Source organism: Pseudomonas taetrolens, assembly GCF_900475285.1.
GTDB lineage: Bacteria > Pseudomonadota > Gammaproteobacteria > Pseudomonadales > Pseudomonadaceae > Aquipseudomonas > Aquipseudomonas taetrolens.
Genome location: NZ_LS483370.1, coordinates 283,606 through 339,597, shown reverse-complemented (window position 1 = coordinate 339,597; position 55,992 = coordinate 283,606). Strand labels below are relative to the sequence as shown.

The following is a 55,992-nucleotide window of genomic DNA, read 5'->3' as shown; positions in this document are numbered from 1 at the left end:
GCCTGGACAGTCATCCGCTTCCGGCAAACTCTGAAGGAACATCGCTGATGAGTAGATTTTTCAAACCTCTGGCCTGGGCCCTGCCCGTCGTGATGCTACTGGCCGGTTGCAATGGTACCGACAAGGAAACAGACAAGGACGCCGCACAACCCGAACCCCATACGACTTACAGCAAAGCTGATTGGGGAGCACTGCCGGAAGTGACGGGCAGTGACCTTCAAGGCGGCTTTGCGTCGTGGCGCAGCGCCTGCACCCGCCTCAAGGCTGATCAGAACTGGGGGCCCGTTTGCAGTGATGCCGCCAGTTTGCCCGCCAGCCCGAGCGTCGAACAGATCAGTAGCTTCCTGCAAACCCATCTCGATGTGTACAGCCTGCGCTCGGCACAAGGCAGCAGCGACGGTTTGATCACCGGTTATTACGAGCCGGTCTACCCTGGCAGCCTGACCCGGACCAAAGCCGCCAACGTCCCCATCTACGGCATACCCGCCGACTTGATCGTGGTGAATCTGGACAGCCTTTACCCCGAACTCAAGGGCAAGCGCCTGCGTGGACGCCTTGAAGGTCGCGTGATCAAACCCTACGACACGGCTGAAACCATCAACAGCAAAGGCCTGGATGCCCCGGTGCTGGCGTGGCTGACCGACCCGATGGACCTGCAGTTCCTGCAAATCCAGGGGTCGGGCCGCGTGCAACTCGATAATGGTCGGCAGTTGCGCATTGGTTACGCTGACCAGAACGGTCATCCCTACAAACCCATTGGCCGCTGGCTGGTTGAACAGGGCGAGTTGAAAAAGGAAGACGTGACCATGGGCACCATCCATGCCTGGGCCATGACTCATCCTGAGCGGGTACACGAGATGCTGGCAAGCAACCCCAGCTATGTGTTTTTCACCCAGAATCCTGACAGCAACGAAGGGCCTCGCGGCTCGCTTAACGTGCCACTGACGCCTGGCTATAGCGTGGCCGTTGATCGCAAGGTGATCCCGCTGGGCAGCCTGTTGTGGTTATCGACCACCCAACCGGATGGCCAACCCATCGTGCGACCGGTAGCAGCCCAGGACACGGGCGGTGCCATTGCGGGCGAAGTGCGTGCCGACTTCTTCGTCGGCACCGGCCCCGAGGCGGGCCAATTGGCCGGTGACATGAAGCAGACAGGCAGTATCTGGCTGTTGTGGCCCAAAGGCGCAGTGTTGCCTCAATAACGCCAACCCGCTACGGCCTTTGTCGATACCGTCTTTTGCCCGGACGGTATCGGCGGACATCCTGTAGCTGCTTGCTCTTGAAGCCCCTTTGGCCTTTTCGCAGCCTTCGGCAGCGGCTACAAAACCTCAATCAGTCGGCGATTAAAGCGACACAAAAAAGAAGCTGACGACCAGCCCCATACCGGCAAACCAGATAATGGAGCGCAATATGGCCCAATCGGCCAGGTAGCAAATGATGTACAGCATGCGGCTGGTGATAAACAGCACTGCCAGCACATCAATGGTCACGGGATCTGCATTGCCCACGATGTCGGCAATGATCACCGCCGCGGCAAAGGCCGGGTTCACTTCAAAGCTGTTGAGCTGGGCGCTGTGGGCACGTTTGGCAAACCCTTGCAGGCCGTCGAGAAACGTCCGCGGGTCATGATTCTGTCTGGCCCCGAACTTGCCGTCGCTGAACTTGGCAAAGACGGTGCACACATAGGTCAGGCAGAAGGCAATCAGTACGCACCAGAAAGCTACGGTCATTGGAGTTTCCTTTTTAGAGTTTCATCACGAGCATGCCGATCAGCACCAGCCCACAAGCTAAGAGCCTTGGCCCGCCAAAAGGTTCTTTGAGGTAGCGCATCCCGAACAGCACCACCAAAATCACACTGACTTCCCGCAGGGCCGCCGCCTCGGCAATCGAGCCCAACTGCATGGCCCACAACACCAGCGCATAGCTGGCCAATACGCAAACACCCACCGCCAGGCCCAGCCGCCACTGCGTACGCCAAAACAGCGTGAACGCAGCGCGTTTGCGAGTGACTGCCAGCAACGGAAACGGCCAGGCACTGACCAGCGTCAGCCAGACCAGATAATCCAGCGGATGCGACCAGCGACGTATCGCCTGACCGTCCAGGAAGGTATAGCAGCCGATGCACAGCCCAATCAGGGCGACCACCGGCAGCATTGACCATGGCAGGCGATCCCCGCCACCGCCCTGCCACAGCAGACACGCCATCCCGCACGGGATCAACAGAATGCCAATGATTTGCTGCCCGCTGAGCACCTCTCCGGCAAATGTCAGTGTCAGCGCCAGCACCACCAGCGGCGACAGCCCGCGCATCAAGGGATATACCAAGCCTAAATCGCCGACCCGATACGCCCGGATCAACAGCACTCGATATAGCAGTTCGAACAACGCCGAGGCCAGAATCCACGGCCAGATCTCCGCCGGCGGGAATGAGACGAACCCCACCAGCGCGGCCACAACCAACAGCGCTACCGTGTCCATGCAGGCGATCACCAGCAACCGCTCGCCGCTGAACTTGATCAGGGTATTCCAGACCGCATGCAACACTGCCGCGACCAACACCAACGCCGTTGCCAGCACCACGACCTCCTTGTTTTTATGAGTTCTGCCCGGGGGTTCAGACCGCACGTGTCGACGCTGTTTATACTGCAAACGCTCCCGACTTACTCGATTGCGGTGGCTCTCCCCGCCAAAATAGTCCGCCCGGGTCGGTACACAACCTGTCACCCGGCAGGCGTCATACGGTTAATGGAAGAGCGTGCCCTTTTGCCGCTGGACTGCATCCAACTCTGACCCGATCTGATCGGGCGTCCTTTCACCTTCGCCACCACAGGATCCCGGATGCTTGAGCTTGTAGCCGCGTTTATTTGCCTAACCTCACTGCTTACCTACGTGAACTTCCGCTTTATCGGCCTGCCGCCGACGATTGGCGTGATGGTCACAGCGCTTATGTTTTCCCTGCTGTTGCAAGGCTTGAGTTTTCTCGGTTATCCGGGCCTCGAAGACCGTGTGCAACAGCTGATCGGCCAAATCGACTTTGGCGATCTCTTGATGAACTGGATGCTCTCATTCCTGCTGTTTGCCGGTGCCTTGCACGTAAACTTCAACGACGTACGCAGCTATCGCTGGCCCATTGGCCTGCTGGCGACCGTCGGCGTGCTGATCGCAACCACTGTGATCGGCAGCCTGGCGTACTGGATTTTCGGTCTGTTCGGCTGGCATATCAGCTTCCTGTACTGCCTGCTGTTCGGCGCCTTGATCTCGCCCACCGACCCGATCGCCGTACTCGGTGTATTGCGTACCGCCAATGCCTCGAAGCCGCTGAAAACCACCATTGTTGGCGAGTCACTGTTCAATGACGGCACTGCCGTTGTGGTGTTCACCGTGCTGCTAGGCATCGTGCAACTGGGCGAAACGCCAAGCATCAGTGCCACAGCCATGCTGTTTGCCCACGAAGCCATTGGCGGCGTGGTGTTCGGTGGGCTGATCGGTTATCTGGTGTACCGAATGATCAAAAGCATCGAGCAATACCAGATCGAAGTCATGTTGACCCTGGCCCTGGTCATCGGTGGTTCGGCCATGGCCAGTGAGCTGCATGTCTCGGCGCCGATTGCGATGGTGGTCGCCGGCCTGATCATCGGTAACCTGGGGCGCAACAAGGCCATGAACGAGATGACCCGTCGTTACCTGGACGGTTTCTGGGAGTTGCTGGATGACATGCTCAATGCGCTGCTGTTTGCGCTGATCGGCATGGAGCTGTTGTTGCTGCCGTTCTCCTGGCTGCACTTGCTGGCCGCGAGCGTACTGGCGCTGGCCATTTTGCTGTCGCGCCTGCTCACCGTGGCCCCGGCCATTGTCTTGCTGCGCCGCTGGCGTACCGTGCCACGCGGCACGATCCGCATTCTGACCTGGGGCGGGTTGCGAGGCGGCGTTTCGGTCGCTCTGGCACTGGCCTTGCCGCTGGGCCCTGAGCGCGACCTGATCCTGAGCATCACCTACATCGTGGTCCTGTCGTCGATTCTGTTCCAGGGGCTGACCATCGGCAAACTGGTCGGGCACGTCACCAAGGACTCGCCAGCGTTGGCCGAGGCCGATCACGCGCATTAAGCTGCCACGCTGACCGATTAATACCCCTCGATTCCCTCTCCGACCTGGAGAGGGAATCTCTCCCGCCAATACCACATTTCAAATAACTCTCAAGTCTTTGACTACACTCAGCGTCGATTGGACCTGAAGCGTTCTTTGCGCCTGCCTGTTTGATCGCCCCTGACAACACAACATGTATGAATGGAAAGGAGAAAGGGATGAGCACTGCTGCTTCTGCCCCCCCAGGACGCCACCTCGGCGCTTACATCGTGATCATCACCGCTGCCATTGCCTTGTGTATCACGGCCTGGCGGTTTTTTACTCCGCTGTCGGGCATCACAGACTCCGGAGGCGCCATGGTAACGATGCTTGCCGAGTGCGCGATAATTGTTCTCGGCCTCATCCTGATCAAGATCCATCCCGGAGGTTTGAGAGGTTTTATGCTGCTGTTGTGCTGGCTGGGTGTGCTCGGGACACTTTTTGCCGCGCTACTGCTGCACGGCTGGTGGACGGCTGCAGTGCTGGTGGTGTGCGCCGTGGGTGTCGTCATTGAAACGTTTGGCGGCAAGCCAACAAGGAGCGCGTGATATGAGCGGAATCAAAAAGCATCTTTTGACAGCACCCATGATTTGCATACTCGGGGGACTTTCAACCGCAAACGCAGACACTTCATACACGGTTCCGGCACCCATTCTGGCGCAGTCCAGCATCTCTGCCGAAAACGCCAAACTGCCCTTGCCCAACGGTAAAGAGTGGGACAGTTTTCACGGGCAACTGAGCTCACAGAAATACTCGCCCCTGAATCAGATCAACAAAGACAACGTCGGTCATCTGACCAAGGTCTGGGAATATTTCACCGGGGACATGTCGACTGGTGCAGGCAAAACCCCACCTTCGGTCTGGTCTGCCACGCCTATTTTTGCCAATGACACGCTGTACGTCGGCACGCCGTTTTACCGGATCATTGCTCTGGAACCCGAGACCGGCAAAGAAAAATGGAGCTTTGACACCAAGTCGCCGTTAGAGGCACTGACTCAACCCGCCTTGAAGTCTCGCGGCGTGGCCTATTGGCAGGAAAAAAACCCGCAACCCGGCGTTGCCTGCCAGAAAGTGGTCTACCTGGGGACGATGTCTGCCGAGTTGTTTGCGGTCGATGCCGACACAGGCAAGCGTTGCGAAGGCTTTGGCAAAAATGGCGTCGTCGATGTCAATCAATGGAATACCCTCAACGCCAAGTGGCCTTTGTCAGTCCTGCAACCGCCAACCGTGATCGGCGACAAGTTGATCGTCGGCTGGGCCGGCAAGGATTGGGAGTATGAAGTCGAGTCGCCCGGGTCGCTGTTTGCCTTGAACGCCCGCACCGGTGAGCTGGAATGGGAGTTCAAGCCGATTCCGGATGAGGAAGCCAAAAAAACCGGTACCGCCAATATCTGGACAGCAATGTCCTATGACCCGGCGCTGGGACTGTTGTACATCCCGGTCTCTTCACCTTCGCCGAACTACTGGGGCGGCAATCGGACCCAGCCGATCCCATTGGGTACTTCAACAACCGCTCTGGATATCAATACGGGCAAGGTCGTCTGGTCTCGTCAGTGGGTTCACCATGATGTGTGGGACTACGACATCAACTCCGCCCCGACGCTGATGGATATCACCGTTGATGGCAAACCAGTGGCCGCGCTGGTGCAAGCCACCAAAATGGGCTTTCTGTTCACCGTCGATCGTCGAACCGGCGAAGACGTGTGGCCGATTGAGGAGCGCCCGGTACCCCAAGGCGATGTGGCTGGCGAGGTCTACTCCCCGACCCAACCGTTCCCGACCAAACCTGCGCCATTGATGGACCAATCGAAAAAGCCGGCCATCTGGAAAATCGCCGATATCGTCGGCTTCGGTCAGTGCTCGAAAATGTGGGATGACCTGGAATACAACGGCATGTACACGCCGCCCTCCACCAAGGGCGCCGGGGCACTGGCCTATCCGGACAGTGCCGGTGGTGTGCAATGGGGCGGGGTCGCGTTTGACCCGGTCAGTCAGGTCGCCGTGGTGAATACCTCGCACGTGGTGCAAATGATCAAGCTCTGGGATCGTGCGTCCTACGATAAACAACCCAAAGCCGCGGGCAACGAGAACGGGTTCTACCCGCAACTCGGCTCACCGTTTGGCATGTCGCTGCTGAATGCCCAGAACTGGGCTGGCATGCCGTGCTGGGCACCGCCTTTTGGTGAGATCGTCGCACTCGACATGCGTACCGGGGATGTGAAATGGCGTCGCCCGATGGGTGCCGTGCAGCAGTATGGCTGGTACATGCCTGAAAGCATGGGCTCGCCAACAATCGGCGGGCCAGCGGTGACCGCAGGTGGCGTGGTGTTCATTGGCGCATCCATGGACTCCAAGGTCCGCGCCTATGCCCTGGACAGTGGTGATGAGCTGTGGTCCGACATCGTCATGGCGCCTGCAGTGGCCAACCCCGCCGTGTATGAATACAAAGGCCGGCAATATGTGGCGTTTGTCGCAGGCGGTAACTCGATCCTGAAGAACCAGGTGGGTGATCAAGTCGTGGTGTACGCATTGCCCAAGTGATGTAACCACCCTTCATTGCCGCTGCTGCAAGATGCAGCGGCAATGAAATCAACTGTCCAGTCGCTGCAGCTGTTCGCAGGCCCTGTCAGCGAACAGCTGCAGCAACCCTTCAAGGGTATGGGGCGGCGGTTCATCAGCGCGGGTCAATGCGTAGAGGGTGATGGGCAATGCCGGCGACAACGGACGGATGATCGTACTGGCCCGTGAAGCGCCCAGAGCGGTAAACGGGTCGATCACCGCAAGACCGGCCCCCGACTCCACCATCGCGCGAGCCAGCGAATACGTCTGTACGGCAATGCTGATCCGCGGCGGCGGCTCTACGGCCTGCAGATAACTTTCCAGCCTGGCAAACAGCGGGTCTGCACTGCTCAGGCCAATCAGCGGCGCATTGGCCAACTGATGCAACGCCAACGGTTGCCCCTCTTCCTCATCCGGCCAATAACCCCGTGGTGCCAACGCGACCAGCACGCCGTGGGCCAACGCCTGAGCCTTGAGCCCCGGATGATCAGGCCGCTTGAAGGTCAATGCCACGTCCAGCTCGCGCATCAGCAGGTTTTGCACCAACTCACGGCTATGGGCACTGGCCAGCTCACAGCGGATGTCAGGGTAGCGTTGCGTCCATTCATTGATCACCGGCGGCAACAACGACAGCGCCAGCGCAGGCGTACTGCCAATGCGTAGCCGATGCCCCGGCTCACGGCGCAAACTTTGCGCCAGACGCTGCACGCCTTGCAGACTCTCCGTCACCTTGTCGACTTCACGTTCAAGCAACAGGGCCTCAGGGGTCGGTTGGAGTTTGCCGCGTACCCGTAAAAACAGTGGAAAGCCCAATTGCAGCTCCGCATGTTGCAGCACCTTGCTCACGGCTGGCTGCGACACATGCAGCAACTGGGCGGCCGCACTCACGGAGCCGGTTTGACGAATAGCCTGAAAGATCTCGATATGACGCAAGCGCATGAGGGTAGTCCATAACCTGTGTTTATGGGTAAGCCATCTTTATTCATTGTTCGTCGCCTGTCACCTGCCCCTACCCTGAGTCCCGCACAACTTTGGGAAAAGACGGATATGGGACAGCGGGTTTGCATCATCGGCGGAGGTGTTATTGGTCTGGCGACAGCGTATGCACTGGTGCGCGATGGCTTTGAGGTAAGTGTGATCGAAGCCCAACCCACCCTCGGCAGCCAGACCAGCTTCGCCAATGGCGGCCAACTGTCGTATCGCTATGTGGCACCGCTGGCCGATGCCGGAGTGCCGTGGCAAGCCATGGGCTGGATGCTGCGCGGGGACTCGCCGCTCAAATTGCGTCCCCGCATGGACCCGGCGCAATGGCGCTGGCTGGCGTCTTTCATGGCCGCCTGCCGAGGTTCGGTGAATCAGCGCAACGGTGCTCACTTGCTGCGCCTGGCCTTACTCAGCCAGGCCACCTTGCAGCAATGGCGCGAAGAAGATCAGCTGGAGGGATTCGACTGGCGGCGCAACGGCAAGCTGGTGGCATTCCGCGATCCGAAACACTTCGCCAAGGCCCGGCAAAGAGTGGCCAACAGTTCGTTCCAGCAGGCGTTATCTGCCAGCGAGTGCACCACCCTGGAGCCCGGCCTGCACGGTTCGGCGTTTGTCGGCGGCATCTACACACCGGATGAAGAAGTCGGCGATTGCCACGCTTTTTGCCAGCAATTGCTGGCCCGCCTTAAAGCATCAGGGCGCTGTACCTTTTTGCTGGGCAAGACCGTGACCCGCATTCATCACGCCAATGGCGCGGTCCATGCCGTGGAGATGGGCAATGAGCTGTTGCCGGTCGATCAACTGGTCCTGGCCGCCGGGCATAACAGCCCGGCCCTGAACCTGCCCGGGCTGAGTCTGCCGCTGTACCCGCTCAAGGGTTATAGCCTGACCTTACCATTGGCAGACTCGGGCAAAGCCCCGCAAGTGAGCATCACCGACTACGATCGCAAGATCGTCTACGCCCGTATCGGTGAGCAATTGCGCGTGGCCGCAATGGTGGACATCGTCGGTTTCGACTCGGCACTCGACCCCAAGCGGCTGAACCAAATGCGCCAGCTGGCACAAGGCACATTCCCCGAAGCCGGCAATTATCAAGAGGCCATCGAATGGGCTGGCATGCGTCCTGCTACACCAAGCGGCGTGCCCATCCTCGGTGCCAGCGGCTATCGCAACCTGTGGCTCAATCTGGGCCACGGAGCATTGGGATTCACCCTTGCCAGCGGCAGCGGGCGTTTGTTGAGCGACCTGATTTCACACCGTAAAACCGCCATCGACATGCAGGGCCTGGCGCCCCATGCCGCTTGAGTGTGCCCCTTCAGAATAAAAGGAAATCTGCGATGACGATCCAACGTATCAACAGCAATGATCGCTTGAGCGCTGCGGCAACGTTTGAGGCGCTGGTGTTCCTGTCCGGGCAGGTTCCTGCCCAAAGCGAAGATATTTCGGCGCAAACCCGTGAAGTGCTCGGCAAGATTGATGCGTTGCTGGCCGAAACTGGCAGCGACAAAGACCATATTCTTAATGCCACTATTTACTTGCAAAACATCCAGCACGACTTTGCCGCCATGAACGCCGAATGGTCCGCCTGGCTGTCGGCCGGCAAGGCACCGACCCGCACCACCGTACAAGCCGAACTGGCGCGTCCCGAAGTGTTGGTCGAAATCAGTGTGATTGCTGTCCGACGCTAATCAGCTTGAAACCGGAGAATAAGAAGATGAAGAAACTCACCTTGATCAGTTGCACGCTGAGCCTTTTGCTCAGCCACTCACTGCACGCCAGTGAAACCCCTCTGCAGGGCACGCTGAAAAAAATCACCGACTCGGGAAGTATTACCCTGGGTTATCGCGACGCATCGGTACCGTTCTCCTATGTGGGCGACAACAGCGGCAAACCGATGGGTTACTCCGTGGAACTGGCGAACAAAATCGTCGAGCGTATTCAGCAGCAGATGGGCGACAAGCCGTTGAAGGTCAAATACAACCTGGTGACCTCACAAACCCGCATTCCGCTGGTGCAGAACGGCACGGTTGACCTGGAATGCGGCTCTACCGGCGTGACCGCCGAACGGCAAAAACAAGTGGCCTTTTCGTATGGGTTTATTTACGTCAAAGGCCAGTTATTGACCGCCAAAGACAGTGGCATCAAGGGTTTTGATGATCTGCGAGGCAAAAACGTCGTCACCACCGCTGGCACCACCAATGAGCGTTTTATCAAGAGCTACAGTGCCGACAACAAGATGGACATGAATGTCATCAGCGCCAAAGATCATGGCGAGGCCTTCAAAATGCTCGAGACCGGGCGCGCGGTGGCTTTTTACATGGACGATGCCCTGCTCTATGGCGAGCGTGCCAAGGCCCGCGATCCGCATAACTGGACCGTGGTGGGCCAGGAGCAATCGCGGGAAATCTACAGCTGCATGCTGCGCAAGGACGACCCGCAGATGTTGACGCTGGTGAACACCGCGTTGGCCGACCTGTACAAATCCGGCGAGATCACCGGGATCTACCAGCGCTGGTTCGAACAACCGATTCCGCCGAATGGCCTGAACCTGGAGTTCCCGATGACTGCGGAGCTGAAGCAAATCATCGCCCACCCAACAAGCGACCCGGTGCAGTAAAGGCACACAGGGGTTAGAAATCGCCCCACAACTGCTGCGCCACGGCCAAGGCAACCACCGGCGCAGTTTCAGTACGCAATACCCGTGGGCCAAGGCGCGCTGGCTGGTAGCCGGCGGCCTGGGCTTGATCGACTTCATTGTCGGTCAAGCCGCCTTCGGGACCGATCAGGAACGCCAGACGCGCTGGCTTGGCGTGGCTGGCAAGCGGTTCGGAGACCGGGTGCAACACCAGCTTGAGGTCCGCCTCGGTGGTTTTGATCCAGTCGCCGAGCAACACCGGCGGATGAATCACCGGCACCCGTGAGCGCCCGCATTGTTCACAGGCGCTGATTGCCACCTGCCGCCAATGTGCCAGACGCTTGTCGGCACGTTCGTCCTTGAGCCTCACTTCGCAGCGCTCGCTCATGATCGGAGTGATTTCGTTGACCCCCAACTCGGTGGCCTTCTGAATGGCCCAATCCATACGTTCACCACGGGACAAACCCTGGCCGAGGTGAATGACCAGCGGTGACTCGACCTGCCCGGCGAACGTTTCGTCCAGCAGCACGCGCACACGCTTTTTGCCGACCTCCAGCAAACGCCCCGAAAACTCGTGCCCCGAACCGTCGAACACTTGCAGGGCATCGCCCTCGGCCATGCGCAACACGCGGCCAATGTAATGCGCCTGAGCTTCAGGCAATTCGTGCTCGCCAAGGCTCAACGGTGCATCGATAAAGAAACGGGACAATCTCATATGGGTTCTCTGAAAATTGAAGTATTCATGTAGCCGCTGCCGCGGGCTGCGATGGGTTACGCAGCGGCTACAAAAAATCGTGTTTAACCCGGATCGCGGAAGTCGGGATGGAAATTGGACGGCACCGACACGCTGATATCGGTGCGGGTTGCGATATCGATCCCTTCGCTGGCCACTTCAGCCAAAAAGTCTATTTGCTCCGGGGTAATCACGTAAGGCGGCAAGAAGTACACCACGCTGCCCAGCGGGCGCAATAAGGCACCGCGTTCCAGGGCGTGCTGGAAGACTTTCAGGCCGCGGCGTTCCTGCCATGGATAAGCGGTTTTGCTGGCTTTGTCCTGGACCATTTCAATGGCCAGCACCATACCGGTCTGACGCACTTCCGAGACATGAAGATGATCCGTCAGGTGTGCGGTCGAACGCGCCATGCGTTGAGCAAGCGCCTTGTTGTTCTCGATGACATTGTCTTCTTCGAAGATATCCAGCGTCGCCAGAGCCGCCGCACAGGCCAGTGGATTCCCGGTATAGCTGTGGGAATGCAGGAAGGCACGCAAGGTCGGGTAGTCATCGTAGAACGCACCATACACATCGTCGGTGGTCATGCAGGCTGCCAACGGCAAGTAACCGCCGGTCAGCGCCTTGGACAGACACAGGAAGTCCGGGGTAATCCCGGCCTGCTCACAGGCGAACATCGTGCCGGTACGGCCGAAACCCACCGCGATTTCGTCGAGGATCAGGTGCACGCCATAGCGATCGCAAGCCTCTCGCAGCAGCGTGAGGTACACCGGGTGATACATGCGCATGCCGCCTGCGCCTTGAATCAACGGCTCGACGATGACTGCCGCCACCGTGTCGTGATGCTCGGCGAGCGTTTGCTCCATGGCCAGGAACATCGTGCGCGAGTGCGCTTCCCAGCTCACGCCTTCAGGGCGCAGGTAGCAATCAGGGCTCGGTACTTTGATCGTGTCGAGCAACAACGCCTTGTAGGTTTCGGTGAACAGCGGCACATCGCCCACTGACATCGCGGCCATGGTTTCGCCGTGGTAGCTGTTGGTCAGGGTGACGAAACGTTTTTTGTTCGGCTGATCGCGATTGAGCCAGTAATGAAAGCTCATTTTCAGCGCAACTTCGATGCATGACGAGCCATTGTCCGCGTAGAAACAGCGAGTCAGGCCCGCGGGCGTCATTTTGACCAGCCGCTCGGACAGCTCGATCACCGGCTGGTGACTGAAGCCGGCCAGAATAACGTGCTCCAGTTGATCGACCTGATCCTTGATGCGCTGGTTGATGCGCGGATTGGCGTGGCCAAACACATTGACCCACCACGAACTCACAGCATCGAGGTAGCGCTTGCCTTCAAAGTCCTCCAGCCACACACCCTCGCCGCGCTTGATCGGGATCAAAGGCAGCTGCTCGTGATCTTTCATTTGGGTGCAGGGGTGCCATAGCACCGCAAGGTCACGCTGCATCCACTGATTATTCAGACCCATTTCCACTCTCCTGGCGCTGGCTCCCGGCGTGTGCGGGTAAACAATCGGGCAAGACTATGCAAAGCAAGGGCACGCCACAACCCATAACGTTTACCCCGAGGCTGCTCTGCTGCGCTTTTAAGGGTTTCTGAACCACCGCCAATCGTGCTGTTAACGCTTGCTTAATGATTGGTGCACAGGCTACACATCGTAATTATCGATACCTTGCAGCAAAAAAATGCGCTTTCATTCGATAGGTAAACCATTAATCTTACGTCCAAGTTCTTACAGGATGTTGGCTATGCAGCTACGTAATTCTTCTTCTCGCTATGGTGCAGTCAGTATTTTCATCCATTGGTTAGTGGCGCTGGCCGTGTTCGGCTTGTTTGCACTGGGTTGGTGGATGGTTGGCCTGGATTACTATGACCCATGGCGCAAAGAAGCCCCCGACCTGCATAAAAGCATCGGCCTGACATTACTCGCCGTCATGCTCCTGCGAGTGGTATGGCGCTGGATCAGCCCGGCCCCGCCCGCATTGACCAGCTACAGCCGTGCAACGCGCATAGGCGCCAAGCTTGGCCATGGTTTTTTGTATCTGGGTTTGTTTGCCGTAATGATCGCCGGCTACCTGATTTCCACCTCTGAAGGCGTGGGCATCCCGGTATTCGGGCTCTTTGAAGTACCTGCATTGATTTCCAACCTGCCCGATCAGGCCGATGTGGCCGGCGTCGTGCATTTATACCTGGCCTGGGCAGTAGTGATATTTGCCGGATTGCATGGTCTAGTTGCCCTGAAGCACCACTTTATCGATCGTGATGCGACCCTGACTCGTATGCTGGGGCGCGATGCTTGATGTTCAACCTAAACTCAAAAGGAATAGAACGCATGTTGAAAAAGACCCTCGCCGCTTTGGCTCTCGGTACTGCATTGTTGTCTGCTGGTCAGGCCATGGCTGCTGACTACACCATCGATAAAGAAGGCCAGCACGCCTTTGTCGACTGGAAAATCAGCCACCTGGGTTACAGCTTCATTCACGGTACGTTCAAGGACTGGCAAGGCACTTTCTCGTGGGATGCCGCCAAGCCTGCCGACAGCAAAATTGACGTCACCCTGAAAACCGCCAGCCTGTTCTCCAACCACGCAGAACGTGACAAGCACATCGCCAGCAAAGACTTCCTGGACGTGAGCAAATACCCGGAAGCGACCTTCAAGTCGACCAAAGTAGTGCCTACCGGCGAGAAAACAGCTGACGTGACGGGCGACCTGACCCTGCACGGCGTGACCAAGCCTGTCACGTTCAAAGCAACCTTCAACGGCGAAGGCAAGGATCCGTGGGGCGGCGAACGCGCTGGCTTCAACGCAACCACAACCCTGAACCTGAGCGACTTCGGCATCAAAGGTCCGGGCCCAACCTCTCAGACGTTGGACCTGGACATCACGCTGGAAGGTGTGAAGGTCAAGTAATAGCGCTTTCATACGGCTCATAAAAAACGCCCCGGCTCTTGCGAGCCGGGGCGTTTTTTTGTGCCGTCGTGTTAACTCAGCGGTTGCGAGTCAGCAGCGCCGGTTTTTCACCGCGAGGGCGGTTCGGCAGTTGATCAAGCTGCTCAGGTGTCAAAAAGCGATCGCTTTTCGATTCCTTGTGCATGATCTTCGGCTGATTCTCACGTGGGCCTTTTACGGCTGGCTCTTGACGCGCATCGTCACGGGCCGGACGGTTGTCGCGACGGGCCTGACCATCACGCGGGGCGCCGCTGCGTGGACCGCTGCGCTTGGCCGGTGGCGTGCCAGTCGTGGCGCCAGTGCCCGTGCGCGGGGCGTTTTGACGACCACCGGTACGGCCGGCGGGTGCTGCGCCAGTCCCCTGGGCAGGAGCGCCCGGACGGCGACCACGGCTCTGGTTGTTCTTGTTCTGGTACGGACTGACGTAATCAGCGCGGTTACCAAAGTTATCCACATCGTCGTCACGGAACTCGTCCGGCGCACGGTTGGCATCGGCACGCGGTGTTGGCTGACGCTGTTCACGGGCAGGTTGAGCTTCGCGAGGCTTTTGCTCACGGGCAGGACGCTCACCGCGAGCGGCGGCTGGCTTCTCTTTACCCTTGTCCTTGCCTTTGTCCTTGCGACCGCCGCCACCACCGCCGCCATTCGGGCCGTCGCCGCGAGGGCCACGTGGCGAATTGCGCGGGTTACGCACATCCGGACGCTCGCGCACTTCAGGCTTTTCGGCCTCTACAGTGCTGGAGTCAAAACCCATCAGGTCGCCATCAGCGATTTTCTGCTTGGTCATGCGCTCGATGCTTTTCAGCAGTTTTTCTTCGTCCGGAGCCACCAGCGAGATCGCTTCGCCCGAACGACCGGCGCGGCCAGTACGGCCGATACGGTGAACGTAATCTTCATCGACGTTTGGCAGCTCGAAGTTGACCACGTGCGGCAGCTGGTCGATATCCAGACCGCGAGCGGCGATATCGGTGGCTACCAGGATGCGTACGGCACCGGCCTTGAAGTCGGCCAGGGCTTTGGTCCGGGCGTTCTGGCTCTTGTTACCGTGGATGGCCACGGCGCTGAGGCCGTGTTTGTCCAGGTATTCGGCCAAACGGTTGGCGCCGTGCTTGGTGCGGGTGAAGACCAGAACCTGTTCCCAGGCACCTGCGGTGATCAAGTGGGCCAGCAAGGCACGCTTGTGGGTCGCAGGGAGGCGGAATACACGCTGTTCGATACGCTCGACCGTGGTGTTCGGTGGCGTGACTTCGATGCGTTCCGGGTTGCGCAGCAGCTTGCCGGCCAGGTCGGTGATGTCCTTGGAGAACGTCGCCGAGAACAGCAGGTTTTGACGTCTGGCAGGCAGGCGGGCGAGAACCTTTTTCACGTCGTGGACGAAGCCCATGTCGAGCATCCGGTCGGCTTCATCGAGCACCAGGATTTCAACGTGGGACAGGTCTACGCTGCCTTGGCCGCACAGATCGAGCAAGCGACCCGGGCACGCTACCAACACATCAACACCGCGGGCCATGGCCTGAACCTGAGGGTTCATGCCAACGCCGCCGAAAATGCAGGCACTGACGAACTTCAAGTCGCGGGCATAGAGCTTAAAGCTCTCGTGCACCTGAGCGGCGAGTTCGCGAGTAGGAGTCAGGACCAGTACACGCGGTTGGCGTGGGCCGTGGCGCTGGGATTTGTCCGGGTGGCCATTGGGAAACAGCTTTTCCAGGATCGGAAGAGCGAAGCCGCCGGTTTTACCAGTACCTGTCTGAGCCGCAACCATCAAGTCGCGACCTTGCAACACGGCGGGAATGGCCCGCTGTTGCACCGGAGTAGGCTGGGTGTAGCCCGCTGCTTCAATGGCGCGGACTAAAGCCTCGGAGAGACCGAGGGAAGCAAAGGACATGAGTAATCCTGTTCTAGTTAGGGCTTGGCCCAAAGGGATAGTCTTGCCTGGCGTGAATGGCGTTTAAGGTGACGCAATCCCGTCCGGTCCTGCTCCGGTCCTGAAGGTCCACTCTCAGCGCTCGCGCGGGCTGTAAAGCTGCGCAGTAGCGGGATTGAATGCCTTGTACAAGGACGAGCGGCCGGGCGTAAGCCTGGCGGAAAAACCGGAGTATAACAGAGCAATCACTGCGCGCCGCTTTCATGCTGCTCAACGGTTTTGTAGAGCGGAGCATTACACCCGTAGCAGTTGCTGCAGGCTGCGTCCGACGACAGAGTCGTCGGAAACCGGAGCGCACGGTTTTCCAGTTGAACCGCGTGCTGAGGTTTACGATCGCTTCGCAATCGGACGCAGCCTTCGGCAGCTGCTACGGAAAATGCGCACCCTTCTTTTAACGCGGCAGCTTCAGGTTGTTCCAGATCGCGAGGCTCGGATCAGCCTGGTTCAGGGTGTAGAAGTGCAGCCCCGGGGCGCCGCCATCGAGCAGGCGTTCGCACATTTCGCTGATGACCTGTTCGCCAAACGCCTGGATGCTTTGTACATCATCACCGTAGGCTTCCAGCTGCTTGCGAATCCAGCGCGGGATTTCAGCGCCACAGGCGTCAGAGAAACGCGCCAGTTTGCTGTAGTTGGTAATCGGCATGATGCCCGGCACGATGGGAATCGTGACGCCCGCTTGCTCTACACGCTCGACAAAACGGAAGTAGCTGTCGGCATTGAAGAAGTACTGGGTGATCGCACTGTCGGCACCGGCACGGGCCTTGCGAACGAAATTGTTGATATCGTCTTCAAAGTTGCGCGCTTGCGGGTGCATCTCAGGGTAAGCGGCCACTTCGATGTGAAAGTGATCACCGGTCTCTTCACGAATGAAGCTCACCAGGTCATTGGCGTGACGCAGCTCGCCACTGGCCATGCCCATACCGGAGGGCAGGTCGCCACGCAGCGCAACAATACGCTTGATACCTGCCGCCCGGTATTGAGCCAGCAGGCCGCGCAAATCGTCCTTGCTGTCACCCACACACGACAAATGCGGAGCCGCAGGTACTTTTACTTCGCTCTCCAGCTGCAGCACGGTGTTGATCGTGCGGTCGCGGGTCGAGCCACCGGCACCATAAGTGCAGGAAAAGAAATCCGGGTTGTAGGCCGCCAATTGGCGAGCCGTGTTCATCAATTTTTCATGTCCAGCATCGGTCTTGGTCGGGAAGAACTCGAAGCTGAAACGACGATCTTGAGACATGGGAATACCCTTGCGTACGCGAAGGAGCAATGACACCCCTGACGCTGAACTCACACAAAAAAAAGGCGGTCAGTGCAAGCCTGACCGCCTTTTTTAATCAGTAACGGTAAGCGTCTGGCTTGAACGGGCCTTCGACGGTAACGCCGATGTAGTCAGCCTGTTGCTTGGTCAGTTGCGTTACCACACCACCGAAACCGCGGACCATTTCCAGGGCCACTTCTTCGTCGAGCTTCTTAGGCAGCACTTCTACGGTCAGACGTGCGGCTTGCAGCTCGGCCGGCAGGTCAGCGTATTTTTGTGCGAACAGGAAGATCTGGGCCAGTACCTGGTTGGCGAACGAGCCGTCCATGATGCGGCTCGGGTGACCTGTGGCGTTGCCCAGGTTAACCAGACGGCCTTCGGCCAGCAGGATCAGGTAGTCATCGTTCTGTGGGTCGAATTCGCCCAGGCCAGTACGGTGAACCTTGTGCACCTGTGGCTTCACTTCTTCCCATGCCCAGTTCTTGCGCATGAAAGCGGTATCGATTTCGTTGTCGAAGTGACCGATATTGCACACCACGGCGCGTTTTTTCAGCGCAGCCAGCATGTTTTTGTCGCACACGTTGACGTTACCGGTGGTGGTCACGATCAGGTCGATCTTGCCCAGCAGCGCAGCGTCGATGCTGGCGGCAGTGCCGTCGTTCTGGCCGTCGATGAATGGCGAAACCACTTCGAAGCCGTCCATGCAGGCCTGCATCGCGCAGATCGGGTCAACTTCGGAGACTTTAACGATCATGCCTTCCTGACGCAGGGACTGGGCCGAGCCCTTGCCCACGTCACCGTAGCCGATCACCAGTGCTTGCTTGCCGGACAACAGGTGGTCGGTACCACGCTTGATGGCATCGTTCAGGCTGTGACGGCAGCCGTACTTGTTGTCGTTCTTGCTTTTGGTTACCGAGTCGTTGACGTTGATCGCAGGGATCATCAGCTCGCCTTTGGCCAGCATGTCCAGCAGGCGGTGTACGCCGGTGGTGGTTTCTTCCGTCACGCCGTGGATCTTCTTCAGCATGGCCGGGTATTTCTTGTGCAGCAGCTCGGTCAGGTCACCGCCGTCGTCGAGGATCATGTTGGCGTCCCAAGGCTCGCCATCCTTGAGGATGGTTTGCTCAAGGCACCACTCGTACTCTTCTTCAGTCTCGCCCTTCCAGGCGAAAACCGGGATACCGGCAGCAGCAATGGCGGCAGCAGCCTGATCCTGAGTCGAGAAGATGTTGCACGACGACCAGCGTACTTCGGCACCCAGGGCAACCAGGGTTTCGATCAGTACGGCAGTCTGGATGGTCATGTGGATGCAGCCCAGAATCTTCGCGCCCTTGAGCGGTTGTTCAGCGGCATACTTGCGGCGCAGCCCCATCAGAGCCGGCATTTCGGACTCGGCGATAAAGGTTTCGCGGCGGCCCCATGGGGCGAGGGACATATCAGCGACTTTATAGTCGGTAAAACCTGCAGGCGTGTTTACAGCGCTCATCAAGAGCCTCCATTCGTTTAATCGCGAATGGGCGCCGTTGTGCGTTGAGTGCCTGCCCAGGGAGCCCTGAACAAACAACGCCCCATCCGAGCCTGACAGGCTGAACCTGCTGCAGCGCCCCTCGGACAGGTGGCGGGAACGGTACTGGGTAAAGATGACCGTTTTGAAGCGGGGGTGATTATAGCCATCCCGCCCTTTCTTCCCAAGGTTTTTATCCCGTGTTGCATTTGCTTAATCGAGACCATAGTCGAAGCTTAATAGAGCTAAGCGCCGTGGTCTGACATCATGGCCGGCATCTAAGGCAAGACGGTCAGGAGCGAATATGAATTTTCACACCCGCAAATGGGTTAAACCCGAAGACCTCAACCCTAACGGTACGTTGTTCGGTGGCAGCCTGCTGCGCTGGATCGACGAAGAAGCCGCGATCTACGCCATTGTCCAGCTGGGCAACCAGCGCGTGGTGACCAAGTACATCTCCGAAATCAACTTTGTCAGCGCCTCACGCCAGGGCGACATCATCGAACTGGGTATTACCGCCACCGAGTTCGGGCGCACCTCAATCACCCTGACCTGCGAAGTGCGCAACAAGATCACCCGCAAAAGCATCCTGACAGTCGACAAGATGGTGTTCGTCAATCTGGGCGAAGACGGCTTGCCCGCAGCGCACGGGCGCACTGAAATCAAATACGTCAAAGACCAGTTCCAGGAATAAGCCTTCGCTGACTTGTTACCCGGCGGCATACGCTTTGACAACGCGTGCTGTACGAACCGCACCCGGGCCTTGCCACAGCGCATGACTAATTGCCCGAGAGGTTCATTGCAGAGCCTCTCGGCTGTTTTTTCGGGTCAATAAACGCCAGGCCCGACAGACGGGTGTTTTGTTTTTCAACATGGTTCGTCGCGCAGACAACCGCTACGGCTTTTTCCTAGGCTCTCTGCCCGTCAGGAATCCCCCTGACGCACACAGAGAGCACGTCATGAAAGTACCCGTTCACCCTCCCCGGCCAATCCCCCTGGACCTGTTGGCACCTGCCCGAAATGTGCCCGCCAGCGTCTCGCTCAGCGGCTCCCAGCCCCCTGCCCAGAATCAGGCTCTGCCACCAGGTACCGCAACACGGCTGGTCGAGGCTGCCGGGGAGCGCAAGTTGAGCCTCAGCCGCTACAGCGATGGCACGGTGGAGGTGACACTTTCGGCGCCTGCGGCGACCCGCCTGGTGCTCAGCGGCGGAGGGGCGAAGGGCATTGCTTATCCCGGTGTCGTGCAGGCGCTGGAAGAAAGCGGGGCGTTAAGGAGCATTCAAGTGATTTCCGGCTCATCGGCAGGCGGGATTTCCGCCGCGCTGATCGCCAGCGGCATGGACGCCAAGGCCTTCGACACCTTATCTGACAGCATTAACCTGCCGGATCTGCTGAACAGTAAAAATCCCGGCCTCGAATGGGTCCAAAAGGCCAACTCCAGCCTTGGCAAAGTGGTGGGGCGGGTGCCCGGACAGGCAGGCAACCTGTCCCAACTGTTATTCACCTTGCTGCCACGTCTGCAGTCCAAGGCCGAGCCCCTTGAGGAGATGCTGCGCAACGAATCAAGAAAGTCGATCCTGACACACATCGCCAACCTCCCCAGAGACACGCGCCCGGCAGCCCTCATGGCGATCGCGGACAAGTTGAGCGCTGGCGGCGCGACGACCTTTGCCGACTTGCACCTGTTGAGCCAGCATCTTCCCGCGATCAAACAACTCAATATCACCGGCACCGGCATGTTCGACGGCCGCCCGCAATTGGTGGTGTTCAACGCCAGCCTGACCCCCGACATGGACATCGCCCGTGCCGCACACATTTCGGGATCGCTGCCCGTCGTCTTCAGCCAACCCGTCGAGCAAGGCCTGGCATTCCAGGAACGTGCAGGGAAAACCGCCTTCCAGGATGGCGGCCTGCTGCTCAACATCCCGGACAACGACCTGTACGAACGCACATTTCCAGACAGCCCTCTGAACACGACCGAAAAACTGATCATCAAATTCGAGTCTGCAAAGTCCCCTGTGCAGCCCGAGCGCGGCGGGATCGGCAGCAGCCTGGTCGATGCCTTCACAGGTGTAGCCCATACGGCAGCCCACCAGTTCCAGACCACCCGGATCAAAGCGCTGGACGATCAGACCGTGATCCTGCCTTTGAACACCGACAAAGGTGACTTTCGCGGAAAGCTCAACGGGACCATCAACTTCACCATGCCCCTGGACGTTAAAAACCATTTGCAGGCGTTGTCGCGCCACGTGGTGAACGAGCACCTGGAGCACCGGGCTGCGGTTCGCGAACAGCACCACTTTGCCTCGCTGGACGAGGCTGTACTGGCCATGGACGATGAGATGTTCAACAACGCGAAGCCACTACTGGAGCGGGATCCGGCCAGCCGTGACGTGCTGCGTTTTCGACAGAGCGCCGGGCAGGCGCTGCAGGCACTGGATACCCTCCTCACCGAGGCCAGCGAGGCACCTGTACTGACGCTGACGCCACCACTGGGAGCCGCCCTGCGCAACCTCGATGCACTCGCCAGTCGCCCGGAGCATATCGAGTGGCTGGGCATGAAGCTCAATGCGGCGGATAACCGCAACTACCAGCAGTTGCTGCAGGCCATGTCCACAGACGCGACCCAAGGGCTGTCAAAAGTCATCACCCGTGCTGTCGCTGAAATGAAAAAACGCGATATTGCCGTCATTGCCGACAACCTGACCCGCGAAGTGATTTACCCGTCGCTGTTTCGTCCCGGGCAACCCGATGCCAATGTGAACCTGTTGCGGCGTGCCGAGCACAGTCTGGCCCGGGCAACTACCGCATCCGAGGTCAATCACGTACTCGATGACATCATTGAGCATTACGTGGCGCGCAATAAACCCTGGACACAACACCTGCATGCCACAACGGTTGAAATGGCCAGGGCCTGGCGAATCCTGACTTAATTTCCAGGCCACTGAACAGCGCTGAATCCCGCCGGTCGTAACTACAGGCCCCCTCAGGATTCAGGAGCACACCATGGCGACGGAAAAAACCGGCAAGACACCCAACTTGTCGGATCAGGAACAGCACGATGTCGACAAAAGCCAGCCGCCTCGCGCGGCGGTGCTGCATGAAATTATCCGTACCGAGGGTGACCTGGAACTGGAGCGCAGCGTTGCTGCGCTGTGGTGGTCGGCGCTGGCCGCTGGCCTGACCATGGGCCTGTCGCTGATGGCCATGGGGCTGCTCAATTCGCGACTGCCAGATACCGAAGGGTTCAAAGTGATCGCCAGTTTTGGTTATTGCGCCGGGTTTCTGGCCGTCATCCTCGCTCGCCAGCAATTGTTCACCGAAAACACCCTCACCGCCGTTTTGCCCATCATGAGCAACCCGACGCTCAACAACTTCGCACGCTTGCTACGGCTGTGGTCAGTGGTTCTGGTCGGTAACCTGTGCGGCACCCTGCTGGTGGCGTACGTCATGCTGAACTTGCCGATTTTTGACACCAAGACCGACCTGGCCTTTCTCGACATCGGGCGTAAGGTGATGGAAAACAGTCCGTGGCAGATGTTTGCCAAAGGCATTGTCTCGGGCTGGATGATCGCCACCATGGTATGGATGATCCCGTCCATGGAAAGCGCAAAAATCTGGATCATCACCCTGATCACCTACCTGATGGCACTGGGGGATTTCACTCACATCGTGGTGGGTGCCGCCGAGGTGTCGTACCTGGTGTTTGCCGGTGAGTTGCCGTGGAAAGACTTCTGGCTGATCTTTGCCGGCCCTACCCTGGCCGGCAATATCATCGGTGGCAGTTTTATCTTTGCCTTGATCAGCCATGCGCAAGTCCGCAGCGATACTCAAAAGCCCGCAGCCAAGACGCCCTAGCCGGCTCAGATCACATAATGCGCGATGGCCACAAAGTGCAGCAGGCTGCCGGAAATCACGAACAGATGCCAAATACCGTGGGCATGGAGCAGACGATGATCGAGGGCGAAGAAAATAATCCCGACGGTGTACATCACCCCGCCTGACGCCAACCAGACAAAGCCGGCGGTGCCCAGCGCCGCCAGCAATGGCTTGACCGCCACCAGCACGATCCAGCCCATGACCGCGTAAATCACGATCGACAGAATGCGCGCTTCAGAGCGCGGCTTGATCTCCTGAAACATGCCAATCACGGCCATGCCCCACACAATTCCGAACAGTGACCAGCCCCAGGGGCCGTGCAAAGTGACCAGACAAAACGGGGTGTAACTGCCCGCGATCAGCAGGTAAATCGACAGGTGATCGAGCTTCTGCATGATCACCTTGGAGCGCCCGCGCACGCTGTGGTACACGGTCGATACGCTGTACAGCACCACCAGCGTGACGCCATAAATCGCCACGCTGACAATCTTCTGCGGACTGCCGTCCAGGCACGCCATCACCAACAACCAAATACTGCCAATTGCCGCCGCCACAGCTCCCAACAAATGGGTCCAGGCATTGAGCTTTTCTCCGTGATACATGTGCAACATCCTCAAATAGCCGATAGTGCGACTGTGTCACTTGATTGGATATAAAGGTTTACCACACCGCACGCCATTGCACTTTGTGACAGCGAGGGTCAGCTTATACAGGCCGTCTGTGATAGACCAATTGAAACGCGCTTCTCCGGTAAAGCCGTCAGCCGAGCACACACGCGAATCCCTGACGGGTTCGGTATTGGCAAACGCAGCTGAACAAAGACCTGCCGGATCGAGCCGGAGCGCGGGTTTGCTGATGCCCCGGAATTACCCGGAAGGCCACGATCGATTGGCTGCCCATAAAACAGGTCAGAATTTGCAGGGCGGGCTGCCTTTTCCTACCTTCCCCAAGCCTTGCGACAGCTGCGAATTTGTTGTGCAGTCATCTCGGAGCAACTGTCTTGATGCAGTTCCACTGTGGGTACGGGCACGAAAGCTGCGATCTTTTGATCTGGCCGTTTTTATCGGACTGATCCCTTTCCCTCACCAGAACTTTCCGAGACAATCCCGCACGCATTGCGCCTGACGGTTTACGCGCCTAGTCTCGCCCCATCGCTGCACATCAGCGATCGGGTTTAGTCGCTCGGCTTACTGTTAGGCGCACAGCGCCACTTAAAAACAGGCGTTTTTTAATGCCTGAATTTTATGGTGGCTGTGCGCAGGGCACCTTCGGGTGCGCCGGTGTCCTAACGGCCGGTCGACTAACCTGCGCACAGCTGCCACCCACTCGTTTAGTCGCGAGCGTGTCGGCTCCCATTTTCGTTAGGAGTTCGCAACCATGCTCAAAATCACCCCGGACCCACCGCAAGACGGGACGTTTGTTTCAGCGCCCATCAATGACCTCTACAGAACCGCGCGGCTGTCGGGCGCGCCCTGAAACACTACCTGCGTGACGTGCCACCACCTCCTGCGAACATTGAAACAGAGGAAGCGTGGTCCATGCGCTCAGCCTGTTGCGTTGCGCCAGCGTCTCGGCGGCTGAGGCAAGCAGCCACCTCGATGCGACGCAGCGCGACCTTGTGTTATCGGTACAGCATCTGGTGGACATGGCCAAAACCCAGGTCGAAAAAACACTGAGCGGCTTTACAGCCCGCTGATCCAGACACGCGCCTGATTGACATCAGGCGCGCCTCAGTTCCTGACCTCCGCAGACAGAGCACTTGCACTCAGCCCTTACGGACGCGTCCTACATCCAGCTTTCGCCCTTCGCAATAGACTTTTTGGATTTCCAGAAAGGTGGGCCTGCGGCATGGATTCAAAAGAAACCACAATGCAGGGCCTTCTGGAGGCTTTCAATAGTTTGATCATGCGGGCACGCCTTGCCGGTGCCATGCACTTGAATAATGGTATGACACGCTTGGCGTTTGCCAGGGACATGACCGATTACGCCGACCAGATCATCGATGATGTCGAGACGGGGCATCTACCCCTTGAGGATGGTCTTGAGGCGCTGCAGCAGGCGTATATACAACTGCAAAAGCAAGTACTCCAACTCAACAGCGAACGGCTGGATCAGCCTGTACTGCCGAATCCTTACAACGCTTTGGGTCCCTTGGTGACAGAGGAGGTTGATCCGCTTGAACTGATTACGTTGATGAGTCCCCCCCGCCGTCCATTCAAAGACGCCCCCGTCGATTTACTGCGCTATGTGCGACGCGAGCGCCTGCAAGCGGTTGAAGTCAATCAAGTACGCAGCACTACCCATGCCGCGCCACCACCCGTGGCGAACACCCGGCTCCTTACACCGGATCAATGGCCCGCAGAGGTTAAACCCCAAGAGCCTGGCTTTTATGTGGTGCCCAAAAGCACCACGTTTCAACAGTTGCAAGCCGACCTGTTCACTACCAAAGATTTCAACGTACTGAGCAAATTCAAAAGCCTTAATCCTGGGCGGGAGCAGGTCAAAGCCGGCCAGTTGATCGTTCTCAGCGATCCCAACAACTTGCTCTGCACCCGTGAAGAGGCGCATCTGATGGCAGCGGCACAACGGGTGAACGAAGCGCTGGAATCACTGACGCCCGAAGAAGCCGACTTCATGGCGCAGCACCATGATGAAATTGAATCGTTTATTACCCATGGCGTGACGGCAGTAGGTATTGGCGAAGCGATGTTTGCCAAGCACCTGGAGGATGTAAAAAAGGTATTGGTCGACATCGAAAACCTGCACAAAACCAGCTTTAACCGGCACGGCAACCTGCAGTCCGCCGAGTTCTTTGCCGAGCGCCGCGCATTGTTCAACTCACTCAATCTGCAACTCACTGCCCTGACCAAAAAAGTCATCGGTTTTCCTGACCACCCCGACCTCAAGAACGCACTGGGTATTTCCAGCAGAAGCCTGGTCCACCGCTGGACGCTGGCCGGCGGACCCGACCAGATTCCGGGGTATGCGACGCATATTAATGGCGTGTCCAAGGCGGCTAAATACATCAAATACGGAGGCTGGGTAGCCACAGGCATTGGCGGCGGGGTTTCTTATATGAAAGTGCAAGAAGTGTGTGCTGCAGGGAATACAGAGATGTGTAAAAAGATCAGGTTTACAGAGACAGGAGCCTTTGTGGGTGGGGTCTTGGGTGGTGCCGCAGCAGGTGTAGTTGTTAGTCAGGGTACAGCCGGTGCAATTTGCGCAGTCGCTGGCGTACCTACTGGTGGGGCAGCGTTTCTGGTATGCGGCCTTATCTTGGCGGGGGCCAGTGCTTATGGTGCAGGTTACTACGGAGGAATGGGCGGAGACGTTTTGGGTGAGCTTTTCTACGAGACCAGCAAATGAAAATGGTCAGTACAAACACCCTGTATTTATGTTTTATCACCCTGATTTTTACAGGCTTGATTATTAATATTGGGCGAAGCCTTTATCTGGCCTACACACAAAAGGACTTCATCCTTAGCCATTTGGAAAACTGCAAGCTCGTCAAAAGATGGGCCTTTATGAATCGTGTAGGTCCTTGGGGAAGAATGGTATTCATTGGCACAGTTTCGGGCTTGCTTGCTTCTCCTCGAATTCAAATAATTTTGGGTGAGGCAAATGCAGAGGATATCGAAAACTTCCCAAAAAAACTAAAGCAAGCACTGATTACTCTACAACGAACGACCCGCTGGCTTGTCGTTAGCTTAATAGCGCTTACTGTGGCTCAAAAACTGAATTTTTTTGAGTTTCTTGCGCATGGCCAATCCAGTAAAGCCTCATACGGCATCGCCACTACCCTTCCGATAGAAAATTCAGACCCCACCCACAGCATCAGGTTTTGGGTCTTTATTATCGACATCTGCGGCTTGCTATTTTTTTTATCGGCAGCTTCTTACATCATCTATAAAAAGCTTGATGAGCTGTTGAGTCACTTAAAAAACTGTCGTGCCATTACAAAACTATCAAGTTTAAGAAATGAAGGACTTCAGGGAAAACTGATGTTACTGGGGCAAATTTCCTCTTTGATAATATTTCCTAATCGTCGTGTGCTGTCCGGAGATGCAGATATTCAGGATATAAAAAACTTCCCACCTTCGCTCAGGCGCTTAATAACGACACTGTATACGATGTTATGGATATTGCTCATTGTTCTTTTGGGCCTGATTTTTTCACTCAGACGCTAAATATTTTGACACTCCCACCCAACACCAACCTCTCCAACGCCAGCAAGTCCGGGATTTTGGCCACGTGGTCGCCTATTTGTACCGCTGCGCGTTCCAGCGGGCTTAGCGGCACGTCGACAAAACTGAGCTGGCTGTCCACTTTGTAGGAACTCGGGATGCCCTGGACGACCATGGCGATGTATTTGAGTGCCGGGTTGCCGCTCAAGGTGTTGAGGATGACGATCCGCGCACGCTCGCCAATCACCAGCGGGCTGCCACAGGCGGCTTCGAAGCTGATCAGGGGCAGTGCGTGGTCGCGCCAGGTGATTTGCCGCAGGTGCCACGGCGGGGAGTCGCTGCTCGGTTCGCCGTGCTGGTAGTCGATCAATTCCGCGATGGCGACGTTGGGCAGCAGCAAGTAGCGGTCAGCCAAGGGCAGTAACAAAGCGGTCAGGCTGCCCACGCGATGATCAAGCATGAGAGATGCTCCAGTAGGCGATGCGCTCCAGCAACACTGACTCTTGATAGGGCTTGCCCAGGTAGTCGTTGACGCCGATGGCCATCGCCCGGTTCTGGTGTTTTTGACCGGTACGCGACGTAATCATGATGATCGGCAGATCCTTGAAACGTGAGTCGTTGCGCACTCGGGTGGCCACTTCAAAACCGTCCATGCGCGGCATTTCGATATCCAGCAGCATCAGGTCCGGGGTGTGGGTGTCCAGCACGCTCATGGCATCGACGCCATCCTTGGCGGTGATGACGTTCATGCCGTTGCGCTCCAGCAGGCGGCTGGTGACTTTGCGCACGGTGACCGAGTCGTCCACCACCAGGACCAGTAAAGGACGGACTGCCGGCGTGAACTCCAGCGCGCCGACGGCTTCATGCCGGTCCCTCTGTAATGGCTGTCGCGCCTGATGGGCACGAATGTAGGCGAGCAGGTCGAGGATCAACACCACCCGCCCGTCTCCCAGAATGGTCGCGCCCGACAACCCTTGTACCCCGGCAAATTGTGGGCCGAGGCTTTTGACCACGATCTCTCGCGAACCGGCCAGCGCATCGACCTGCAGCGCCACACGCTGATCCTGGCAATGCACCAGCAGCACCGGCAGCGAATGGCTTTCGCCTTCCAGCCTGGGTTTGCCCACGGTTTGCAGCAGCTCACCCAGGTAGCGCAGTTCGTAGGCTTGCCCGCCGTAGTGGTACAGCGGCGGGTTGAGCTGGTAATAGCCTTCCAGCTCATCGGGCATCACCCGTACGATGCCTTCGACGGTATTGAGGGCGATGGCGTATTGCTCGTCGGCGCATTGCACCATCAGGGCGCGGTTGAGCGAAACACTGAACGGCAGGCGGATCTGAAAGTGCACGCCCTGCCCGGCTACCGAATCGATGGTCATGCTGCCGCCCAGCAGCCGCACCTCTTCATGGACCACGTCCATGCCGACCCCACGCCCGGAAATCTGAGTGATTTTTTCTGCCGTCGAGAACCCTGGTTGCAAAATGAACTGCAAGACTTCGTGATCGCTGATCGGGGTATCGGGGTCCAGCAGGCCGCGCAGGATGGCTTTGCGCCGCACCGCTTCAAGCGGCACGCCGGCGCCATCGTCATGCATGTCGAACACCACGTCGCCGCCTTCGTTGGACAACTCCAGGCTGATCATCCCTTGCTCGGGTTTGCCACTGGCCTGGCGCACACTGGCCGGCTCAAGACCGTGGTCAACGGCATTACGCAACATGTGTTCGAGCGGCGCCACCATGCGTTCCAGCACATTGCGGTCAATTTCGGCTTCGGCATTAATGACGCTGAACTCGACCTGTTTGCCCAGCTCGCTGGCCACTTGGCGCACCGTGCGCTTGAGGCGCGGCAGCACGCGCTCGAACGGCACCATGCGTGTCCCCATCAGGCCTTCTTGCAGCTGGGTATTCACCCGCGCCTGCTTTTGCAGCAGGCTCTGTGCGTCCCGGTTACGGGCCGCCAACGTGGCCTTGAGGTCGAGCAAATCCGACGCCGACTCAAACAGTGCGCGGGACAATTGCTGCAGCTGGGAATGGCGGTCCATTTCCAGCGGATCAAATTCATCGTAGGCCATCCCGTCGGCTTCAATATGCTGACGACTGTGGATTCGGCCCTGGGTTTCGGTGTCGAGTCGACGCAACTGGTCGTGCATCCGCTCAAGGGTGGTCTGCATTTCGTTAAGGGCGATCTTGCCGTCATTGACCTGCTGCTCAATACGCCCGCGGGTGATTGACGTTTCACCCGCCAGGTTGACCAGGTCTTCCAGCAGCTCGGCTGGTACCTTGATCGTGTCCAGCCCCGTGCGCTCAGCCTCGGGCAGCACAAGCTCAGGCTTGGCCGGCGCGGGTGGCTGCACGGTTGTGCGAGCACTGCGTTCAATCTGGCGAATGCGTTCGATCAGAGCTTGCGGAGCAGGCACCGGCTGAGCGCTGCGCAAAGCATCGAGCATCTGCGCCAACTGGTCATGGCAACGCTGAAACAACGCGAACAGCTCGGCACTCGGCGCGAGCAACCCGACAGAAATATCCTCGAAGAGGGTTTCCAGTTCGTGGGCAAAATCACCGATAGCGGCGACTTCGATCATGCGCGCGCTGCCTTTGAGGGTGTGCAAATCGCGCAGCAGGTTCTCGACTTCAAGATGACCCTGCGGATCGGCCTGCCAGCGCAACAAGGCGGTGCCCGAGCTCTCGAGGATATCGAACGCTTCCTCAAGGAAGATTTCCAGCAGCTCCTGTTCGCCACCCGGGGCTGTCGGCGGCTCGGCATCGGCACCCGGGATGGCCGACGGCTCGATGCCAGGCAGGCTCGACCCCAACTGCCGGGTGGCGCTGCCCAATTCGGTGATGTCAAGGGTTTGCCCGCCTTCGCGGCGAATCAAGCCCGTGGCATCCGGTGCCAGTCCTTCGTGCAACAGAGCGTGCAAGGCCTGGACAAGCGTCGGTTGCGGAGTAATTTCCTGCCCGGCCGCCAGTTGATCGAGCATGTTGATCAACGCTTCCTGGGCGGTGTCTGCCTGATGGAAGAACCGTTCGCTGACCGCCAGGCTGCTTTCTTCAACGGCGCCATACAGGTCGAGCAAGGCCTCGCACAGGCTATCGATGGGCTGCAAGTCCAGCAGGTGCGCAGACTCGGCCAAGGTGGTCAACTGGTCGAGCAAGGTGTCGAGCCCGTCCCGCTCGTGGGGATTCTGGCGCCAGTTGCGCAGCGTGTCTTCAGCGTCAAACAGAGTGTCCATGCTTTCGCTCAAAAACTCGGCAATACGCTGCGGATCACGCTGGCGTTTAACAGTGCTGTCGGGCGTATCGAGCAACGTCTCAAGACGCCGTGCAACCTGCTGCTCAAGGCGATCGATCAAGTCGCCAGCGCCATGAATATCGGCCAGCGGATCATTGTCGAGCTGTTCAAGGCCCCGGTGCAGCAACGTCTCGGCCTCAGACAACAGCTCGATTTCATCCAGCTCCAGACCAAGGTGGTGCGCCTTGTATTCCCGTACCAGAAGGTCCAGCGGCACGGCCAGTTCGGCCATGCGCAACACACCGGCCATGTAGGCGCTGCCTTTGAGTGTGTGCACGGCAAGCTGCAGCTCATCGCTGGCATACAGCGGCAGTTGTTCTCGGGCCTGATCAAGAAAGCGATCTAGGCGTTCGAGATGGGTTTGCGCCTCCTGACGGAAGATCTCCAGCAACTGCGGGTCAAGTCTCGGGCTGTCCTGAGCGATCAAGAGCGGCGGGGACTCGCCCTTGGATAGCAGGTGGGCGAGCGCGGCCAGTTGATCGACGTCTTTGTGCTGACGCTGGCAGCGATCGGCAAATTCCTGAATCAGCCCCGGCAGCCTCGCCAGTACGTCATCCAAAAACTGGTAAATCTCTGGTCCAGGCGCAACATTGCGCTCAATCACCCGATTCAACAGGTTCTCGACAGCCCATGCCAGTTCACCCAACACCAGCGCCCGAACCATACGTCCACTGCCCTTGAGGGTGTGAAATCCCCGGCGCAGTTGCGCCAGCGCTACGCTGTCGGCCGGGTTGGCGATCCATTGCGGCAAGGCGTCATGCAAGGCGATCAGCACCTCATCGGTCTCTTCCAGAAAGACCTCCAACAGTTCTTCATCCACCGGCTCTTCATCCACCGGAGGCGGCAACAAACTGCTGGGGAGATGCAATGCCGGCGGGTTCAGCGTCGACAATGGGCTGGCCAATACATCGGCCAGACTTTGCATCACCTCAGGGTCGTCCAGCGCCTGTAAGCCCCGCATCGCCTGCACTTCGACGGAGCTGAGCCTGTCATCCAGCAACGGCACCTGACGCTCGGCCGGGGCATAACCCAACTCAATCAGGCTGTCTTCGGCCCGATCCAGCACGCGCTCACCTGCCGCGCCCGGATCCTGCGCGAGGCGCTCAAGATAGTACTCAAGGCTGATCAGCACATCAGCGAGATGGTCCAGCTGCGGCGCCGGGGGCGGATCCCTGCTCGGCAATACATGCTCACCTAGGTAATCATTGAAGACTTGCAGCAAACTGGCGGCACGGCCCAACGGGATCATGGCCAGAGCGCCACGGATTTGCGTCAGCATTTCGGGTAATGGCTGCAAAAACTGGCGGTCGAAACCTGTCTCCACGTAGTCGGTGATCAGGTCTTTGACCTCATCGAGAACGATACGCGCCTCTTTGATCACTAATTGATGGATCTGCATCAGGTCGGTGGTGGGCAGCCGGCTCTCTTCTCGCTGTGACGCTTCAACGCTGCCCACCATCCCGGCCAGCGTCGCCTCGACGTACAGCAGCGCAGCAGCCACATCCATCAATACCGCATCGGTGGGTTCACGCTGCCCCTGGGCCAGCCCTTGCACCACGGCCAACTGATCGATGATGACCTTGCGTGGCTGGCCAAACCCCAAAACGGCCAGGGTGTCGGCGATCTGACGCAGTGGCGCCATCAGGCTGCTGAGCTGCGAAACGTGGGAGCGGTTACTGCGTACAAACAGGTCGAGACGTTCCTTGACCCGCACCAGCTCTTCGCACAAGGCCGCCACCACTGAGCGCATCGCGTCTCGATCAGGGCCGGCCAGGCGCGCACGCTCTTCATCGACCATCGCCGCGTCGGGCATGGCCTCATCCAGTTCATAGTGGTTTTTCAGCGTGAGCATCTTTGAAGTCGGCTGCTCAGCCTTGGCAATATAAAACAGCAAACTGGTGAGCAACTCTTCGGGTGCCGGCTGGTTAACGCCATCGATCCCCTGCTCCAGCAGACGCCTGAGTTCGGTGTCCGCCTCCTTGAACAAACTGCGCAGCGCCGGGCTGTTGGCCACCCGCCCCCGGAGCATGCCATCGACCAGCGCCGAAGCGATTTTCCACAAGGCATTGAGCGGCGAGCCCTGGCACACGCTCTGCAATTGCGCGAACACACCCGCCATCAGTTCCAGGTTGGCCTGCACGTCTTCGTCTTGCAGCAACCCTTGCAACGCGTTGTTCAGCGTATGGCGCAGGGCACGCAAATGACGCGGCCACTCGGGCATGATCAAGCGAGCCAGAGCAACCTGATCCAGCTCGGGCAACACCTGCAACGGCGGGCTGAACAGGCTGGTTTCCGAGAGCAGCGTTTCGCCACGCGCGGTGCGCAGGTCGTTGAGCAATGGCAGCACCACCAGCGGCCAGTCCCGACGCGCGCTGTGCGCCCGATCGAGGTACAACGGCAACTGGTTGAAGGCTTGCTGCAACAAACGCAACGCTTCATCGAGATGAGGCACTCTTCCCTGTTGCAGGGCGATCACCAACTGCTCCATTTCTTCAGCCAGCAATGCCGCGCCGTAGAACTCCACCATCAGCAAACTGCCATGCACCTGATGGATGCATGCCAGACACTGTGCCAACACATCGGGCGCAGGTTGCAACGCGTAGCCATCCAGCGCCACACGCGCCTGTATCAGGGTTTCGGCAATCTCGCCTTTGACCCATTCGAGGGCCACGTAGTCGTGCCGATCAACCATAACAACTCCAGTCAGAATTGCGCCGCACTACTGAGGTTCACGCGTTTTTTGCGTGGCAGGCAAGGTGAAGCCAGACACCGAACGCCGCAGCTGGCTGGCCATTTTGGCCAGGTTGCCAATGCTATCTGCGGTAGCCGTGGAGCCAGACGAGGTTTGGGTGGTGATTTGCTGAATGACGTTCATGGTCAGGGAAATCTGCGCCGCCGAACTCGTTTGCTGCTGCGCGGCATTGGAGATGCGCTGGATCAGGTCGGCCAGATTCTGCGACACCCCTTCGATCTCTTCCAGCGCCACCCCGGCGTCATGAGCCAGGCGGGCACCACGCACCACTTCGGTGGTGGTCTGTTCCATGGAGATCACCGCCTCGTTGGTATCAGCCTGGATCGCCCGCACCAGCGTTTCGATTTGCCGTGTGGCGGCTGACGAGCGCTCAGCCAAGCGCTGAACCTCGTCGGCCACCACCGCAAAACCGCGTCCGGCATCTCCCGCCATGGAGGCCTGGATCGCTGCGTTGAGGGCCAGAATATTGGTTTGATCAGCAATGTCGTCGATCAAACTGACTATGTCGCCGATCTCCTGCGAAGACTCGCCCAATCGCTTGATACGCTTGGCGGTGTCCTGAATCTGGTCTCGAATGTTATCCATGCCGTGAATGGTGTTGTGCACCACTTCGTTGCCTTTGTTGGCAATGGCCACGGAGCGCTCCGCCACCGCCGACGACTCGGAGGCGTTGGCCGATACCTGGTCGATGGAGTCAGCCATTTGCTGGACAGCGCCGGAGGCCTCGGCAATTTGCTGGGCCTGATGCTCTGAAGCTTCGGCCAATTGCATGGCGGTGGCTTGCGTCTCCTGCACCGCAGCGGCCACTTGTCCGGCCGTGAGGTTGATGGTCGCCACCAGCTCGCGCAGTTGGTCGATGGAATAGTTGATGGAGTCGGCAATGGTGCCCGTGAAGTCCTCGGTGACGGACGCCGTGACCGTCAGGTCGCCGTCCGCCAGGTCTTCGATTTCGTCCAGCAAGCGCATGATCGCGTTTTGATTGCGCTCGTTCTTTTCGGCGGTCTCACGCAACTGACGATTAGTTTCGCGAACCATTACCAGCCCGATAAGGATGATGGACGCCAGCGCCAGCAAACCCAGCACATAGCCACCGATGATTTCCAGCGAACGCCCGCTGGCAAGGTTTTCGAAACCGTTGGCCAGTGTCGAGGCTTCGTCGAGCAGCGTTTGCGACAGACTGAAAATGGTGTTGGCGGCTTCCCGTACCTGAAACAGTTGCGGCGAAGTTTCAAGGATCTCGTCCACCGACCCGGAGACAAACTGGAACAGCTCGGAGATCTCCAGCAACCGGGCCCGGGCATCCTGGTCTGCAACCCGGGGAATACGCAGTTCGGAATTGCCCTCCAGCATACCGTTGAGCACTTGCCCGAAGCGCAGGGCGTCGCGACCAAAAGTGCCAGCCGCTTGTGCCGCATTTTCATCGCCGGCCAGTACCGTATTGACCGCCCCCAGTATTCGTTCAGCCAACAGTGACTGACGCTGTGCCAGCGCCACCTGGTCGGCAGGGGCGCCACGCTGCAAGAGTATTTCGACGACCTTTTCGTACTCGATTTGCAGCTGAGGCACGGTTTCGGCCAGTGTCGCCGCCACCTGATGCAGCGACAGCACGGTTTGTTCGCTGGCCAGAATGGCATTGACGCTGTTCAGCAGCTGTTCCCAGTCACGCTGAACGGCCTTCATTTCCTGGTGGACTGCGGGTGGCGCCACGGGCAGTCCAGTGGCCGGGTCGCCTTTTTTCAAGTACCCCCAGCGCTGGCTGAAATCGTTACGCGCATCGCTGAGCAACTTGAAGGCAGCCGCTTTGCCGGCAGCAGCTTCAGTGGCGTTTTTGGCGATACGCTGGGACAGGACGCGCAACTCGCCCGCGTGGCTGATGTACTGCTTGTCGTAATTGGATTGGGTGTTGATATAAGCGAAGTTGGCGAACAACAGCATGATGAACACGATCAAGGCGATAAAAAGCACAATGATCTGCGAACGACTGCGCGACCCTTCCAATGGTTTAGCGGTATGTGCTGTGGTCATCAATCAGGTCCTGAGATCCCGGTTCAAGGTGCAAGGCAATAGAGTTGCCCTTCAAACGGCCACCGCCCAAAACTGCGGCGCGCGGGCCAAGGCAAACGGGCTGAACACCCACCAGGGATGCTCAGCGGCAAAATGCCCCTGCACATAGGGCGCAAACAACGGGTCGGGCAACGTCAGCAGGCGACTATCAAGATTGCCCTGGGCAAAGTGTTGCATGCCCAGCACTTCATCAACCTGCAAACCGACAAACACTTCTTTGTACTCCAGAACCAGCACCCGACGCTGCTTGCGCAAGGGGGTCAGTTCGACCCCGAAAAAACCGCAGAGGTCCATGATCGGCAGCAGTTGGCCACGCAGATTGGCCACCCCCTTGACCCAGGATTTCACCCCCGGCAACAAGGTAAAACGCGGTTCATGCAGGATTTCGGCAATTTCACCCATCGGCGCCACAAAACGATGCTCGCCAATCCGGAAACCGATGCCGCTCCAGGTATCGACTTGCGCCTGGGCAGGCACCAGGTCCGCCGCCAGCGCACGACAACGCTGGTCAATCTCGAGCAACAGTTCGAACGCGGTCAGAGAACCTGGCATGCGGCGACCGTCACTCGGCTGACGGGGCGGACAGTGCGTCGGTCACCGCTTTTATCAAGGCTGCTTCCTCGATCGGCTTGGTCAGGTAGCCCTTCGCACCCTGACGGGCGGCCCAGACCATATCGGTTTCCTGGTCCTTGGTGGTCACCACAACCACGGCAATGTGGCGGGTTTCCGGATCTTTGGTTAACTGGCGCGTGGCCTGAAAGCCGTTAAGGCCCGGCATCACGATGTCCATCAACACAACATCGGGTTTTTCCTGACGCGCAAGCGCGACGCCATCCGCGCCATTTTCAGCCTTGAGCACTTCATGACCGTGCTTTTCCAGCATGCCGGACAATTTGTACATTTCAGTCGGCGAATCATCGACGATCAGAATGCGAGCCATGGTGTTCCCCATTTATTTAGGTGATCGTCCGGCGGGCCGGGCGTCATTGAGCGTTCAGGACAATATTGAAACCGGGTACGTGGGCCTTGATTGCACTCAGTAGTTCTTCTTTGCTGAAAGGCTTGGTCAAAAATTGATCAGAACCCACAATTCGCCCCTTGGCCTTGTCGAACAGGCCGTCCTTCGACGACAGCATAATGACGGGCGTCGATTTGAACGACCGGTTATTTTTGATCAGCGCGCAGGTCTGATAGCCATCGAGCCGCGGCATCATGATGTCGACAAAGATAATGTTCGGGTGATGGTCGACAATCTTGGCCAGCGCATCAAAACCATCGATGGCCGTAATGACCTCGCACCCCACGTTTTTCAGTAACATTTCGGCAGTACGGCGAATGGTTTTCGAGTCGTCGATCACCATTACTTTCAAGGCGCTGGGATGCTTTTCCATATCTGCTCTACCATCGCCACGGCGACCCGTTTGGTTACAACTGTTCGGCCTTGGCCCTGAATCCTTGCGGATCAAGGGCTCCAAGCGTATGCGAGCCTTTTTAGCACAGTCTCTACATGCAATCTATCCGACGACCCCGAGCGACTTGGCGCTGGCGGTTTTTCCTTGACCGGGGCCACACTGAGCGCCACTCTGGCGCCACTTTTCAGTACCTTTTCACCCAGTTTTCTGTAGCAGCGAGCTTGCTCGCGATGGCATCGGCGCTCGTTGGGGCATTAACCGAACCCTGCGCATCGCGAGAAAACCCGCTGCTGCATGATGAAATCTTCGCCAACTTTATTTGAGGAATTCGCCATGAGCGTTCGAGTCGGGATTGTCATGGACCCCATTGCGGGCATCTCCTATAAAAAGGACAGCTCGCTGGCCATGCTGCTGGCCGCACAGGAGCGGGGCTGGACCCTGTTCTACATGGAGCAGCAGGATCTGTACCTGAATGAAGGCAAGGCGCGGGCCCGGATGAAGCCGCTCAAAGTGTTCGCCAACCCTGAAAAATGGTTTGAACTGGACGCAGAGACCGACACCGCCCTGAGCGATCTGGACGTGATCCTGATGCGCAAGGACCCGCCTTTCGATATGGAGTTCGTGTACTCCACCTACTTGCTGGAACAAGCCGAGCGCGACGGTGTGTTGATCGTCAACAAGCCGCAGAGCCTGCGTGACTGCAACGAAAAACTGTTTGCTACCCAGTTCACCCAGTGCACGCCACCGACCGTGGTCAGCCGCCGCTCCGACGTGCTGCGCGAGTTCGCCGCCTTGCACGGCGACGTGATCCTCAAGCCGCTGGACGGCATGGGCGGCACCTCGATTTTCCGCCACCGGGTCGGCGATCCGAACCTGTCCGTGATTCTCGAAACCCTGACGGCCAACGGCACTCAGCAAATCATGGCGCAAGCTTACTTGCCAGGAATCAAGGACGGCGACAAACGCATCCTGATGATCGACGGCGAGCCCGTGCCGTATTGCCTGGCCCGTATCCCGGCGCAAGGCGAGACCCGTGGCAACCTGGCTGCAGGCGGCCGTGGAGAAGCCCGCCCCTTGACCGATAAAGATCGCTGGATTGCTGCCCAAGTGGGCCCAACCCTGCGTGAAAAGGGCTTACTGTTCGTAGGTCTGGACGTCATCGGTGAACACCTGACCGAGATCAACGTCACCAGCCCGACCTGTATCCGCGAGATCGACAACGCCTATGGCACCCGGATCGGCGTCCTGCTGATGGACGCCATTGAGCGCAAGCTCGCGACTCGCTGATCCACAACCTCCAGAAAACGACCAACATTGCGCTATCATGCCCAGCCTGTGAAACCCGCGATGTTGGTCTTTTTGCCATGACACCTCCCAGCGACCTGCCCCCCGAAATGCGCCGTACAGGCGTACGAGCGGCTGATCGCCTGGGTTTTACCCTGTTTATCGCAGCACTGCTGCACATCGCGGTGATTCTGGGGGTGGGCTTCAGCATGAGTGAACCCAAGCAGCTCAGCAAAACGCTGGAGATCACGCTCTCCACCTTCAAAAGCGACAAAGCGCCGAAAAAAGCCGACTTTCTCGCCCAGGACAACCAGCAGGGCAGCGGTACGCTGGATAAAAAAGCCGTGCCAAAGACCACCCAGGTCGCACCGTTCCAGGCCAACACCGTAAAAAAGGTCACGCCTCCACCCGCCGCCAAACCCGAGCAGGTCGAAACCAAGCCCAAGGCAGCCGTGACCACGGTGGCACCCAAACCCAAAAAAGCCCCGGTGCAGCCGCAAAAGGTCAAGACCGAAGCGGCCCCCAAGGCCAATATCCCTACATTTGATAGCTCGCAGCTGTCCAGCGAGATCTCCAGCCTGGAAGCCGAACTGGCCAACGAGCAGCAACTGTATGCAAAGCGCCCAAAAATTTACCGCATGAGCGCGGCCTCGACCATGCGCGACAAAGGAGCCTGGTACAAGGAAGACTGGCGCAAAAAAATCGAACGCATCGGCAACCTGAATTACCCCGAACAGGCCCGTCGCGAAAAAATCTACGGCAAGCTGCGGCTACTGGTATCGATCAATCGTGACGGATCGCTGCACGAGGTCCTGGTGCTCGAGTCGTCCGGCCAACCGTTGCTGGATCAAGCCGCGCAACGGATCGTGCGCCTGGCTGCACCCTTCGCCCCGTTCAGTGGCGACCTGGCAGATATCGACCGTCTGGAAATCATCCGTACCTGGAAGTTCGCCCCGGGTGACCGGCTTTCGAGTAATTGAGTCTTACCCGTAGCCGCTGCCGCAGGCTGCGTCCGGCGGTGCAGCCATCGCCAATCCAGGCTGCCTGGTGTACCTGATGAAACGCGTATCTCGGATTTACGATCGCTTCGCAATCGGACGCAGCCTTCGACAGCTGCTACGAGTTCGAACCAATCTTCTTCCACCAACTTGTCAGTTCACGTTGCCAGCGCCACACTAAGACTCATGAAAAACCACGCACCGACTTACCTCAAGCATCAATTCCTGATCGCCATGCCACACATGGCCGACCCGAACTTTGCGCAAACCTTGACCTACATTGTCGAGCACACGGCCAATGGGGCCATGGGACTGGTGATCAACCGGCCGATGGAGTTGAGTCTGGCGGACATTCTTGAGCAATTGCGCCCTGAGGTGGTTTCTGCCGCCTTGTGTGCGCATGTTCCGGTTTATGGCGGCGGCCCGGTGATGACTGACCGCGGTTTCGTGCTGCACCCCAGTGGCATGAGCTTCGACGCCACGGCCCAGCTCGAAGACGGGCTGGCGCTAAGCACCTCGGCAGATGTTCTGTTCAGCATTGCCGATGGCCGGGGCCCGCAACGCAGCCTGATTTGCCTGGGCTATGCCGGATGGGAGCCCGGCCAGCTGGAGGCCGAACTGGCCGACAATGCCTGGCTGACGTGCCCTTATTCGGCCCATATCCTGTTTGAAACCTCAAGCGAGCTGCGCCTGGACGCCGCCGCCAAACACCTCGGAGTGAACCTCAATTTGCTAACCAGTCAAGCAGGCCATTCCTGATGGCAAGCCTTCGCTTACTGCTGGGTTTCGACTACGGCACCAAATCCATCGGCGTTGCCGTTGGCCAGATGATTACCGGCCAGGCCCGCGAGCTGTGCAACTTGAAAGCCGAGAACGGTATCCCGAAATGGGAGCAGATCGAGGCTCTGATCAAGGAATGGCAGCCCGACGCAATGGTCGTGGGCATGCCGCTGAACATGGACGGCACCCCGAGCGAGTTCTGCGCCCGGGCGCAAAAGTTTGCCAACCGTCTGAATGGCCGTTTCAATCTGCCCGTGTTTACCCACGATGAACGCCTGACCACCTTCGAGGCCAAGGGTGAGCGCCGCTCTCAGGGCGGCCAGCGAGGCAGTTACCGCGACAACCCCGTTGATGCCATCGCCGCCAAACTGGTGCTGCAGGGCTGGCTCGACGAGAACCCGGCTGAACCTCAAGCCTGACGCTGCGTTTAAAGACTGACGCGCCCACTGTTTGTGCCCGCCGTATATTGCTTCCTGCGCGGGCCTTTTAAGGAGCCACCATGATCCTGCCTGTTCCTGCTGAATTGATCTCTCAGATGGCCGTTGATCTTCAGGCCCATCTGGCCCGCCGCGGCATCACCGAGCCGCGCTTTATCGGTATTCGCTCCGGCGGCATCTGGGTTGCCCAGGCATTGCTGCGCGCCCTGGACAGCGACGCGCCGCTGGGCACGCTGGACGTGTCGTTCTATCGCGACGACTTCAGCCAGAACGGCCTGCACCCGCAGGTGCGCCCGTCTGACCTGCCCTTCGAGATTGAAGGCCAGCACCTGGTATTGATCGATGACGTGCTGATGAGCGGCCGCACCATTCGTGCCGCGCTCAACGAATTGTTCGACTATGGTCGCCCGGCCAGCGTGACCCTGGTCAGCATGCTGGATCTGGATGCTGCGGAGCTGCCGATCCGTCCAGACGTGGTAGGGGCGACCTTGTCACTGAAGCCCACCGAACGGGTAAAATTGTCCGGCCCCGCGCCACTGACCCTTGAACTTCAAGACCTTGCCACTGTTGCCAATTAAGAGACGAGACCATTGCGATGACGCCTATAGACGCCAAGCGCCCGCTTCAGCTCAATGATCAGGGCCAGCTGCGCCATTTCCTGTCACTCGACGGCCTGCGCCGCGAGTTGTTGACCGAAATTCTCGACACCGCCGACTCGTTCCTTGAAGTGGGCGCCCGTGCGGTGAAAAAAGTCCCGCTGCTGCGCGGCAAGACCGTGTGCAACGTGTTCTTCGAGAACTCCACCCGCACCCGTACCACGTTCGAAATGGCCGCCCAGCGCCTGTCTGCCGACGTCATCACGCTGAACGTGTCGACTTCGTCCGCGAGCAAGGGTGAAACCCTGCTCGACACGTTGCGCAACCTTGAGGCCATGGCTGCCGACATGTTTGTCGTGCGCCACGGTGATTCCGGTGCCGCCCACTTCATCGCCGAACACGTGTGCCCGCAAGTTGCGATCATCAACGGTGGGGACGGCCGCCACGCGCACCCGACCCAAGGCATGCTCGACATGCTGACAATCCGTCGGCACAAGGGCGGCTTTGAAAATCTTTCGGTGGCCATCGTCGGCGACATCCTGCACTCGCGGGTTGCGCGCTCCAACATGATTGCGCTCAAGACCCTGGGCTGCCAGGACATCCGCGTGATTGCCCCGAAAACCCTGTTGCCGATCGGTATCGAGCAATACGGTGTGAAGGTCTACACCAACATGACAGAAGGGTTGAAAGACGTCGACGTGGTGATCATGTTGCGCCTGCAACGTGAGCGCATGGCCGGTGGCCTGCTGCCAAGCGAGGGCGAGTTCTATCGCCTGTTCGGCCTGACCACTGCACGCCTGGCCGGCGCCAAGCCGGATGCCATTGTGATGCACCCGGGCCCGATCAACCGCGGCGTCGAGATCGAGTCGGCCGTAGCCGATGGCCCGCACTCGGTGATTCTCAACCAGGTGACCTATGGCATCGCCGTACGCATGGCGGTGCTGTCCATGACCATGAGCGGACAAACAGCCCAGCGCCAATTCGAACAGGAGAACGCCCAGTGAAGCTCAGCATTCTCGGCGCCCGCGTCATTGACCCCAGCAGCCAACTGGATCAAGTGACCGATCTGCATCTGGAAGCCGGCAAGATCATTGCCATCGGTTCGGCTCCCGCCGGTTTTACCCCGACTCAAACCCTCGATGCCACCGGCCTGGTCGCGGCACCGGGGCTGGTGGACCTGAACGTCGCGCTGCGCGAGCCGGGCTACAGCCGTAAAGGCACGATTGCCAGCGAGACCCGCGCCGCTGCTGCCGGCGGTGTGACCAGCCTGTGCTGCCCACCCCACACCAAACCGGTACTGGACACCTCGGCCGTTGCCGAACTGATCCTCGATCGCGCACGTGAAGCCGGAAACTGCAAAGTATTCCCGGTGGGTGCCCTGAGCAAAGGCCTGGACGGTGAACAGCTGGCCGAGCTGATTGCCCTGCGGGATGCCGGCTGTGTCGCCTTCGGCAACGGCCTCAACAGCTTTACCAACACCCGAACCTTGTGCCGGGCACTGGAATACGCTGCCACTTTCGACCTGACGGTGATTTTCCACTCCCAGGATCGTGATCTGGCTGAAGGCGGCATTGCCCACGACGGCCCGATGGCAGCATTCCGCGGCTTGCCGGGGATTCCGGAAACCGCCGAAACCGTGGCCCTGGCCCGCGACCTGCTGCTGGTTGAGCAAAGCGGCGTACGCGCGCACTTCAGCCAGCTGACCAGCGCTCGAGGTGTCGCCCTGATCGCCCAAGCCCAGGCACGCGGCCTGAAAGTTACCGCTGACGTGGCGCTGTACCAGCTGATTTTGACCGACGAAGCGTTGGTGGATTTCTCCAGCCTGTACCACGTGCAGCCGCCGTTGCGCACCCGCGCCGACCGCGATGGTCTACGTGAAGCCGTGAAGTCCGGTGTGGTGCAAGCCATCTCGAGCCATCACCAGCCCCACGAACGTGACGCCAAACTGGCGCCTTTCGGGGCAACCGAACCGGGCATCAGCAGCGTTGAAGTGCTGCTGCCGCTGGCCATGACGCTGGTAGACGACGGCTTGCTGGATCTGCCGACACTGCTGGCACGTCTCAGCGCCGGCCCGGCTGCCGCCTTGCGCTTGCCGGCCGGACACCTGAAGGTGGGTTCAGCGGCGGATCTGGTGCTGTTCGACCCGGCGGCCTCGACCGTGGTCGGTGAGAAGTGGCATTCCAAAGGCGATAACTGCCCGTTCCTCGGCCATTGCCTGCCGAGTGCCGTGCGTTACACGCTGGTAGATGGCCGAATCAGCTACGAAGGCTGATGAAGCTGTAGCCGCTGGCTGCGATGGGCTGCGAAGCAGCCCTCAGCTATTGAAAGGTCCCTGACCTGATCGCAGCCTGCGGCAACGGCTACACGCCGGTGACTTAACGACGCTCGGCGTTCTTGATCGAGATCTGGGTGTTGAGCGTCCAGAAGTCATACAGAATACCGATCAGGAACAAACCACCGGTAAACAGATAGATGATGCCGGTGATCCATTTCCCCATGTACATGCGATGTACGCCGAACAGCCCCAGAAACGTCAGCAGAATCCAGGCAACGCTGTAGTCGGTATCACCCGACGTAAAACGCAAGTCGGCTTCCCGGTCCATGCTCGGGATCAGGAACAAGTCGATCAGCCAGCCAATGCCCAACAGACCCAAGGTAAAAAACCAGATAGTCCCGGTTACCGGCTTGCCGTAGTAAAAGCGGTGCGCCCCCAGAAAACCGAAAATCCACAGCAAATAACCCAGCACTTTACTGTGCGTATCACGCTGTATGTCGTCTCGATAGCCACTCATAGATGTCCCCTTTGAAGCTGATAGAAAAAAATTGTTCATTTTTTTGTGACTTTTTTACTGCCACGCGACAGGTAAAAGTGTCTTACAAAATTTGGCGCAAACCCTTATAGAACCTGACTTGCGTCGCTGCGATGCGACAATTTGCCACCGGGATTACGCTTTTCCCCTCCTCAGCCCAATCGACAAACGGACTGAGAAAGGACAAAAAAGCTGTTATAAAGTTTCGCGCTTACCACCATAGAGCCCTGCCGAATGCGTCCTTTTTTCAAGACATGGCTAACCATTTGCCTGTTAATACCACTGGCTGCCCACGCCACCAATCGTGAGCAACATCTTCCTTCAGGCTTCACTGGCTACACCGCAAAATCATCTGCGGGTACTCGTGTGGTCGCCTCCAACAGCAAAACCATCGCTCGTTCTGCGTCCAGTAAAGTCCATCACAAGGTTCCGGGCAAAATTGCCTCGGCTGCCCTGATTGCCGCCAACGAGCAAAGCAGTACGGTATTGAGCCGTGCGGTCAACGTGCTGGGCACCCCTTATCGTTGGGGCGGCAGCAGCCCAAGTAAAGGGTTTGATTGCAGCGGGCTGGTCAAATACGCCTTTAACGACGTCGCGGCGGTTGATCTGCCACGCACCTCAAGTGCCATGGCCAGCGGTCATGGACAAAAAGTCGACCGCAAGGATTTGAAGCCCGGCGACTTGCTGTTCTTCAACATCAAGAGCCGCAGGGTCAACCATGTCGCCATTTACCTGGGCAACGACCGGTTTATCCATGCCCCGCGTCGCGGCAAGTCGGTCAGCATCGACACCCTGAAGAAGCCGTACTGGCAGAACCATTATGTGGTCGCCAAGCGCGTGTTGCCTAAACAGCAAACCAGCCTGCAGCTTGTTCAGCGCTAAAGCCCTGCCCCTGTAGGAACGGCTTGTTCGCGATGAAATTGCTACGGTGTTTCTAAAAAACCGTGTCGCGAGCAAGCCCGCTCCTACAGTTCGCCTTTATCCCTCAGCCGCTTCAGGCTCATCTCCAGCGTCTGCATGCCAAGCGCCCCGCCCGTCTGGATGGCCGTGACCATCTGCGACACCTTGTTCTCCCGGATCAGGTTGCGGATCGCTGGCGTGCCCAACATGATTTCGTGGGCCGCCACACGCCCAGCGCCCGGCTTCCTGACCAGCGTCTGAGATATCACCGCCTGCAATGACTCGGACAGCATGGCCCGTACCATCGCCTTTTCTTCACCCGCAAACACGTCTACCACCCGGTCGATTGTCTTGGCCGCCGAAGGCGTGTGCAGCGTGGCCAAGACCAGATGCCCGGTTTCCGCAGCTGTCAGCGCCAGGCGGATGGTATCGAGATCACGCATCTCACCCAGCATGATCACATCCGGGTCCTCGCGCAGAGCCGAACGCAGCGCTGCGGCAAAGCTGTGGGTGTCGCGGTGCACCTCGCGTTGATTGATCAGGCATTGGCGCGACGCGTGGATGAACTCGATAGGGTCCTCGATGGTAAGAATATGCTGCTGGCGAGTGCTATTAAGGTGGTCGATCATTGCCGCCAGGGTGGTGGTCTTCCCCGAGCCGGTGGCCCCCGTGATCAGGATCAGACCCTGCGGCGTATTGCAGAGCTGGCGGAAAACCTCGCCAAGACCTAGCGACTCCAGGCTCGGCACCGTCCCGGCAATGCTACGAAACACCGCACCATCACCGCGCTGCTGCTTGAACGCATTAACCCGAAAGCGGCCCAGCCCGGGCACTACGTATGAAAAGTCGGCTTCGTGGTGCGTCTCAAAAGCAATGCGTTGGGCATCCGTCATCACGCTGCGGATCAGGGCCTGCGTCTGCGCCGGCGCCAGCACGGGCAGCTCGCAGCGCATCATCTCGCCGTTCACCCTCAACATGGGCGCAACACCCGCAGACAAATGCAAGTCCGAAGCTTCATGCCTGACGCTAAACGCCAACAGGTCGGCGATATCCATCCCCCCTCCCAATTCCAGTAGAATGCCGCAGACTTTCACAACGGCGGGCTTAATCGATGTCCACGATAGCAGGCAATATTGCGCTGGTTGAGGCTCGCATCCGCGCTGCGGCCCTGGCTGTGCAACGTGATGTAACGAGCGTTCACCTGCTCGCTGTCAGCAAGACCAAACCCGCGACCGCACTGCGTGAAGCCTATGCCTCCGGGATTCGCGACTTTGGCGAAAACTACCTTCAGGAAGCACGTGCCAAACAGGTTGAATTAGCCGACCTGCCCTTGAGTTGGCACTTCATTGGCCCCATTCAATCGAACAAGACGCGTGATATCGCCGAGCACTTTGAGTGGGTGCATTCTGTAGACCGCCTGAAAATTGCTCAGCGCCTGTCTGAACAACGCCCGGCAGAGCTGGCGCCCCTGAATATCTGCATTCAGGTCAATGTCAGTGGCGAAGCCAGCAAATCGGGCTGTACTCCAGCAGACTTGCCTGCGCTGGCAGCAGCGATCAGTGCATTGCCACGCCTGAAATTGCGCGGCCTGATGGCCATTCCGGAGCCGACCGAAGACCGCGCCGAGCAAGACCGTGCGTTTGCCACGGTACGTCACCTGCAAGAAAGCCTGAATCTGGGGCTCGACACGCTTTCAATGGGCATGAGCCACGACCTGGAGTCGGCCATCGCCCAAGGTGCCACTTGGGTGCGCATTGGTACTGCACTCTTTGGCGCCCGTGATTATGGCCAGGCCTGAGAAAACCACTCTCATTTTTTAGAAGGATCGGTTATGAGCAAGATGCGTATTGCCTTTATCGGGGCAGGTAACATGGCGTCCAGCCTGATCGGTGGCCTGCGGGCCAAAGGTCTGGACGCCGCACAGATCCGCGCCAGCGATCCCGGTGCTGAAACTCGGGCCAAAGTAGCCGCCGAACACGGCATCGAGCTATTTGCCGACAACGCGCAGGCGATTCAGGACGCTGACGTGATTGTGATCGCAGTCAAGCCACAGGCCATGAAGGCGGTGTGCCAGGACCTGCGCCCCCACCTCAAGCCCCATCAGCTGCTGGTCTCGATTGCCGCCGGCATCACCTGCGCCAGCCTGCTGAACTGGTTGGGCAGCCAGCCCCTGGTGCGCTGCATGCCTAATACACCTGCGCTGCTGGGCAAAGGCGTCAGCGGCCTGTTCGCCACCCCGGACGTGACCACTGAGCAACGCCAGCAGGCCGATGAACTGCTCAGCGCCGTAGGCACCGTGGTGTGGGTTGACGCTGAAGCGCAGATCGACGCAGTAACCGCCGTATCCGGCAGCGGCCCGGCGTACTTCTTCCTGCTGATCGAAGCCATGACCGATGCAGGCGTCAAACTGGGTCTGTCGCGCGATGTGGCAGAACAGCTGGCCGAACAAACGGCGCTCGGCGCTGCGCACATGGCCGTGGGCAGCGATGTCGACGCCGCCGAATTGCGCCGCCGCGTGACCTCGCCTGCGGGCACCACTGAAGCTGCAATCAAATCATTCCAGGCCAGCGGCTTTGAAGCCATGGTCGAAACAGCATTGAGTGCCGCCGCGCACCGCTCGGCCGAAATGGCCGAACAACTGGGCCAATAAGGAGCACATGATGTCTGGACTTAATGGCGCTGCCATTTTCGTGATTCAAACCCTGGGTAGCCTCTACCTGCTGATCGTTCTGTTGCGCTTCATCCTGCAATTGGTACGGGCCAACTTCTATAACCCGCTGTGCCAGTTCACGGTCAAGGCAACGCAGCCCTTGCTCAAGCCTTTGCGTCGGGTTATTCCGAGCGTATTCGGCCTGGACATGTCCTCGCTGGTTCTGGCGATCATCGTGCAAATGGTGGTGTTTGCCGTCGTGCTGACCCTCAGCTATATCCCGTTCAACATTCTCGGCCTGCTGGCGTGGGCAATGATTGGTGTAACCGCGCTGTTCTTGAAGGTGTTCTTCTTCGCCCTGATCATCAGCGTGATCCTGTCGTGGGTCGCACCGGGCAGCACCAGCCCTGGCGCTGAGCTGGTCAACCAGATCACCGAGCCGGCCCTGGCGCCGTTTCGCCGTATGCTGCCAAGCATGGGTGGCCTGGATATCTCGCCGATCCTCGCCTTCATGGTGATTCAGCTGATCCAGAGCTATGCGATCCCACCTCTGGCCATGTATGTCGGCATGCCTGTCGTGTTGTTCGGCCTGATCTGATGAGCTACTTCCGTTGGGACGGTGAGGACCTGATTCTCGACTGTCACCTGCAACCCAAGGCCAGCAGCGATGAATTCGCAGGCCTGCACGGTGACCGCCTGAAAATCCGCCTCACCGCCCCTCCGGTTGAAGGCAAAGCCAATGCCCACCTGATGGCCTTTCTGGCCAAGGCGTTCGGTATCGCCAAAAGTCAGGTCAGCCTGGTCAGTGGCGAACTCAACCGGCAGAAACGCGTGCGCTTGCACGCCCCGAAAAAGCTGCCGGATTTGCCCGGGCTGGCTGACTCAAAACCCTGACGCTGTAGCCGCGGCCGAAGGCTGCGATGAGTTGCGAAGCGACCCCGTTGTTATCAAGCATGACAAAGGTCCTGCGGACCTTATCGCAGCCTTCGGCAGCGGCTACAGGGTTTTGCACCATTGCTTGCTGCTGCGTCCCCCGCTCATTAGACTTACGCCTCATTTAAATGAGAGCAGGGTCAATGCCAGCTGCCTTTCCCCCCGATTCCGTTGGTCTGGTCGTGCCGCAAATTGCGCACTTCAGCGAACCGCTGGCCCTCGCCTGCGGCCGCTCACTGCCTGCCTATGATTTGATTTACGAAACCTATGGCCAGCTCAATGCCTCAGCCAGCAATGCTGTGCTGATCTGCCATGCACTGTCCGGTCACCATCATGCCGCGGGCTACCACAGTGCCGATGAGCGCAAGCCCGGCTGGTGGGACAGTTGCATTGGCCCAGGCAAACCGATCGACACCAACAAGTTCTTTGTGGTCAGCCTGAACAACCTGGGTGGCTGCAATGGCTCTACCGGGCCGAGCAGCCTCAACCCGGAAACCGGCCGCCCGTTCGGTGCCGACTTCCCGGTATTGACCGTTGAAGACTGGGTCCACAGCCAGGCGCGCCTGGCCGACCGGATCGGCATCAACCAGTGGGCTGCGGTGATCGGCGGCAGCCTGGGCGGCATGCAGGCGTTGCAGTGGAGCATCAGCTACCCGGATCGCTTGCGTCATTGCCTGGCAATTGCATCCGCACCAAAGTTGTCCGCGCAGAATATCGCGTTCAACGAGGTCGCCCGTCAGGCCATTCTTACCGACCCGGAATTCCATGGCGGCTCGTTCCAGGAAAAAGGCGTCATCCCCAAGCGCGGCCTGATGCTGGCGCGCATGGTCGGGCACATTACGTACCTGTCCGATGACTCGATGGGCGAGAAGTTCGGCCGCGGCCTGAAGAACGAAAACCTCAACTACGACTTCCACAGTGTCGAGTTCCAGGTCGAGAGCTACCTGCGTTACCAGGGCGAAGAGTTCTCCGGACGTTTCGATGCCAATACCTACTTGCTGATGACCAAGGCACTGGACTACTTCGACCCGGCCGCCAACTTCGACAATGACCTGGCCAAAACCTTTGCCGGCGTCAAAGCCCGGTTTTGCGTGATGTCGTTCACCACCGACTGGCGCTTCTCCCCGGCCCGCTCGCGGGAGCTGGTAGATGCGTTGATGGCTGCCAAAAAAGACGTGTGCTATCTGGAAATCGATGCGCCGCAAGGCCATGACGCCTTCCTGATCCCGATTCCGCGTTACCTGCAAGCCTTCAGCAATTACATGAACCGAATTGAACTGTGAGAACGCCATGAGAGCCGACCTGGAAATCATCCAAGACTGGATCCCCGCCGGCAGCCGCGTGCTCGACCTGGGTTGTGGTGACGGCGAACTGCTCAGCTGGCTGCGCGACAATAAGCAAGTCACCGGCTACGGCCTGGAAAACGACCCGGACAACATTGCCCAGTGCGTAGCCAAGGGCATAAACGTCATCGAGCAAGATCTCGATAAAGGCCTGGGCAACTTCGCCAGCAACAGCTTCGATATCGTGGTCATGACTCAGGCATTGCAAGCCGTGCACTATCCCGACCGGATTCTCGACGAAATGCTGCGGGTCGGTCGTCAGTGCATCATCACCTTCCCCAACTTCGGTCACTGGCGCTGCCGCTGGTACCTGGCCAGCAAGGGCCGGATGCCTGTGTCCGAGTTTTTGCCTTATACCTGGTACAACACGCCGAACATTCACTTCTGCACCTTTGAAGACTTTGAGGCCCTGTGCCGCGAGCGCGAAGCCCGAGTCCTCGACCGCCTTGCCGTAGATCAACAACACAGGCACGGGTGGGCGAGCAAGATATGGCCTAACCTGTTGGGCGAGATCGGCATTTATCGTGTCAGCAGTCCTGGTCTGCAGGATCATAAAGTCGCGGTGTAACTCAGCGCGTTCAAGGAGAAAGACAATGGGTCGTATTGGATTACTGCTGTTATCAATGTGCTTCGGTGCGCACGCTATCGCTTCCGACGCCAGCGCTGTACAGCGTCAGCAGACGTTTGGCGATACAACGGTGTACTACAACGCGTTCCCGTCAACGTTCCTGACGCCCGAGATCGCCAACCAGTTTGAAATCTCCCGCAGCAAAACCAATGGCGTGTTGAATATCACCCTCAACAAAAATGCCAAAAACATCCCGGCCAATGTTCAGGGCACGGTACAGAGTGGCGATGCCAAGCCGGCACCGCTGACCTTCCGTCAGGTCGGTACCGGCGGCGAGATCAACTATCTGGCCCAATTCCCGCTGGCAGGGCCGCAAACCTTCACATTCAAGATTCATGTGAAGGCGGGCGGTGCAACATCTGAAACCATCCAATTTTCTCAAATGGTCGCTCCCATCGAATGATGAACCTTACGCAACTGGTACTGGCTAGCCATAACGCCGGCAAACTCAAAGAACTTCAGGCCATGCTCGGCGAGTCGGTGCAGTTACGCTCGATTGGTGAGTTCAGCAACGTCGAACCGGATGAAACCGGTTTGTCGTTCGTTGAAAACGCGATTCTAAAGGCCCGCAATGCGGCACGCCTTTCCGGGCTGCCGGCACTGGCCGATGACTCGGGGCTGGCGGTGGACTTCCTGGGCGGCGCGCCTGGCATTTACTCGGCACGCTACGCCGACGGCAAGGGCGATGCAGCGAACAACGCCAAACTGCTCGATGCCTTGAAAGACGTGCCTCAAACCGAGCGCGGCGCGCAGTTTGTGTGCGTTCTGGCACTGGTTCGCCATGCGGATGATCCGCTGCCGATCATCTGTGAAGGCCTGTGGCACGGCCGCATCCTGACAGCAGCCAGCGGCGAGCACGGTTTTGGTTACGACCCTCTGTTCTGGGTTCCCGAGCGCAACTGCTCCAGCGCCGAGCTGAGTCCCAGCGAAAAAAACCAGCTAAGCCACCGCGCCCGCGCCATGGTCTTGCTGCGCCAGCGCCTGGGCCTGAAATGACCCACGACACACCGCCCCAACCGCTCTACCTCGGCGCGGCCGGTTTTACTCAGCAGGCGCCCCGGGAACCGCTGACGCAACTACCGCCGCTGTCGCTGTATATCCATATCCCGTGGTGCGTGCGCAAATGTCCGTATTGCGACTTCAACTCCCACACTGCCAGCCCGGTGCTGCCTGAAGACGAGTACGTCGACGCGCTGCTGGCCGACCTCGACCAGGACCTGCACGCGGTCTATGGCCGCGAACTGAGCTCGATATTCTTCGGGGGGGGAACGCCCAGCCTGTTCAGCGCCGAATCCCTTGGGCGCCTGCTAAAGGGTGTCGAAGCACGCATCCCGTTTGCCAGCGATATCGAAATCACGCTGGAGGCCAACCCTGGGACGTTCGAACAGGAAAAGTTTGTGGCTTACCGCGCACTGGGGATCAATCGACTGTCGATTGGCATCCAGAGCTTTCAGCAAGCCAAGCTCGAAGCACTGGGTCGCATCCACAACGGGGACGAAGCCATACGTGCAGCCGACATGGCACGCCAGGCGGGCTTTGATAATTTCAACCTGGACTTGATGCACGGCTTGCCCGATCAGTCGCTGGACGACGCCCTGAGCGACCTGCGCCAGGCCATCGCTCTGAAGCCGACGCACCTGTCGTGGTACCAGTTGACGCTGGAACCCAACACCGTGTTCTGGAACCAGCCTCCGGTCCTCCCCGAAGATGACACCCTGTGGGACATTCAGGAGGCCGGTCAGGCGCTGCTCGCCGAACATGGCTACGCCCAGTACGAAGTATCGGCTTATGCCCAACCGGGACGCCCTGCACGGCATAACCTCAACTACTGGAGTTTTGGCGACTTTATCGGCATCGGTGCTGGCGCTCACGGTAAATTAAGCCACCCTGATGGTCGCATCGTGCGCACCTGGAAAACCCGTCTGCCGAAGGACTACTTGAATCCAGCTAAAAACTTTCAAGCTGGCGAGAAAACACTGACAGCAGAAGAGCTACCTTTTGAGTTTCTAATGAACGCCTTGCGCCTGACTGAGGGCGTCGATGCGGCACTCTACCCACAGCGCACCGGGCTGCCCCTCGACAGCCTGAGCATTGGCCGCAGGGCCGCCGAACAAAGTGGCTTATTGCAGGTCGAACCGTCACGTCTGGTGGCGACTGCCAGAGGCCAGCTGTTTCTCAACGACTTGCTGCAGCACTTTTTGACCTAAGGAAATCGAATGGACTTGGTACTCGACCTGCTCGCCACCGTATCGCGCTGGAGCCGCGGCCATCTATCAGAGATCTCTCTGGCGCTCATCGGCTGCGTGCTGGTGCTGTTTGGGGCAGACTTCAAAGGTTGGGTCGAACAACGCCTGGGCAGCATTGCCGGCGCCTTGCGCGTACCCTTGATGGCCCTGCTCTGCCTGATCGGCAGCGGTGCCGCCCTGATCTACGCCACGCCCTGGATTGAACGCGGCCTGAGCCAGTTCAACAACTACAGCCTCGCGCCGGTGCTGCTGGTCGTGCTGGTGTTGATCGGGGTCGTGGCTGATCGGCGCTGAATCTTTAATCCAGTAGGAGCGAGCTTGCTCGCGATCCAATCGATACGGTTCACCTAAAACACCGCAGCGATCCAATCGCGAGCAAGCTCGCTCCTACAGACATCTGATCGAAAAAACCGCTTACGCCAGTTTTTCGAACTTCAGATCCCACACGCCATGCCCAAGACGTTCGCCACGGCGTTCGAATTTGGTGATTGGCCGCTCAGGTGGCCGAGGTACGCACAGGCCGTCTTCGGCCAGATTGCGGTAGCCCGGGGCGACGTTCATCACTTCCAGCATGTATTCAGCGTACGGTTCCCAGTCAGTGGCCATGTGCAGGACACCGCCTGGCTTGAGCTTGGAGCGTACCAGCTCAGCAAAGGATGCCTGTACGATCCGACGCTTGTGGTGACGGCTCTTGTGCCAAGGGTCCGGGAAGAACAGCAACAAGCGATCGAGGCTGTTGTCTGCCACGCACCGGGTCAGGACTTCAATTGCATCGCAATCGTAAACCCGCAGGTTGGTCAGGCCCTGGGTCAGCACGCCATTGAGCAGCGCGCCAACACCTGGACGGTGAACCTCAACCCCGATGAAATCCTGCTCAGGCGAAGCGGCGGCCATTTCCAGCAAGGAATGACCCATGCCAAAGCCGATTTCCAGCGTGCGTGGCGCAGAGCGGCCGAACACCTGGTCGAAGTCGACCGGCGCATCAGCCAGCGGCAGTACGTACAGCGGCGTGCCTTGATCGAGGCCGCGTTGCTGGCCTTCGGTCATGCGCCCGGCGCGCATCACAAAACTCTTGATGCGACGGTGCTGGCGATCTTCGCCTTCTTCCGGGGTTGGGGTGTCTAGTGATTCAGTCATCAGTGGCTCTTACTTGATCAGACCATCCAGCGGCGAAGAGGCGCTGGCATAGAGTTTTTTCGGCATGCGCCCGGCCAGATACGCCAGACGGCCCGCCACAATGGCGTGTTTCATGGCTTCGGCCATGATGATCGGGTGCTGGGCATTAGCGATCGCAGAGTTCATCAACACCGCTTCGCAGCCCATTTCCATGGCGATGGTGGCGTCAGAGGCAGTGCCCACGCCAGCATCGACCAACACCGGAATCTTGGCTTCTTCCAGGATGATCCGCAGGTTGTAGGGATTGCAGATCCCCAGCCCGGTACCGATCAGGCCGGCCAGCGGCATGACCGCGATGCAGCCCATGGCTTCAAGCTCGCGGGCTATGATCGGATCATCGCTGGTGTACACCATGACATCGAACCCGTCCTTGACCAGAATCTCGGCGGCCTTGAGGGTTTCAATGACATTGGGAAACAGGGTTTTCTGGTCTGCCAGTACTTCCAGCTTGACCAGGTTGTGGCCATCGAGCAGCTCACGGGCCAGGCGACAGGTACGTACCGCTTCAACGGCGTCATAGCACCCGGCCGTGTTCGGCAGGATGGTGTAACGGTCCGGCGGCAACACGTCGAGCAGGTTCGGCTCGCCCGGGTTCTGACCGATATTGGTCCGGCGCACGGCAACGGTGACGATTTCAGCACCCGACGCCTCGATGGCGAGGCGGGTTTCTTCAAGATCACGGTACTTGCCAGTCCCCACCAGCAGGCGCGACTGATAGGTACGGCCGGCCAGGGTGAACGGCTTGTCGTTGCGAACGTTGCTCATCGGGAATCCTCTTTGATTGTGGGCACAGTGGGACGGGTTGAAACAGGGAGCGAGTGCCTAGCCACCACCGATGGCATGCACCACTTCAACCTGATCGCCATCCTTGAGCACCGTCTCGGCATGTTGACTGCGCGGGACGATATCCAGATTAAGTTCGACTGCCACCCGGCGACCGGTCAGTTGCTGGCGGACAAGCAAGGCCGCGACGGTCTCGCCGTCTGGCAGTTCAAAGGATTCACCGTTCAACTGAATGAGCATGCGCGACGCTGCCTTCATTTTTAGGGGCCAGCATTCTAGCCCGATCAGTCAGGTCGACCCAAGCCATTCATCTTGCGGGCTCAGTTCAAGCGCCAGGCGGCCATCCCCAGACACAGCCAGCCGGCCAAAAAGGCCGCTCCGCCGAAAGGCGTAATGATCCCCAGCTTGCCGATGCCGGTCATCGTCAACACATACAAACTGCCGGAAAACAGCACAATGCCCACTGCGAAGCAAACGCCTGCCCATGTCACCAGACGGCTCTGAAGCTGGGTCGCCAGCAATGCCACGCCGAGCAGCGCGAGGGTGTGTACCAACTGGTAGGTAACGCCGGTATGAAAAATGGCCAGATACTGCTCGCTCAATCGACTTTTCAGGCCATGCGCAGCAAATGCACCCAGAGCAACACCCGTAAAACCGAAGAAAGCGGCCAGCATCAAAAAAACACGCAGCATGAGAGAACTCCAGTCTGGGGTCATGGATTGGCACAGGGTCTGTATAATGGCGCGCTCAACGGGTTCGGCCAAGCCATCTATGCTGCGTTTTCTTGCTCATCGCCTTCTAAAAGCCCTGCTCTGGTTCGCAGCGGGCAGTGCATTGCTGGTACTGATCTTCCGCTGGGTGCCGCCTCCCGGCACCGCACTGATGGTCGAGCGCAAGGTCGAATCGTGGTTCGATGGCCAGCCCATTGACCTGCAACGCAGCTGGCGCCCGTGGGACAAAATCTCCAATGACCTGAAAGTCGCTGTGATTGCCGGTGAAGATCAGAAATTCGCTGAACACTGGGGCTTTGACTTCAGTGCAATTCGCGCAGCGTTTGCACATAACGAGCAAGGGGGCTCCTTGCGCGGCGCCAGCACCCTCAGCCAGCAAGTGTCCAAGAACCTGTTCCTGTGGTCTGGTCGCAGCTGGCTACGCAAAGGACTCGAAGCCTGGTTCACCGCACTCATCGAGGTGCTATGGCCCAAACAGCGGATTCTTGAGGTGTACCTCAACAGCGTGGAATGGGATGACGGGGTGTTCGGCGCCGAAGCGGCAGCTCAGCACCACTTTGGCGTGAGTGCAAAAAACCTCTCGGGGCGTCAGGCCAGCTACCTGGCAGCCGTGCTGCCAAACCCGCGCAACTGGAGTGCCAGCCACCCCAGCCCGTATGTGAGTCGCCGCGCAACCTGGATCAGCCAGCAAATGCGCCAGTTGGGCGGCAACAGCTACCTCGACACTCTCAATACCTCGCGCAAGTAACCCTTACCTTATTTGTAGGAGCGAACTTGTCCTGCACAAACAAAAACGCCCCGATCAGATCGGGGCGTTTTGTTATCGGGCCGGGTTAAGCGGCGATCGACAGTTTGAGCTTGTTCATCGCGCTTTTTTCCAGCTGACGAATCCGCTCTGCAGACACATTGTACTTCTGTGCCAGGTCATGCAGCGTGGCTTTCTCTTCAGCCAGCCAGCGCTGATACAGAATGTCGCGACTGCGGTCATCCAGCACTTCCAGCGCTTCGTGAAGGTTGTTGGTGGAGTTATCGCTCCAGTCAGCATCTTCCAGTTGGCGTGCCGGGTCGTACCGGTGGTCTTCCAGGTAGTTGGCTGGCGACTGGAACGCACTGTCGTCGTCAGCTTCAGCTGCCGGGTCGAAGGCCATGTCATGACCGGTGAGCCGGCTTTCCATCTCGCGAACTTCACGAGGCTCTACACCGAGGCTTTCGGCCACGCGATGAACTTCATCGTTGTTCAGCCAGGCCAAACGTTTTTTCTGGCTGCGCAGGTTGAAGAACAGCTTGCGCTGGGCCTTGGTGGTGGCCACTTTCACGATCCGCCAGTTACGCAGGATAAACTCGTGAATTTCAGCCTTGATCCAATGCACGGCGAACGACACCAGACGTACGCCCATTTCAGGGTTAAAGCGTTTGACCGCCTTCATCAGGCCAACATTGCCTT

General features: G+C 58.7%; 56 protein-coding genes and 1 riboswitch (1 of these 57 only partly in view). Of the genes, 34 read left to right on the top strand and 22 right to left on the bottom strand.

Features of this window, described 5'->3' with window-relative positions; translation table 11 throughout:
• The first annotated feature begins 47 nt into the window (after nucleotides 1-47).
• A complete protein-coding gene (gene mltA / locus DQN55_RS01660) occupies nucleotides 48-1,202 on the top strand; it encodes a murein transglycosylase A (protein ID WP_048380943.1) in 1,155 nt (384 codons plus the stop codon).
• Nucleotides 1,203-1,343: 141 nt separating this feature from the next.
• Here the strand turns inward: mltA and DQN55_RS01655 are convergent, their stop codons facing one another.
• Nucleotides 1,344-1,730 carry an MAPEG family protein gene (locus DQN55_RS01655; RefSeq protein ID WP_048380944.1) on the bottom strand — a complete coding sequence of 129 codons (387 nt, stop codon included), beginning with the start codon at nucleotides 1,728-1,730 and terminating at the stop codon, nucleotides 1,344-1,346.
• A 13-nt stretch (nucleotides 1,731-1,743) separates the two neighbouring features.
• Nucleotides 1,744-2,577 (bottom strand): DMT family transporter, encoded by an 834-nt coding sequence (locus DQN55_RS01650; RefSeq protein WP_048380946.1) that lies wholly within the window; start codon nucleotides 2,575-2,577, stop codon nucleotides 1,744-1,746.
• A gap of 261 nt (nucleotides 2,578-2,838) precedes the next feature.
• On the opposite strand from DQN55_RS01650, the gene DQN55_RS01645 reads away from it, so the two are divergent.
• The 3 genes from DQN55_RS01645 to DQN55_RS01635 all read left to right on the top strand — a co-directional run bounded on the left by DQN55_RS01645 (nucleotide 2,839) and on the right by DQN55_RS01635 (nucleotide 6,663).
• Entirely contained in the window at nucleotides 2,839-4,104 is a 1,266-nt protein-coding gene (locus DQN55_RS01645; RefSeq protein WP_048380948.1) for a cation:proton antiporter, read from the top strand.
• 197 nt (nucleotides 4,105-4,301) lie between these two features.
• Entirely contained in the window at nucleotides 4,302-4,670 is a 369-nt protein-coding gene (locus tag DQN55_RS01640; protein ID WP_048380950.1) for a hypothetical protein, read from the top strand.
• A gap of 1 nt (nucleotide 4,671) precedes the next feature.
• Nucleotides 4,672-6,663, top strand: a complete 1,992-nt coding sequence (locus DQN55_RS01635; protein WP_048380951.1) for a pyrroloquinoline quinone-dependent dehydrogenase — start codon at nucleotides 4,672-4,674, stop codon at nucleotides 6,661-6,663.
• Between the two features lie 48 nt (nucleotides 6,664-6,711).
• Here the strand turns inward: DQN55_RS01635 and DQN55_RS01630 are convergent, their stop codons facing one another.
• Nucleotides 6,712-7,620: a LysR family transcriptional regulator gene (locus tag DQN55_RS01630; protein ID WP_048380953.1), complete on the bottom strand. Its 909-nt coding sequence runs from the start codon at nucleotides 7,618-7,620 to the stop codon at nucleotides 6,712-6,714.
• A 108-nt stretch (nucleotides 7,621-7,728) separates the two neighbouring features.
• Here DQN55_RS01630 and DQN55_RS01625 point away from each other — a divergent pair, with 108 nt between their 5' ends.
• Genes DQN55_RS01625 through DQN55_RS01615 form a run of 3 tightly spaced genes read left to right on the top strand, consistent with a single transcriptional unit; the run spans nucleotide 7,729 to nucleotide 10,282 of the window.
• On the top strand, nucleotides 7,729-8,970 hold the full coding sequence (locus tag DQN55_RS01625) for a D-amino acid dehydrogenase (protein WP_048380955.1): 1,242 nt from the start codon (nucleotides 7,729-7,731) through the stop codon (nucleotides 8,968-8,970).
• 32 nt (nucleotides 8,971-9,002) lie between these two features.
• Entirely contained in the window at nucleotides 9,003-9,353 is a 351-nt protein-coding gene (locus DQN55_RS01620) for a RidA family protein (RefSeq protein WP_048380956.1), read from the top strand.
• 26 nt (nucleotides 9,354-9,379) lie between these two features.
• A complete protein-coding gene (locus tag DQN55_RS01615) occupies nucleotides 9,380-10,282 on the top strand; it encodes a transporter substrate-binding domain-containing protein (protein ID WP_048380958.1) in 903 nt (300 codons plus the stop codon).
• A 13-nt stretch (nucleotides 10,283-10,295) separates the two neighbouring features.
• On the opposite strand, the gene DQN55_RS01610 is transcribed toward DQN55_RS01615, so the two are convergent.
• Together DQN55_RS01610 and DQN55_RS01605 are read right to left on the bottom strand one after the other, a co-directional pair.
• On the bottom strand, nucleotides 10,296-11,015 hold the full coding sequence (locus DQN55_RS01610) for a 16S rRNA (uracil(1498)-N(3))-methyltransferase (RefSeq protein WP_048380960.1): 720 nt from the start codon (nucleotides 11,013-11,015) through the stop codon (nucleotides 10,296-10,298).
• Between the two features lie 83 nt (nucleotides 11,016-11,098).
• Nucleotides 11,099-12,505, bottom strand: coding sequence for an adenosylmethionine--8-amino-7-oxononanoate transaminase (locus DQN55_RS01605; RefSeq protein ID WP_048380962.1), 1,407 nt, complete (start codon nucleotides 12,503-12,505; stop codon nucleotides 11,099-11,101).
• Nucleotides 12,506-12,785: 280 nt separating this feature from the next.
• Between DQN55_RS01605 and DQN55_RS01600 the strand changes: the two genes are divergently transcribed.
• Together DQN55_RS01600 and DQN55_RS01595 are read left to right on the top strand one after the other, a co-directional pair.
• Nucleotides 12,786-13,337, top strand: a complete 552-nt coding sequence (locus tag DQN55_RS01600; protein ID WP_048380964.1) for a cytochrome b — start codon at nucleotides 12,786-12,788, stop codon at nucleotides 13,335-13,337.
• Between the two features lie 32 nt (nucleotides 13,338-13,369).
• Nucleotides 13,370-13,948, top strand: a complete 579-nt coding sequence (locus tag DQN55_RS01595) for a YceI family protein (protein ID WP_048380966.1) — start codon at nucleotides 13,370-13,372, stop codon at nucleotides 13,946-13,948.
• 76 nt (nucleotides 13,949-14,024) lie between these two features.
• On the opposite strand, the gene DQN55_RS01590 is transcribed toward DQN55_RS01595, so the two are convergent.
• The 3 genes from DQN55_RS01590 to ahcY form a co-directional block, all read right to left on the bottom strand.
• Nucleotides 14,025-15,872, bottom strand: a complete 1,848-nt coding sequence (locus DQN55_RS01590) for a DEAD/DEAH box helicase (RefSeq protein ID WP_048380968.1) — start codon at nucleotides 15,870-15,872, stop codon at nucleotides 14,025-14,027.
• Between the two features lie 430 nt (nucleotides 15,873-16,302).
• Entirely contained in the window at nucleotides 16,303-17,148 is an 846-nt protein-coding gene (gene metF, locus DQN55_RS01585; RefSeq protein ID WP_048380970.1) for a methylenetetrahydrofolate reductase [NAD(P)H], read from the bottom strand.
• A 97-nt stretch (nucleotides 17,149-17,245) separates the two neighbouring features.
• The gene (ahcY, locus tag DQN55_RS01580; protein WP_048380972.1) at nucleotides 17,246-18,655 is read right to left on the bottom strand and encodes an adenosylhomocysteinase; all 1,410 of its coding nucleotides are present in this window, start codon (nucleotides 18,653-18,655) and stop codon (nucleotides 17,246-17,248) included.
• A gap of 22 nt (nucleotides 18,656-18,677) precedes the next feature.
• Nucleotides 18,678-18,784: riboswitch (S-adenosyl-L-homocysteine riboswitch) on the bottom strand.
• 193 nt (nucleotides 18,785-18,977) lie between these two features.
• Here ahcY and DQN55_RS01575 point away from each other — a divergent pair.
• The 3 genes from DQN55_RS01575 (at nucleotide 18,978) to DQN55_RS01565 (ending at nucleotide 22,531) form a co-directional block, all read left to right on the top strand.
• Complete coding sequence (locus tag DQN55_RS01575; protein ID WP_048380974.1) at nucleotides 18,978-19,367, top strand: acyl-CoA thioesterase; 390 nt, start codon at nucleotides 18,978-18,980, stop codon at nucleotides 19,365-19,367.
• A 328-nt stretch (nucleotides 19,368-19,695) separates the two neighbouring features.
• Entirely contained in the window at nucleotides 19,696-21,606 is a 1,911-nt protein-coding gene (locus tag DQN55_RS01570) for a patatin-like phospholipase family protein (RefSeq protein WP_408634608.1), read from the top strand.
• Nucleotides 21,607-21,679: 73 nt separating this feature from the next.
• Nucleotides 21,680-22,531, top strand: coding sequence for a formate/nitrite transporter family protein (locus tag DQN55_RS01565; protein WP_048380976.1), 852 nt, complete (start codon nucleotides 21,680-21,682; stop codon nucleotides 22,529-22,531).
• A gap of 5 nt (nucleotides 22,532-22,536) precedes the next feature.
• On the opposite strand, the gene trhA is transcribed toward DQN55_RS01565, so the two are convergent.
• Nucleotides 22,537-23,154: a PAQR family membrane homeostasis protein TrhA gene (trhA, locus tag DQN55_RS01560; protein WP_048380978.1), complete on the bottom strand. Its 618-nt coding sequence runs from the start codon at nucleotides 23,152-23,154 to the stop codon at nucleotides 22,537-22,539.
• 929 nt (nucleotides 23,155-24,083) lie between these two features.
• On the opposite strand from trhA, the gene DQN55_RS01555 reads away from it, so the two are divergent.
• The 3 genes from DQN55_RS01555 to DQN55_RS01545 all read left to right on the top strand — a co-directional run bounded on the left by DQN55_RS01555 (nucleotide 24,084) and on the right by DQN55_RS01545 (nucleotide 26,739).
• On the top strand, nucleotides 24,084-24,248 hold the full coding sequence (locus DQN55_RS01555; protein WP_231995642.1) for a DUF6124 family protein: 165 nt from the start codon (nucleotides 24,084-24,086) through the stop codon (nucleotides 24,246-24,248).
• 152 nt (nucleotides 24,249-24,400) lie between these two features.
• Nucleotides 24,401-25,918, top strand: coding sequence for a hypothetical protein (locus DQN55_RS01550; protein ID WP_048380980.1), 1,518 nt, complete (start codon nucleotides 24,401-24,403; stop codon nucleotides 25,916-25,918).
• A complete protein-coding gene (locus tag DQN55_RS01545) occupies nucleotides 25,915-26,739 on the top strand; it encodes a hypothetical protein (RefSeq protein WP_048380981.1) in 825 nt (274 codons plus the stop codon). Before DQN55_RS01550 ends, DQN55_RS01545 begins: the two co-directional genes overlap by 4 nt.
• On the opposite strand, the gene DQN55_RS01540 is transcribed toward DQN55_RS01545, so the two are convergent.
• Genes DQN55_RS01540 through pilG form a run of 6 tightly spaced genes read right to left on the bottom strand, consistent with a single transcriptional unit; the run spans nucleotide 26,729 to nucleotide 36,232 of the window.
• Nucleotides 26,729-27,196 (bottom strand): chemotaxis protein CheW, encoded by a 468-nt coding sequence (locus DQN55_RS01540; RefSeq protein WP_048380984.1) that lies wholly within the window; start codon nucleotides 27,194-27,196, stop codon nucleotides 26,729-26,731. The genes DQN55_RS01545 and DQN55_RS01540 overlap by 11 nt on opposite strands.
• A complete protein-coding gene (locus DQN55_RS01535) occupies nucleotides 27,189-32,717 on the bottom strand; it encodes an Hpt domain-containing protein (RefSeq protein ID WP_048380985.1) in 5,529 nt (1,842 codons plus the stop codon). Before DQN55_RS01535 ends, DQN55_RS01540 begins: the two co-directional genes overlap by 8 nt.
• Before the next feature lie 27 nt (nucleotides 32,718-32,744).
• Nucleotides 32,745-34,802 carry a methyl-accepting chemotaxis protein gene (locus DQN55_RS01530; protein WP_048380988.1) on the bottom strand — a complete coding sequence of 686 codons (2,058 nt, stop codon included), beginning with the start codon at nucleotides 34,800-34,802 and terminating at the stop codon, nucleotides 32,745-32,747.
• A 51-nt stretch (nucleotides 34,803-34,853) separates the two neighbouring features.
• The gene (locus tag DQN55_RS01525; RefSeq protein ID WP_048380990.1) at nucleotides 34,854-35,393 is read right to left on the bottom strand and encodes a chemotaxis protein CheW; all 540 of its coding nucleotides are present in this window, start codon (nucleotides 35,391-35,393) and stop codon (nucleotides 34,854-34,856) included.
• Between the two features lie 10 nt (nucleotides 35,394-35,403).
• Nucleotides 35,404-35,781, bottom strand: coding sequence for a twitching motility response regulator PilH (pilH, locus tag DQN55_RS01520; RefSeq protein ID WP_048381697.1), 378 nt, complete (start codon nucleotides 35,779-35,781; stop codon nucleotides 35,404-35,406).
• A gap of 43 nt (nucleotides 35,782-35,824) precedes the next feature.
• Nucleotides 35,825-36,232: a twitching motility response regulator PilG gene (gene pilG, locus DQN55_RS01515; protein ID WP_048380992.1), complete on the bottom strand. Its 408-nt coding sequence runs from the start codon at nucleotides 36,230-36,232 to the stop codon at nucleotides 35,825-35,827.
• A gap of 354 nt (nucleotides 36,233-36,586) precedes the next feature.
• Between pilG and gshB the strand changes: the two genes are divergently transcribed.
• The 7 genes from gshB (at nucleotide 36,587) to DQN55_RS01480 (ending at nucleotide 42,620) form a co-directional block, all read left to right on the top strand.
• A complete protein-coding gene (gene gshB / locus DQN55_RS01510) occupies nucleotides 36,587-37,540 on the top strand; it encodes a glutathione synthase (RefSeq protein WP_048380995.1) in 954 nt (317 codons plus the stop codon).
• A gap of 77 nt (nucleotides 37,541-37,617) precedes the next feature.
• The gene (locus DQN55_RS01505; protein WP_048380996.1) at nucleotides 37,618-38,517 is read left to right on the top strand and encodes an energy transducer TonB; all 900 of its coding nucleotides are present in this window, start codon (nucleotides 37,618-37,620) and stop codon (nucleotides 38,515-38,517) included.
• Between the two features lie 204 nt (nucleotides 38,518-38,721).
• A complete protein-coding gene (locus DQN55_RS01500) occupies nucleotides 38,722-39,294 on the top strand; it encodes a YqgE/AlgH family protein (protein WP_048380998.1) in 573 nt (190 codons plus the stop codon).
• Complete coding sequence (ruvX, locus tag DQN55_RS01495) at nucleotides 39,294-39,734, top strand: Holliday junction resolvase RuvX (RefSeq protein WP_048381000.1); 441 nt, start codon at nucleotides 39,294-39,296, stop codon at nucleotides 39,732-39,734. Before DQN55_RS01500 ends, ruvX begins: the two co-directional genes overlap by 1 nt.
• An 80-nt stretch (nucleotides 39,735-39,814) precedes the next feature.
• A complete protein-coding gene (pyrR, locus tag DQN55_RS01490; protein WP_048381001.1) occupies nucleotides 39,815-40,330 on the top strand; it encodes a bifunctional pyr operon transcriptional regulator/uracil phosphoribosyltransferase PyrR in 516 nt (171 codons plus the stop codon).
• Nucleotides 40,331-40,347: 17 nt separating this feature from the next.
• On the top strand, nucleotides 40,348-41,352 hold the full coding sequence (locus tag DQN55_RS01485; RefSeq protein ID WP_048381003.1) for an aspartate carbamoyltransferase catalytic subunit: 1,005 nt from the start codon (nucleotides 40,348-40,350) through the stop codon (nucleotides 41,350-41,352).
• Complete coding sequence (locus tag DQN55_RS01480; protein WP_048381005.1) at nucleotides 41,349-42,620, top strand: dihydroorotase; 1,272 nt, start codon at nucleotides 41,349-41,351, stop codon at nucleotides 42,618-42,620. Before DQN55_RS01485 ends, DQN55_RS01480 begins: the two co-directional genes overlap by 4 nt.
• Before the next feature lie 103 nt (nucleotides 42,621-42,723).
• On the opposite strand, the gene DQN55_RS01475 is transcribed toward DQN55_RS01480, so the two are convergent.
• Entirely contained in the window at nucleotides 42,724-43,140 is a 417-nt protein-coding gene (locus tag DQN55_RS01475; RefSeq protein WP_019828036.1) for an NINE protein, read from the bottom strand.
• A gap of 252 nt (nucleotides 43,141-43,392) precedes the next feature.
• Between DQN55_RS01475 and DQN55_RS01465 the strand changes: the two genes are divergently transcribed.
• On the top strand, nucleotides 43,393-44,040 hold the full coding sequence (locus tag DQN55_RS01465) for a C40 family peptidase (protein WP_048381006.1): 648 nt from the start codon (nucleotides 43,393-43,395) through the stop codon (nucleotides 44,038-44,040).
• Between the two features lie 83 nt (nucleotides 44,041-44,123).
• Here DQN55_RS01465 and DQN55_RS01460 read toward each other — a convergent pair whose 3' ends face one another.
• Nucleotides 44,124-45,113 carry a type IV pilus twitching motility protein PilT gene (locus DQN55_RS01460; protein ID WP_048381008.1) on the bottom strand — a complete coding sequence of 330 codons (990 nt, stop codon included), beginning with the start codon at nucleotides 45,111-45,113 and terminating at the stop codon, nucleotides 44,124-44,126.
• Between the two features lie 56 nt (nucleotides 45,114-45,169).
• Here DQN55_RS01460 and DQN55_RS01455 point away from each other — a divergent pair, with 56 nt between their 5' ends.
• The 10 genes from DQN55_RS01455 to DQN55_RS01410 all read left to right on the top strand — a co-directional run bounded on the left by DQN55_RS01455 (nucleotide 45,170) and on the right by DQN55_RS01410 (nucleotide 52,152).
• Entirely contained in the window at nucleotides 45,170-45,856 is a 687-nt protein-coding gene (locus tag DQN55_RS01455; protein ID WP_048381009.1) for a YggS family pyridoxal phosphate-dependent enzyme, read from the top strand.
• 33 nt (nucleotides 45,857-45,889) lie between these two features.
• Entirely contained in the window at nucleotides 45,890-46,708 is an 819-nt protein-coding gene (proC, locus tag DQN55_RS01450) for a pyrroline-5-carboxylate reductase (RefSeq protein WP_048381011.1), read from the top strand.
• A 10-nt stretch (nucleotides 46,709-46,718) separates the two neighbouring features.
• Nucleotides 46,719-47,306 (top strand): YggT family protein, encoded by a 588-nt coding sequence (locus DQN55_RS01445; RefSeq protein ID WP_048381013.1) that lies wholly within the window; start codon nucleotides 46,719-46,721, stop codon nucleotides 47,304-47,306.
• The gene (locus tag DQN55_RS01440) at nucleotides 47,306-47,602 is read left to right on the top strand and encodes a DUF167 domain-containing protein (protein WP_048381015.1); all 297 of its coding nucleotides are present in this window, start codon (nucleotides 47,306-47,308) and stop codon (nucleotides 47,600-47,602) included. Before DQN55_RS01445 ends, DQN55_RS01440 begins: the two co-directional genes overlap by 1 nt.
• A 182-nt stretch (nucleotides 47,603-47,784) precedes the next feature.
• Nucleotides 47,785-48,924 carry a homoserine O-succinyltransferase MetX gene (gene metX, locus DQN55_RS01435; RefSeq protein WP_048381017.1) on the top strand — a complete coding sequence of 380 codons (1,140 nt, stop codon included), beginning with the start codon at nucleotides 47,785-47,787 and terminating at the stop codon, nucleotides 48,922-48,924.
• Between the two features lie 7 nt (nucleotides 48,925-48,931).
• Nucleotides 48,932-49,552 carry a methionine biosynthesis protein MetW gene (gene metW, locus DQN55_RS01430; RefSeq protein ID WP_048381019.1) on the top strand — a complete coding sequence of 207 codons (621 nt, stop codon included), beginning with the start codon at nucleotides 48,932-48,934 and terminating at the stop codon, nucleotides 49,550-49,552.
• Nucleotides 49,553-49,577: 25 nt separating this feature from the next.
• Complete coding sequence (locus DQN55_RS01425) at nucleotides 49,578-50,015, top strand: DUF4426 domain-containing protein (protein WP_048381022.1); 438 nt, start codon at nucleotides 49,578-49,580, stop codon at nucleotides 50,013-50,015.
• Complete coding sequence (rdgB, locus tag DQN55_RS01420) at nucleotides 50,012-50,608, top strand: RdgB/HAM1 family non-canonical purine NTP pyrophosphatase (protein ID WP_048381023.1); 597 nt, start codon at nucleotides 50,012-50,014, stop codon at nucleotides 50,606-50,608. Before DQN55_RS01425 ends, rdgB begins: the two co-directional genes overlap by 4 nt.
• Nucleotides 50,605-51,819 carry a radical SAM family heme chaperone HemW gene (gene hemW / locus DQN55_RS01415; protein WP_048381025.1) on the top strand — a complete coding sequence of 405 codons (1,215 nt, stop codon included), beginning with the start codon at nucleotides 50,605-50,607 and terminating at the stop codon, nucleotides 51,817-51,819. Before rdgB ends, hemW begins: the two co-directional genes overlap by 4 nt.
• 9 nt (nucleotides 51,820-51,828) lie before the next feature.
• On the top strand, nucleotides 51,829-52,152 hold the full coding sequence (locus DQN55_RS01410; RefSeq protein ID WP_048381027.1) for a DUF3392 domain-containing protein: 324 nt from the start codon (nucleotides 51,829-51,831) through the stop codon (nucleotides 52,150-52,152).
• A gap of 120 nt (nucleotides 52,153-52,272) precedes the next feature.
• On the opposite strand, the gene trmB is transcribed toward DQN55_RS01410, so the two are convergent.
• From trmB to DQN55_RS01390, 4 genes are all read right to left on the bottom strand, one after another.
• A complete protein-coding gene (gene trmB / locus DQN55_RS01405; RefSeq protein ID WP_048381029.1) occupies nucleotides 52,273-52,995 on the bottom strand; it encodes a tRNA (guanosine(46)-N7)-methyltransferase TrmB in 723 nt (240 codons plus the stop codon).
• A gap of 9 nt (nucleotides 52,996-53,004) precedes the next feature.
• Complete coding sequence (locus DQN55_RS01400; protein WP_048381031.1) at nucleotides 53,005-53,799, bottom strand: thiazole synthase; 795 nt, start codon at nucleotides 53,797-53,799, stop codon at nucleotides 53,005-53,007.
• 57 nt (nucleotides 53,800-53,856) lie between these two features.
• A complete protein-coding gene (gene thiS, locus DQN55_RS01395; RefSeq protein ID WP_048381033.1) occupies nucleotides 53,857-54,057 on the bottom strand; it encodes a sulfur carrier protein ThiS in 201 nt (66 codons plus the stop codon).
• 80 nt (nucleotides 54,058-54,137) lie between these two features.
• Nucleotides 54,138-54,509, bottom strand: a complete 372-nt coding sequence (locus DQN55_RS01390; RefSeq protein ID WP_048381035.1) for a DUF423 domain-containing protein — start codon at nucleotides 54,507-54,509, stop codon at nucleotides 54,138-54,140.
• A gap of 79 nt (nucleotides 54,510-54,588) precedes the next feature.
• Here DQN55_RS01390 and mtgA point away from each other — a divergent pair, with 79 nt between their 5' ends.
• Nucleotides 54,589-55,296 (top strand): monofunctional biosynthetic peptidoglycan transglycosylase, encoded by a 708-nt coding sequence (gene mtgA / locus DQN55_RS01385; protein ID WP_048381037.1) that lies wholly within the window; start codon nucleotides 54,589-54,591, stop codon nucleotides 55,294-55,296.
• An 85-nt stretch (nucleotides 55,297-55,381) separates the two neighbouring features.
• Here the strand turns inward: mtgA and rpoH are convergent, their stop codons facing one another.
• Nucleotides 55,382-55,992, bottom strand: the 3' portion of a protein-coding gene (gene rpoH, locus DQN55_RS01380) for an RNA polymerase sigma factor RpoH (RefSeq protein ID WP_048381039.1). Its footprint extends 244 nt past the window's final position; only the last 611 of its 855 coding nucleotides appear in the window; the start codon falls outside the window, past its right edge — the gene reads right to left on this strand; its stop codon occupies nucleotides 55,382-55,384.

Coding starts and splice junctions, on each gene's coding strand:
- mltA (WP_048380943.1), top strand. CDS start 48: ATGAGTAGATTTTTCAAACCTCTGGCCTGGGCCCTGCCCGTCGTGATG.
- DQN55_RS01655 (WP_048380944.1), bottom strand. CDS start 1,730: ATGACCGTAGCTTTCTGGTGCGTACTGATTGCCTTCTGCCTGACCTAT.
- DQN55_RS01645 (WP_048380948.1), top strand. CDS start 2,839: ATGCTTGAGCTTGTAGCCGCGTTTATTTGCCTAACCTCACTGCTTACC.
- DQN55_RS01640 (WP_048380950.1), top strand. CDS start 4,302: ATGAGCACTGCTGCTTCTGCCCCCCCAGGACGCCACCTCGGCGCTTAC.
- DQN55_RS01635 (WP_048380951.1), top strand. CDS start 4,672: ATGAGCGGAATCAAAAAGCATCTTTTGACAGCACCCATGATTTGCATA.
- DQN55_RS01630 (WP_048380953.1), bottom strand. CDS start 7,620: ATGCGCTTGCGTCATATCGAGATCTTTCAGGCTATTCGTCAAACCGGC.
- DQN55_RS01625 (WP_048380955.1), top strand. CDS start 7,729: ATGGGACAGCGGGTTTGCATCATCGGCGGAGGTGTTATTGGTCTGGCG.
- DQN55_RS01620 (WP_048380956.1), top strand. CDS start 9,003: ATGACGATCCAACGTATCAACAGCAATGATCGCTTGAGCGCTGCGGCA.
- DQN55_RS01615 (WP_048380958.1), top strand. CDS start 9,380: ATGAAGAAACTCACCTTGATCAGTTGCACGCTGAGCCTTTTGCTCAGC.
- DQN55_RS01610 (WP_048380960.1), bottom strand. CDS start 11,015: ATGAGATTGTCCCGTTTCTTTATCGATGCACCGTTGAGCCTTGGCGAG.
- DQN55_RS01605 (WP_048380962.1), bottom strand. CDS start 12,505: ATGGGTCTGAATAATCAGTGGATGCAGCGTGACCTTGCGGTGCTATGG.
- DQN55_RS01600 (WP_048380964.1), top strand. CDS start 12,786: ATGCAGCTACGTAATTCTTCTTCTCGCTATGGTGCAGTCAGTATTTTC.
- DQN55_RS01595 (WP_048380966.1), top strand. CDS start 13,370: ATGTTGAAAAAGACCCTCGCCGCTTTGGCTCTCGGTACTGCATTGTTG.
- DQN55_RS01590 (WP_048380968.1), bottom strand. CDS start 15,872: ATGTCCTTTGCTTCCCTCGGTCTCTCCGAGGCTTTAGTCCGCGCCATT.
- metF (WP_048380970.1), bottom strand. CDS start 17,148: ATGTCTCAAGATCGTCGTTTCAGCTTCGAGTTCTTCCCGACCAAGACC.
- ahcY (WP_048380972.1), bottom strand. CDS start 18,655: ATGAGCGCTGTAAACACGCCTGCAGGTTTTACCGACTATAAAGTCGCT.
- DQN55_RS01575 (WP_048380974.1), top strand. CDS start 18,978: ATGAATTTTCACACCCGCAAATGGGTTAAACCCGAAGACCTCAACCCT.
- DQN55_RS01565 (WP_048380976.1), top strand. CDS start 21,680: ATGGCGACGGAAAAAACCGGCAAGACACCCAACTTGTCGGATCAGGAA.
- trhA (WP_048380978.1), bottom strand. CDS start 23,154: ATGTATCACGGAGAAAAGCTCAATGCCTGGACCCATTTGTTGGGAGCT.
- DQN55_RS01550 (WP_048380980.1), top strand. CDS start 24,401: ATGGATTCAAAAGAAACCACAATGCAGGGCCTTCTGGAGGCTTTCAAT.
- DQN55_RS01545 (WP_048380981.1), top strand. CDS start 25,915: ATGAAAATGGTCAGTACAAACACCCTGTATTTATGTTTTATCACCCTG.
- DQN55_RS01540 (WP_048380984.1), bottom strand. CDS start 27,196: ATGCTTGATCATCGCGTGGGCAGCCTGACCGCTTTGTTACTGCCCTTG.
- DQN55_RS01535 (WP_048380985.1), bottom strand. CDS start 32,717: ATGGTTGATCGGCACGACTACGTGGCCCTCGAATGGGTCAAAGGCGAG.
- DQN55_RS01530 (WP_048380988.1), bottom strand. CDS start 34,802: ATGACCACAGCACATACCGCTAAACCATTGGAAGGGTCGCGCAGTCGT.
- DQN55_RS01525 (WP_048380990.1), bottom strand. CDS start 35,393: ATGCCAGGTTCTCTGACCGCGTTCGAACTGTTGCTCGAGATTGACCAG.
- pilH (WP_048381697.1), bottom strand. CDS start 35,781: ATGGCTCGCATTCTGATCGTCGATGATTCGCCGACTGAAATGTACAAA.
- pilG (WP_048380992.1), bottom strand. CDS start 36,232: ATGGAAAAGCATCCCAGCGCCTTGAAAGTAATGGTGATCGACGACTCG.
- gshB (WP_048380995.1), top strand. CDS start 36,587: ATGAGCGTTCGAGTCGGGATTGTCATGGACCCCATTGCGGGCATCTCC.
- DQN55_RS01505 (WP_048380996.1), top strand. CDS start 37,618: ATGACACCTCCCAGCGACCTGCCCCCCGAAATGCGCCGTACAGGCGTA.
- DQN55_RS01500 (WP_048380998.1), top strand. CDS start 38,722: ATGAAAAACCACGCACCGACTTACCTCAAGCATCAATTCCTGATCGCC.
- ruvX (WP_048381000.1), top strand. CDS start 39,294: ATGGCAAGCCTTCGCTTACTGCTGGGTTTCGACTACGGCACCAAATCC.
- pyrR (WP_048381001.1), top strand. CDS start 39,815: ATGATCCTGCCTGTTCCTGCTGAATTGATCTCTCAGATGGCCGTTGAT.
- DQN55_RS01485 (WP_048381003.1), top strand. CDS start 40,348: ATGACGCCTATAGACGCCAAGCGCCCGCTTCAGCTCAATGATCAGGGC.
- DQN55_RS01475 (WP_019828036.1), bottom strand. CDS start 43,140: ATGAGTGGCTATCGAGACGACATACAGCGTGATACGCACAGTAAAGTG.
- DQN55_RS01465 (WP_048381006.1), top strand. CDS start 43,393: ATGCGTCCTTTTTTCAAGACATGGCTAACCATTTGCCTGTTAATACCA.
- DQN55_RS01460 (WP_048381008.1), bottom strand. CDS start 45,113: ATGGATATCGCCGACCTGTTGGCGTTTAGCGTCAGGCATGAAGCTTCG.
- DQN55_RS01455 (WP_048381009.1), top strand. CDS start 45,170: ATGTCCACGATAGCAGGCAATATTGCGCTGGTTGAGGCTCGCATCCGC.
- proC (WP_048381011.1), top strand. CDS start 45,890: ATGAGCAAGATGCGTATTGCCTTTATCGGGGCAGGTAACATGGCGTCC.
- DQN55_RS01445 (WP_048381013.1), top strand. CDS start 46,719: ATGTCTGGACTTAATGGCGCTGCCATTTTCGTGATTCAAACCCTGGGT.
- DQN55_RS01440 (WP_048381015.1), top strand. CDS start 47,306: ATGAGCTACTTCCGTTGGGACGGTGAGGACCTGATTCTCGACTGTCAC.
- metX (WP_048381017.1), top strand. CDS start 47,785: ATGCCAGCTGCCTTTCCCCCCGATTCCGTTGGTCTGGTCGTGCCGCAA.
- metW (WP_048381019.1), top strand. CDS start 48,932: ATGAGAGCCGACCTGGAAATCATCCAAGACTGGATCCCCGCCGGCAGC.
- DQN55_RS01425 (WP_048381022.1), top strand. CDS start 49,578: ATGGGTCGTATTGGATTACTGCTGTTATCAATGTGCTTCGGTGCGCAC.
- rdgB (WP_048381023.1), top strand. CDS start 50,012: ATGATGAACCTTACGCAACTGGTACTGGCTAGCCATAACGCCGGCAAA.
- hemW (WP_048381025.1), top strand. CDS start 50,605: ATGACCCACGACACACCGCCCCAACCGCTCTACCTCGGCGCGGCCGGT.
- DQN55_RS01410 (WP_048381027.1), top strand. CDS start 51,829: ATGGACTTGGTACTCGACCTGCTCGCCACCGTATCGCGCTGGAGCCGC.
- trmB (WP_048381029.1), bottom strand. CDS start 52,995: ATGACTGAATCACTAGACACCCCAACCCCGGAAGAAGGCGAAGATCGC.
- DQN55_RS01400 (WP_048381031.1), bottom strand. CDS start 53,799: ATGAGCAACGTTCGCAACGACAAGCCGTTCACCCTGGCCGGCCGTACC.
- thiS (WP_048381033.1), bottom strand. CDS start 54,057: ATGCTCATTCAGTTGAACGGTGAATCCTTTGAACTGCCAGACGGCGAG.
- DQN55_RS01390 (WP_048381035.1), bottom strand. CDS start 54,509: ATGCTGCGTGTTTTTTTGATGCTGGCCGCTTTCTTCGGTTTTACGGGT.
- mtgA (WP_048381037.1), top strand. CDS start 54,589: ATGCTGCGTTTTCTTGCTCATCGCCTTCTAAAAGCCCTGCTCTGGTTC.